Source organism: Rhodococcus sp. 14-2470-1a (genome assembly GCF_002259425.1).
Taxonomy (GTDB): domain Bacteria; phylum Actinomycetota; class Actinomycetes; order Mycobacteriales; family Mycobacteriaceae; genus Rhodococcoides; species Rhodococcoides fascians_E.
This window is the reverse complement of sequence record NZ_NPFZ01000026.1, coordinates 1-57,671: the sequence shown is the minus strand read 5'-3', so window position 1 is coordinate 57,671 and position 57,671 is coordinate 1. Positions and strand designations below refer to the sequence as shown.

The 57,671-nt window shown below is 63.9% G+C and carries 47 protein-coding genes (1 of these 47 running past the window's edge); 21 read left to right on the top strand and 26 right to left on the bottom strand.

The features are described from left to right. The 7 genes from CH292_RS14425 to dnaA all read right to left on the bottom strand — a co-directional run. A protein-coding gene (locus tag CH292_RS14425) for a PDR/VanB family oxidoreductase (RefSeq protein ID WP_094655079.1) crosses the window boundary here: on the bottom strand, window positions 1-505 show its 5' portion. It extends 686 nt beyond the left edge of the window; the window shows 505 of its 1,191 coding nt (coding positions 1-505); the start codon lies at window positions 503-505; the stop codon falls past the left edge of the window. Then, window positions 493-1,410 carry a metal-dependent hydrolase gene (locus CH292_RS14420; protein ID WP_020112252.1) on the bottom strand — a complete coding sequence of 306 codons (918 nt, stop codon included), beginning with the start codon at window positions 1,408-1,410 and terminating at the stop codon, window positions 493-495. Before CH292_RS14420 ends, CH292_RS14425 begins: the two co-directional genes overlap by 13 nt. Window positions 1,411-1,595: 185 nt before the next feature. Then, window positions 1,596-2,144 (bottom strand): DUF721 family protein, encoded by a 549-nt coding sequence (locus CH292_RS14415; RefSeq protein WP_019665053.1) that lies wholly within the window; start codon window positions 2,142-2,144, stop codon window positions 1,596-1,598. 3 nt (window positions 2,145-2,147) lie between these two features. Then, a complete protein-coding gene (gene recF, locus CH292_RS14410) occupies window positions 2,148-3,374 on the bottom strand; it encodes a DNA replication/repair protein RecF (RefSeq protein WP_026347783.1) in 1,227 nt (408 codons plus the stop codon). Window positions 3,375-3,377: 3 nt separating this feature from the next. Next, window positions 3,378-4,373 (bottom strand): phosphogluconate dehydrogenase (NAD(+)-dependent, decarboxylating), encoded by a 996-nt coding sequence (gene gnd, locus CH292_RS14405; RefSeq protein ID WP_373454684.1) that lies wholly within the window; start codon window positions 4,371-4,373, stop codon window positions 3,378-3,380. Next, window positions 4,373-5,557 carry a DNA polymerase III subunit beta gene (dnaN, locus tag CH292_RS14400; protein WP_094655077.1) on the bottom strand — a complete coding sequence of 395 codons (1,185 nt, stop codon included), beginning with the start codon at window positions 5,555-5,557 and terminating at the stop codon, window positions 4,373-4,375. Before dnaN ends, gnd begins: the two co-directional genes overlap by 1 nt. 629 nt (window positions 5,558-6,186) lie before the next feature. Continuing rightward, complete coding sequence (dnaA, locus tag CH292_RS14395; RefSeq protein ID WP_026347785.1) at window positions 6,187-7,719, bottom strand: chromosomal replication initiator protein DnaA; 1,533 nt, start codon at window positions 7,717-7,719, stop codon at window positions 6,187-6,189. A 645-nt stretch (window positions 7,720-8,364) separates the two neighbouring features. Here dnaA and rpmH point away from each other — a divergent pair. The 9 genes from rpmH (at window position 8,365) to CH292_RS14345 (ending at window position 16,909) form a co-directional block, all read left to right on the top strand. Beyond that, the gene (gene rpmH, locus CH292_RS14390; RefSeq protein WP_026347786.1) at window positions 8,365-8,508 is read left to right on the top strand and encodes a 50S ribosomal protein L34; all 144 of its coding nucleotides are present in this window, start codon (window positions 8,365-8,367) and stop codon (window positions 8,506-8,508) included. 31 nt (window positions 8,509-8,539) lie between these two features. Continuing rightward, window positions 8,540-8,932 (top strand): ribonuclease P protein component, encoded by a 393-nt coding sequence (gene rnpA / locus CH292_RS14385; RefSeq protein WP_026347787.1) that lies wholly within the window; start codon window positions 8,540-8,542, stop codon window positions 8,930-8,932. Further along, on the top strand, window positions 8,933-9,271 hold the full coding sequence (yidD, locus tag CH292_RS14380; protein WP_033189446.1) for a membrane protein insertion efficiency factor YidD: 339 nt from the start codon (window positions 8,933-8,935) through the stop codon (window positions 9,269-9,271). It abuts the gene before it with no gap. 4 nt (window positions 9,272-9,275) lie between these two features. Continuing rightward, a complete protein-coding gene (yidC, locus tag CH292_RS14375) occupies window positions 9,276-10,364 on the top strand; it encodes a membrane protein insertase YidC (protein WP_094655076.1) in 1,089 nt (362 codons plus the stop codon). A gap of 24 nt (window positions 10,365-10,388) precedes the next feature. Continuing rightward, the gene (locus CH292_RS14370) at window positions 10,389-11,027 is read left to right on the top strand and encodes a protein jag (protein WP_094627627.1); all 639 of its coding nucleotides are present in this window, start codon (window positions 10,389-10,391) and stop codon (window positions 11,025-11,027) included. 2,080 nt (window positions 11,028-13,107) lie between these two features. Then, window positions 13,108-13,785, top strand: coding sequence for a 16S rRNA (guanine(527)-N(7))-methyltransferase RsmG (gene rsmG, locus CH292_RS14360; RefSeq protein ID WP_019665065.1), 678 nt, complete (start codon window positions 13,108-13,110; stop codon window positions 13,783-13,785). A 70-nt stretch (window positions 13,786-13,855) separates the two neighbouring features. Continuing rightward, complete coding sequence (locus CH292_RS14355) at window positions 13,856-14,896, top strand: ParA family protein (RefSeq protein ID WP_027498896.1); 1,041 nt, start codon at window positions 13,856-13,858, stop codon at window positions 14,894-14,896. 5 nt (window positions 14,897-14,901) lie between these two features. After that, window positions 14,902-15,945, top strand: a complete 1,044-nt coding sequence (locus CH292_RS14350) for a ParB/RepB/Spo0J family partition protein (RefSeq protein WP_019665067.1) — start codon at window positions 14,902-14,904, stop codon at window positions 15,943-15,945. A 277-nt stretch (window positions 15,946-16,222) separates the two neighbouring features. Continuing rightward, a complete protein-coding gene (locus CH292_RS14345) occupies window positions 16,223-16,909 on the top strand; it encodes a hypothetical protein (RefSeq protein ID WP_019665068.1) in 687 nt (228 codons plus the stop codon). Between the two features lie 34 nt (window positions 16,910-16,943). Here the strand turns inward: CH292_RS14345 and CH292_RS14340 are convergent, their stop codons facing one another. The 8 genes from CH292_RS14340 to CH292_RS14305 all read right to left on the bottom strand — a co-directional run bounded on the left by CH292_RS14340 (window position 16,944) and on the right by CH292_RS14305 (window position 28,549). After that, the gene (locus CH292_RS14340) at window positions 16,944-18,134 is read right to left on the bottom strand and encodes an N-acetylmuramoyl-L-alanine amidase (protein WP_019665069.1); all 1,191 of its coding nucleotides are present in this window, start codon (window positions 18,132-18,134) and stop codon (window positions 16,944-16,946) included. Window positions 18,135-18,366: 232 nt separating this feature from the next. Further along, the gene (gene trxA, locus CH292_RS14335) at window positions 18,367-18,699 is read right to left on the bottom strand and encodes a thioredoxin (RefSeq protein ID WP_019665070.1); all 333 of its coding nucleotides are present in this window, start codon (window positions 18,697-18,699) and stop codon (window positions 18,367-18,369) included. Window positions 18,700-18,746: 47 nt separating this feature from the next. Further along, window positions 18,747-19,736 carry a thioredoxin-disulfide reductase gene (gene trxB, locus CH292_RS14330; protein WP_094655074.1) on the bottom strand — a complete coding sequence of 330 codons (990 nt, stop codon included), beginning with the start codon at window positions 19,734-19,736 and terminating at the stop codon, window positions 18,747-18,749. 109 nt (window positions 19,737-19,845) lie between these two features. Further along, the gene (locus tag CH292_RS14325; protein WP_020112247.1) at window positions 19,846-20,613 is read right to left on the bottom strand and encodes a hypothetical protein; all 768 of its coding nucleotides are present in this window, start codon (window positions 20,611-20,613) and stop codon (window positions 19,846-19,848) included. A gap of 57 nt (window positions 20,614-20,670) precedes the next feature. Next, window positions 20,671-21,261 carry an RNA polymerase sigma factor SigM gene (gene sigM, locus CH292_RS14320; protein WP_051104895.1) on the bottom strand — a complete coding sequence of 197 codons (591 nt, stop codon included), beginning with the start codon at window positions 21,259-21,261 and terminating at the stop codon, window positions 20,671-20,673. A 123-nt stretch (window positions 21,262-21,384) separates the two neighbouring features. Further along, window positions 21,385-25,584: a lipid II flippase MurJ gene (locus CH292_RS14315; protein ID WP_256978136.1), complete on the bottom strand. Its 4,200-nt coding sequence runs from the start codon at window positions 25,582-25,584 to the stop codon at window positions 21,385-21,387. Further along, window positions 25,581-27,986: a DUF6049 family protein gene (locus CH292_RS14310; RefSeq protein WP_094655072.1), complete on the bottom strand. Its 2,406-nt coding sequence runs from the start codon at window positions 27,984-27,986 to the stop codon at window positions 25,581-25,583. Before CH292_RS14310 ends, CH292_RS14315 begins: the two co-directional genes overlap by 4 nt. Further along, the gene (locus CH292_RS14305; protein ID WP_026347790.1) at window positions 27,986-28,549 is read right to left on the bottom strand and encodes an NUDIX hydrolase; all 564 of its coding nucleotides are present in this window, start codon (window positions 28,547-28,549) and stop codon (window positions 27,986-27,988) included. Before CH292_RS14305 ends, CH292_RS14310 begins: the two co-directional genes overlap by 1 nt. A 177-nt stretch (window positions 28,550-28,726) precedes the next feature. On the opposite strand from CH292_RS14305, the gene CH292_RS14300 reads away from it, so the two are divergent. Next, window positions 28,727-30,196 carry a CCA tRNA nucleotidyltransferase gene (locus CH292_RS14300; protein ID WP_037160653.1) on the top strand — a complete coding sequence of 490 codons (1,470 nt, stop codon included), beginning with the start codon at window positions 28,727-28,729 and terminating at the stop codon, window positions 30,194-30,196. A 32-nt stretch (window positions 30,197-30,228) separates the two neighbouring features. On the opposite strand, the gene CH292_RS14295 is transcribed toward CH292_RS14300, so the two are convergent. Together CH292_RS14295 and CH292_RS14290 are read right to left on the bottom strand one after the other, a co-directional pair. Continuing rightward, on the bottom strand, window positions 30,229-31,512 hold the full coding sequence (locus CH292_RS14295; protein WP_019665078.1) for an MFS transporter: 1,284 nt from the start codon (window positions 31,510-31,512) through the stop codon (window positions 30,229-30,231). A 25-nt stretch (window positions 31,513-31,537) separates the two neighbouring features. Then, on the bottom strand, window positions 31,538-32,470 hold the full coding sequence (locus CH292_RS14290; RefSeq protein WP_094655071.1) for an NAD-dependent epimerase/dehydratase family protein: 933 nt from the start codon (window positions 32,468-32,470) through the stop codon (window positions 31,538-31,540). Between the two features lie 148 nt (window positions 32,471-32,618). On the opposite strand from CH292_RS14290, the gene CH292_RS14285 reads away from it, so the two are divergent. After that, window positions 32,619-33,326 carry a TetR/AcrR family transcriptional regulator gene (locus CH292_RS14285; protein ID WP_094655070.1) on the top strand — a complete coding sequence of 236 codons (708 nt, stop codon included), beginning with the start codon at window positions 32,619-32,621 and terminating at the stop codon, window positions 33,324-33,326. A gap of 47 nt (window positions 33,327-33,373) precedes the next feature. After that, window positions 33,374-33,982 (top strand): YqgE/AlgH family protein, encoded by a 609-nt coding sequence (locus CH292_RS14280; protein ID WP_019665081.1) that lies wholly within the window; start codon window positions 33,374-33,376, stop codon window positions 33,980-33,982. 4 nt (window positions 33,983-33,986) lie between these two features. Here CH292_RS14280 and CH292_RS14275 read toward each other — a convergent pair whose 3' ends face one another. Both CH292_RS14275 and CH292_RS14270 read right to left on the bottom strand, forming a co-directional pair. Beyond that, window positions 33,987-35,390, bottom strand: coding sequence for a glutamate decarboxylase (locus tag CH292_RS14275; RefSeq protein WP_094655069.1), 1,404 nt, complete (start codon window positions 35,388-35,390; stop codon window positions 33,987-33,989). A 21-nt stretch (window positions 35,391-35,411) separates the two neighbouring features. Further along, a complete protein-coding gene (locus CH292_RS14270) occupies window positions 35,412-36,428 on the bottom strand; it encodes a bile acid:sodium symporter family protein (protein WP_094655068.1) in 1,017 nt (338 codons plus the stop codon). A gap of 84 nt (window positions 36,429-36,512) precedes the next feature. On the opposite strand from CH292_RS14270, the gene CH292_RS14265 reads away from it, so the two are divergent. Both CH292_RS14265 and CH292_RS14260 read left to right on the top strand, forming a co-directional pair. Continuing rightward, a complete protein-coding gene (locus tag CH292_RS14265) occupies window positions 36,513-37,352 on the top strand; it encodes a LysR family transcriptional regulator (protein WP_037160661.1) in 840 nt (279 codons plus the stop codon). Window positions 37,353-37,573: 221 nt separating this feature from the next. Further along, entirely contained in the window at window positions 37,574-38,791 is a 1,218-nt protein-coding gene (locus CH292_RS14260) for a triacylglycerol lipase (protein ID WP_256978135.1), read from the top strand. A gap of 80 nt (window positions 38,792-38,871) precedes the next feature. Here the strand turns inward: CH292_RS14260 and CH292_RS14255 are convergent, their stop codons facing one another. The 3 genes from CH292_RS14255 to CH292_RS14245 form a co-directional block, all read right to left on the bottom strand. Beyond that, on the bottom strand, window positions 38,872-39,957 hold the full coding sequence (locus tag CH292_RS14255) for a diguanylate cyclase (protein WP_019665086.1): 1,086 nt from the start codon (window positions 39,955-39,957) through the stop codon (window positions 38,872-38,874). A 157-nt stretch (window positions 39,958-40,114) separates the two neighbouring features. Next, on the bottom strand, window positions 40,115-41,086 hold the full coding sequence (locus CH292_RS14250) for a DUF1648 domain-containing protein (protein WP_373454683.1): 972 nt from the start codon (window positions 41,084-41,086) through the stop codon (window positions 40,115-40,117). Window positions 41,087-41,108: 22 nt separating this feature from the next. Then, window positions 41,109-41,510 (bottom strand): SdpI family protein, encoded by a 402-nt coding sequence (locus tag CH292_RS14245; RefSeq protein WP_094655066.1) that lies wholly within the window; start codon window positions 41,508-41,510, stop codon window positions 41,109-41,111. A 103-nt stretch (window positions 41,511-41,613) separates the two neighbouring features. Between CH292_RS14245 and leuS the strand changes: the two genes are divergently transcribed. Both leuS and CH292_RS14235 read left to right on the top strand, forming a co-directional pair. Further along, a complete protein-coding gene (gene leuS, locus CH292_RS14240) occupies window positions 41,614-44,424 on the top strand; it encodes a leucine--tRNA ligase (RefSeq protein ID WP_373454682.1) in 2,811 nt (936 codons plus the stop codon). A gap of 86 nt (window positions 44,425-44,510) precedes the next feature. Beyond that, entirely contained in the window at window positions 44,511-45,773 is a 1,263-nt protein-coding gene (locus CH292_RS14235) for a lipase family protein (RefSeq protein WP_033189467.1), read from the top strand. Here CH292_RS14235 and CH292_RS14230 read toward each other — a convergent pair. Continuing rightward, a complete protein-coding gene (locus CH292_RS14230) occupies window positions 45,770-46,561 on the bottom strand; it encodes an SDR family NAD(P)-dependent oxidoreductase (protein ID WP_026347793.1) in 792 nt (263 codons plus the stop codon). The genes CH292_RS14235 and CH292_RS14230 overlap by 4 nt on opposite strands. A gap of 57 nt (window positions 46,562-46,618) precedes the next feature. Here CH292_RS14230 and CH292_RS14225 point away from each other — a divergent pair, with 57 nt between their 5' ends. Further along, window positions 46,619-48,433 (top strand): BTAD domain-containing putative transcriptional regulator, encoded by a 1,815-nt coding sequence (locus tag CH292_RS14225; protein ID WP_094655064.1) that lies wholly within the window; start codon window positions 46,619-46,621, stop codon window positions 48,431-48,433. Between the two features lie 15 nt (window positions 48,434-48,448). On the opposite strand, the gene CH292_RS14220 is transcribed toward CH292_RS14225, so the two are convergent. Next, complete coding sequence (locus CH292_RS14220; RefSeq protein ID WP_019665093.1) at window positions 48,449-49,132, bottom strand: thioesterase domain-containing protein; 684 nt, start codon at window positions 49,130-49,132, stop codon at window positions 48,449-48,451. An 805-nt stretch (window positions 49,133-49,937) separates the two neighbouring features. Beyond that, entirely contained in the window at window positions 49,938-53,141 is a 3,204-nt protein-coding gene (locus tag CH292_RS14210; protein ID WP_094655104.1) for a type I restriction endonuclease subunit R, read from the bottom strand. Between the two features lie 183 nt (window positions 53,142-53,324). Between CH292_RS14210 and CH292_RS14205 the strand changes: the two genes are divergently transcribed. The 4 genes from CH292_RS14205 (at window position 53,325) to CH292_RS14190 (ending at window position 56,299) form a co-directional block, all read left to right on the top strand. Then, the gene (locus CH292_RS14205) at window positions 53,325-53,819 is read left to right on the top strand and encodes a hypothetical protein (protein WP_094655062.1); all 495 of its coding nucleotides are present in this window, start codon (window positions 53,325-53,327) and stop codon (window positions 53,817-53,819) included. 34 nt (window positions 53,820-53,853) lie between these two features. Further along, the gene (locus CH292_RS14200; protein ID WP_256978134.1) at window positions 53,854-54,486 is read left to right on the top strand and encodes a DUF4352 domain-containing protein; all 633 of its coding nucleotides are present in this window, start codon (window positions 53,854-53,856) and stop codon (window positions 54,484-54,486) included. A 266-nt stretch (window positions 54,487-54,752) separates the two neighbouring features. Further along, on the top strand, window positions 54,753-55,691 hold the full coding sequence (locus CH292_RS14195; protein ID WP_256978133.1) for a Fic family protein: 939 nt from the start codon (window positions 54,753-54,755) through the stop codon (window positions 55,689-55,691). Between the two features lie 59 nt (window positions 55,692-55,750). After that, entirely contained in the window at window positions 55,751-56,299 is a 549-nt protein-coding gene (locus tag CH292_RS14190) for a hypothetical protein (RefSeq protein ID WP_143545763.1), read from the top strand. A 32-nt stretch (window positions 56,300-56,331) separates the two neighbouring features. Here CH292_RS14190 and CH292_RS28630 read toward each other — a convergent pair whose 3' ends face one another. Beyond that, window positions 56,332-57,561 (bottom strand): hypothetical protein, encoded by a 1,230-nt coding sequence (locus CH292_RS28630; RefSeq protein WP_143545762.1) that lies wholly within the window; start codon window positions 57,559-57,561, stop codon window positions 56,332-56,334. Window positions 57,562-57,671 lie beyond the last annotated feature (110 nt).

Here is a 57,671-nt window from a genome sequence, read left to right as displayed (position 1 = left end):
CCGCCGAACCACCGCCGCCGTCCGGAATGAACCGCACCGCAACGGTGTACGCGCGTGCATCCGACGGGTCACCGCACAACGAGTACTGCCGGCGTCGACCGGACGGCAGGACGAAATCGAGGTGCATTCCCGGAGCCCATGCCGGAAGTTCCTCGCCCAGTGCACTTTCGAATTCCAGCCGGACGACCTGTTGGTCCACGCACAGAACCTCGCGCGAGCGGAGCGTCAATGCGATGTCGCGGACTACCGGCGCCGCCGCGTGGCTGTCGTCGAACTCGCCGTTGTCCAGCAACGCGAACCACTTGTCCAACGCGTCGGTGACGAGAGACATCGTCTGATCGGGTACAGCGCGCCCGTACAGATCCTGTGGAACCTGACGACCCTCACGAAAGGTGTCGACCGTTCTGGCCATGTCGGACAACCGCTTTCGCAGTCCCTGCTTCTTCTTGGACACCACGAGCTCGACTCTCGAATCCGGATTCGAAACCGCGGTCACCGTGCGCACGCTCGTGCGGCGGGCGACGTTGCAAGGTACTGCACGGCTTGCTCGGTCGACCCTTCGCTCGAGGGGTGGTAGTCACGGGCGAAGTAGCGAAGCGAGGCCTTCCAGATCATCTTGGGGCCGGGGAAGAGACCACGTGCAGCAACCGCGCGATAATTTCGAAGCGACGGCCGGCGTTGCTTCGCGGGCAGGTGAGCCAGCGTCGGATCGCGATCCATCAGGTACCGCACGCCACGAGTCCAGAACCACACCAACGTTGGTGCGATCGCGACGTAGGTTCGGATGCGCCGGGCGGGGCGAACATCGAAGTACTGCATGACCTCGAATGCCACCGAGCGGTGCTCGACTTCCTCGGCCCCGTGCCACCGAAGCAGGTCGAGCATGGTTGGATCGAAATCGACCTCGTCGAGCGCACGCGCGTTGAGCACCCAGTCACCGAGGAACGCCGTCAGATGTTCGACGGCTGCGATCAGCGCCACTCGTTCCACCAAGCTGTTCCTGGTGTGCGTGCGCCTGTTTCCGAGCGCGCGACCGAACAGGAACTGCATCTGCTCGACGTACGGTGCGACATCGATACCGTGGGCGGTCAACGAATCGAGCACCTGGGTGTGGGCCGTGGCGTGCATCGCCTCCTGGCCGATGAAACCGATGACGTCTTCACGTAGGCGCTCGTCGTGAATCAGAGGAAGCGCTTCCTTGAAGGTACGGACGAACCACTCCTCACCCTCGGGCAGGAGTAGATGCATCACGTTGACCAGATGAGTCGCGAGCGGATCGCCGTCGACGTAGTGCAGCGGCAGAGCAGACCAGTCGAATCTGACGTTTCGAGCCTGGAGCACCACGCGGTCCTCCGGCTGTCGGTCGATCGCCGACCTGTCGGATTCTTCTTTGGCGTCGGGTGAGAACACACGGTCCCTTCGTCGTAGCGGGTCGGATCACGAGCAACGATCCCGATCTCGTTGCTTGTGATCGATCACCGAATTACGCTACGCACCGAGGCTGTGCAGAGCAACCAAGATCACCTTGATTCATCAGTGTGATCCAAGCAATAGGGACAATTTACAGCGTCGGTCCGCTTCGGTAGGAGTTGAATCTACCCGTACGTGTCTCGCGGCCCGCGGCCCTTGATGTGGCGGTCGCCCTTACGCCAACTCTTGGTCGTGGGTCCGTGGATCTTCAAGGACTTCACGACGCCGTGTCCCACTGCCGCGGCGATCTTGGCCAGAATCTGCGCTTGCATCAAGCGCAGCTGCGTCGCCCACGCCGTGGACTCGGCGGTGACGCTCAGAACACCGTCCTCGAGTTTCGTCGGCGTCGCGTGGGACGCGATGTCCTCGCCAACCACCGCGGGCCACCGCCCGAGCACCGTACCTTCCGCCACCTTGTCCGACCATCCGCGTTTCTGCGCGATCGACCCGGCGAGCGAACCCAGAGTCTGCGGGTCACGGTCGTCGGGACCTGCACCGGACCATCCGCGCTTACGTCGACCTCGAAGTGCGCGGACGCCTCCCTTCGGCGAAGAACGCCCCTGCCCGACGGATTTGCCGCTCGCCTTCGCGGCAGCTCGCGCGTCCTCGAGGGCACGGCGCGCCAAGTCGACGCCCTTGAGCTCGTCCGTTCCTTCGCCTGATTCTTCGTTCACGTCTCATACTCCTTCGGTGGAGTCGACGGTGGCGTCGATCGGGGTTATCGTCGAGATTCGTTCCGAACTATGTTGCACTGCTTCGACTTTCCACCGACGAGCATCGATCTCCGGCGGAATGTCCTCCGCGACGGCGGCGGTGATCAACACTTGCTCCGCCTCGGCCGCGACGGCGGCCAGGGCACTGCGACGCTTGCGGTCGAGCTCGGCGAAGACGTCGTCGAGCATCAACACCGGGTCGGTCCCCTCCGCCCGTAACAACCGAAAGGACGCCAGCCGCAACGACAAGGCGTACGACCACGATTCACCATGGCTGGCAAACCCTTTCGCGGGCTGATCACCGAGCATCAACTCGAGGTCGTCTCGGTGTGGTCCCACCAGACAGACTCCGCGCTCGATCTCGCGTTGACGCATCTCGTTCAGCCGATGGAGAAACGCAGCTTCGAGCACATCGACGTCGTCGGGCTCCGGTACACGGGCTACATCCGCGAACTCCGGCGGCAGTACGTCCCCCAGACTGCTTCTGTATGTCACTGCGGCAGGGCGTGATTCAGGCGCAATGGATGCGTAGGACTCGGCCACCAACGGTTCGAGTTCGTGAACCAAGCCGATGCGCGCGGCCAGCAACTGGGCACCGTGCGCCGCGAGATGACCGTCCCACACGTCGAGCGTGGCGAGCGCGCTGGCACCGTCGGTCGACCGTGAGCCACGACGCAATGCCCCACCCGCGGTCTTCAGCAACGCCGACCGTTGCCGAAGCACCTTGTCGTAATCTGCTCGCACACCAGCCATTCGAGGCCTACGGGTGGTCAGCAACTCGTCCAGATAGCGACGTCGATCCCCTGGATCTCCCCGCACGAGGGACAGGTCCTCCGGAGCGAAGAGCACGCTGTGCAGAACGCCCAGTATCTCCCGCGGTCGGCGCACCGGGGAGCGATTCATCCTGGCCTTGTTGGCTTTTCCCTCGAGCAACTCGATGTCGATGGTCAGTTCTCGACCGAGGTTGACCACCGAGGCACTGGCGAACGCACGCTGTGCACCCGCGCGGATCATCGGAGCATCGGAGGACACCCGGTGCGACGACAGCGTCGACAGATAGCCGAGCGACTCGAGCAGGTTCGTCTTGCCGTGACCGTTGGGACCGACGAACACCGTCGAACCCGGCTCGAGTTCGACGGTGACGTCGTCCCAGGACCTGAAGTCCCGCACGGTGAAAGAGCGAACGAACAAGATCTATTTCTTGGGATCGGGTGCGCGAAGAGTTTCTTCGGTCGACGCACGTTTGACGGCGTGACCACCGAACTGATTGCGCAGCGCGGACACGGCTTTCATCGCCGGTGAATCGTCCTGGCGGGATGCGAATCGAGCGAACAGGGCCGCAGAGATGACCGGTGCCGGAACCGCGTGCCGAATCGCTTCTTCGACCGTCCACCTTCCTTCGCCGGAATCCTCTGTGTAACCGGAGATTTCAGCGAACTCGGGGTCCTCGGCCAGCGCCTGAACCAGCAGGTCGAGCAGCCACGACCGGACAACGGTGCCCTTGCTCCACGCACGAAGAACACCATGAGTGTCCTGCACGAGTTCCTCGGCCTCGAGCAGCTCGTACCCCTCGGCGTACGCCTGCATCAGCCCGTACTCGATGCCGTTGTGCACCATCTTCGAGTAGTGGCCGGCACCGACAGGGCCCGCATGGACGAAACCGTCGGCCCGCTCACCTTCCGGACGAAGCGCGTCGAAGATCGGCTGAGCGCGTGCGACATCGTCTTCCGATCCTCCGACCATCAGGCCGTAGCCGTTCTCGAGGCCCCAGACTCCGCCGGACACGCCTGCGTCGATGTAGCCGATGCCCTTCTTCGCCAGCAGTTCCGCGTTGGGTCCATCGTCGGTGAAGCGCGAGTTACCACCGTCGATGACGAGGTCGCCCTCCTCGAGGGCATCCGCGAGCCCGACGATGGTGCTTCGGGTGATCTCGCCCGACGGGACCATCACCCAGACGATGCGCGGCGCGGTGAGCGCCTGCGCCAGACCCTCGAGCGACGGGGTATCCGTGACCTCGGGCCGCGGGTCGTAACCGATGACTTCGTGGCCGTGCGAGCGCAACCGCTCGCGCATGTTGAAGCCCATCTTTCCGAGGCCGACCAGTCCCAGCTGCATGCGAAGTGTCCTTTGCGTCGAAGATGCTGCCGATGATGAGGGCGTCCACCGACGTCCTCGCGGGTGGTACCCGATCAGCCGGGAAGGCGCACCGGCATCAGCAGATACGTGTAGGCGCTCTGCGGTGCCGCGAACTTACCCGAGGAATCCGGTACCAGTTCATCATCCGTCGTCGGCCGGAGAACCGCAGGCCTACTGGGAGTCGTGAATCCGAATGTGACCTTCTCGCTGTGCAGCGACGACAACCCGTCGATCAGATAGCCGGGGTTGAACGCGATGGTCAGCGGCTCACCCTGGAAGTCGGCGAGCAGTGCCTCCTCGGCCCGACCGGCATCGTCACCACCGGCCGACAGCAGGACGCCTTCCGAGGAGAACTCGAGGCGAACCTGCGCACCACGCTCGGCGACGAGCGCCACACGCTTGATCGCTTCGACGAGAGGTGCGATCTCCACGACGGCAACCGCCGTGTGCTCGGGTGGCAACAGCTGTCGGAACTTCGGGAAGTCGGCATCGAGGAGGCGCGTCGTCGTCCGACGACCTCCGCTGATGATGCCGAGGAGGCCGTCGGCGCCGATCGACGATCCGGACCCCAGAGCGAGCTCCACCGGCGAACTTGCGTTGCCCGTCAACGTCTTTGCCGATTCCGACAACGTACGGGCCGGGATCAGGACCTCGGTCTTGGTCTCTCCGCCGACGGGCAGCCACTCGAGCTCGCGGACTGCGAGCCGGAAGCGGTCGGTCGCCGCGAGGACGACCGTCGTGCCGTGGATTTCGACGCGGATACCGGTGAGCATCGGCAACGTGTCGTCCTTGCCTGCGGCGATGGCAACCTGCGCGATTGCCTCGGAGAACACATCCACTGCGATCGACCCGGTCTGCGTCGGCAGCTCGGGCAACTGGGGGTAGTCCTCGACGGGCATCGTCGGAAGCGAGAATTTCGCGCTTCCGCAGTTGATGAGCACCCGGGTGCCGTCGACGCTGACGTCGACGGGCTTGTTGGGAAGCGACTTCGTGATGTCGGCGAGCAACTTGCCGGACACCAGGACGCGACCGGACGTCGCCACCTCCGCAGAGACGCGGACCTGAGCCGAGACTTCGTAGTCGAAACCGGAGACGGTCAGACCTTGGTCGTCCGCGGCGAGCAGTACACCACCGAGCACTGGTACCGGCGGCCTGGACGGCAGGCTACGAGCAACCCAGGCAACGGAATCGGAAAAATCTTCGCGAGCAACGCGAAACTTCAGACTTCCAAGCTCCATCGCTCGGTTTTTCCTCTCGTTCGGCAGCGGATCGTCTCGAAGGGGTCTTCGTCGAGCATCGGGTGAGCTCGTTTACCGGTGCGTCAAAGAGTCTGACACAGGCTGCGGTGATGAACACCGTATGCCCTTCGTGACCAACTTGAAAGCGGAACGTCCCGACGGCGAGCGCCGACGGAGACCCTCGAGCGACCCTGTGAACGGATTGGTCCCCAACACCTGTTTTAGAAGAGATTCCTTCGAAGAGAAAATCTTCTTATTAATAGGTCCTGTGGAATCTGTGCACACACACCATGCGGCGCTGGTCGTCAGGCGTGGTGTCGTGGGGATGAACTCTGAACCAATCGGTGGCCAACTCGGGACCGCCTGTGGACGAAATTCGGCGGTGCACAGGCCCTCACAGTTCATCCCCAGAAGTCCTCCACTATCCACATGGTTATCCACAGGTGTGAATCAATGGAGTGAAGTACGAAAAAAACTCCTCGGTACCGACTCGAGGGTTGTTTCCGGAGATCGAAACATGACCTGGAACACACCACATCCCTCGAGTCACGACGTGAAACGGCGCGAGCCCCGTACCTCCGGGTGACTCGCGCCGTGATCGTTCCTCGAGAGGTGTCCGAGCGGTGTCGCTAGCGCTTCGAGCGCTGCTTGATCCGAGCGGTGAGCTCCTGGACCTGGTCGTATACCTTGCGACGCTCGGTCATTTCCTTGCGGATCTTCTTGTCGGCGTACATGACGGTCGTGTGGTCGCGGCCGAAGGTCTGGCCGATCTTGGGCAGCGACAGATCCGTCAGTTCCCGGCAGAGATACATGGCGATCTGCCTGGCCATGGCCAGGGCGCGGGCCTTGCCGGGGCCACACAGGTCGTCGATGGTGGTGTTGAAGTACTCGGCCGTGACCGCCATGATCGTTGCCGCGTTGATCTCGAGGCTCGTCGAATCCGGCATCAGATCCCGGAGTACGACCTCGGCCAGCGTCAGATCCAGTGCTTGTCCGTTCAGCGAGGCGAAGGCTGTGACGCGAATCAGCGCACCTTCGAGCTCACGGATGTTGCGTTCGATTCGACTGGCGATCAGCTCGAGGACGTCGTGGGGAACGTCCAGGCGATCCATTCTCGCTTTTTTGCTGAGGATCGCGATCCGAGTTTCGAGCTCGGGCGGCTGGACGTCGGTGATCAGACCCCATTCGAATCGCGTACGCAGGCGCTCCTCGAGGGTGGCCAATTGTTTGGGTGGCCGATCGGAGGACACGACGATCTGCTTGTTCGCATTGTGGAGGGTGTTGAAGGTGTGGAAGAACTCTTCCTGGATACCTTCCTTGCCCTCGATGAACTGGATGTCGTCGACCAGCAGCACGTCGGTTTCGCGGTAGCGACGCTTGAAGGCGACTTTGCGGTCGTCACGAAGCGAGTTGATGAAGTCGTTCGTGAATTCCTCGGTGGAGACGTACTTCACGCGCATGCCGGGGAAGAGTCGCTGCGCGTAGTGCCCGGCGGCATGCAACAGGTGAGTCTTGCCCAGACCCGACGCGCCCCACACGAACAAAGGGTTGTAGGCGCGGGCCGGAGCTTCGGCGATCGCGACGGCGGCCGCGTGAGCGAACCGGTTGGAAGCACCGATGACGAAGGTGTCGAAGGTGTACTTCGCGTTGAGACTTCCCGCACCCGGGGTGGTGGTGGTCGTCTCCGGCGGCTTGGTGAAGTAGGTCGGCCACGAGTTCTGCACACTCGCGAGCGCTTCTCGCTCGTCGTCGACTTCCTCGTAGTCCGCGGTCTCCGAGTCCGACGGCTCGTCGTCGGAGCTGGTGAGGAAGCGGCGCCGATACGTCGGAGAGCTCGGAGTCTCGGGATAGCCGGTCCGTTCGGGCTCGGGCTTCTCGTCCTCGGGAGCGGAGATTCTGACGCCGAGGCCTTCGACTCCCTGGCCGAGATGACGGCCGAGTGCGTGCAGAATCGGCTCACGTAGGTCGCGTTCGATCGCTTCCTGCGCGAAGGACGACGGCACCGCGAGCAGCGCGAACCCCTGGGTCAGAGTGAGCGGCTCGACCAGAGCGAGCCATGCCTTCTGACCTTTGGTCAACGGTTGACCACTGTGTCTGTCGGACGTCAACTCCGTGACAACCTCTGGCCAGACGCGCGCCAGCGCACCCGGATCGTCGCTCACGGCGCCTCCTACTAGACCAAACCGAACTGTGCAGATTTCAGCGAAACGAAGATCGCCGAAGCGGTCATGCGGCGCTTCGATGTCGACTAGCGTCACCGACGGCGAACGGATGCCGGCGAGTTCGAAGACGGACATTGCGCGCGCCCGGTACGAATATGCCACCTGCGGGCTGTTTCCACACAATTATCCACAGGTGTGGATGAACGACACCGGTGTTACCCCCGAACGTCGAAATCCGTCGGAGAACGGCCACTCATGGTCCCTGAGCTGCACTGTTGCGTTCGACGAAATCCTCGAGCTACGGAACAATCCTGTCGACGGCGTCGCCGGCACGCGTCCGAGCGGTTATTCACACACCTCTGTCCCCACCCTTGTGGATGAATTACACCGATGTAGTCTTCTGGGAGACGAATTGCTTGGGTCGTTCCTCCGGGCTCCCCACCCGGTTGGGTGAGTTTGACCCGTCCGCGCTCCATCAGTACTCTCGAACAGTCACCCGAAGCGAGGTGACCGATGCTTGCTGGGTGTTTACAGTTCGGTGGTCGGCCTTCTCGCTGTGGGATGTAATTCGAGTTCGACCGAACTCGGTACTACCGCCAGTAGGCGCCTGGAGTGGGCGCCGAAAATTTTCGAGGAGTGTTGACCGTGGCCAAGGGCAAGCGGACGTTCCAGCCGAACAACCGACGCCGCGCGCGCGTTCACGGCTTCCGTCTTCGTATGCGTACGCGTGCAGGTCGTGCAATCGTTTCTGCGCGTCGCGGCAAGGGCCGCAAGGAACTCACCGCCTAAATCATTGTTCGTCTGAGTTACGGAGCTCGGGGTGTTACCTGAGCCGAACAGACTGCACCGCAGCGCGGATTTCTCGCGTGCCGTGCGTCGAGGCCGTCGAATGGGAAGACAAGACGTGGTTGTTCACGCGTTCGCGCGAGACGACGCACGTTCGGTCTTCTCTGTCGGCTCCCCCAGATTCGGACTGATCGTGAGCAAGGCAGTCGGGCCGGCGGTAACTCGTCATCGAGTTGCGCGCCGGCTTCGGCATATCTGCGCTCAGCTCGTGGTGGATGTGCCGCCGAGCACCGACGTGGTGATCAGAGCTCTACCAGGAGCTTCGGTGCTGACGTCGAAAGAACTGCATCGTCAGGTCCGGTCCGGACTGAAGAAGATGGGCTACCTGGATGCATCCGGCCCCACTGCGTCGAAAGATGCATCGTAAATGAGCCTCCTCCCTCTCGTTCGTTCGCTCCCGGTGCGAACACTTGTCTTCTCGATCGAGCTGTACCGCAATTACGTGTCTCCGCTTCGGCTGCCGACCTGCAGGTTCACCCCCACCTGCAGTGAGTACGCCGTCGACGCGTTGAAGACCCACGGTGCAATCAAAGGCTTGATCCTCGCTTGCGCACGCTTGCTCAAATGCGCCCCCTGGCACTCTGGAGGTTGGGATCCGGTGCCCGAGCGCGGTTCGTGGCGACACCGAACCAGCAGCGACGCAACACAGACTTCGACCGAAGACATCCACTCGTTCGTAGGAGTGGACGAACAGAGGAGTACATAGACCCGTGCTCGATTTCATCTACTATCCGGTCTCCTGGATTCTCTGGGTATGGCACAAGGTGTTCGGCGCCGTTCTCGGCGACGACAACGGCTTCGCCTGGGCGCTGTCCGTGGTGTTCCTGGTGTTCACGCTTCGCTTGATTCTGTACAAACCCTTCGTCAAGCAGGTGCGTACGACTCGGCAGATGCAGGAGTTGCAGCCGCAGATCAAGGCCCTGCAGAAGAAGTACGGCAAAGACAAGCAGCGCATGGCCGTCGAAATGCAGAAGCTGCAGAAGGAGCACGGCTTCAACCCGATCATGGGTTGTCTCCCGGTCCTTGCGCAGGCGCCCGTCTTCATCGGCCTGTTCCATGTGCTTCGGTCGTTCAACCGAACCGGCACCGGATTCGGTCAGCTCGGTCTGAGCGCACAAGAGACTCGATCGCTTCCGAACTACGCGTTCAACGTCGACGACGTCAACTCGTTCCTGGACGCCCGCTTGTTCGGCGCTCCGATCTCGGCCTTCATCACGATGCCGCAGGATCAGCTCGACGCCTACGCCAACCCAGACCTCGGTCTCGGGATCCCGGCTGTGTGGACGATCGTCGCAGTGTCGGTGCCGCTGATGATCATTGCGGCTGTCGCGACACACCTGAACTCGCGTGCGTCGGTCGCGCGTCAGAGTGAGGCTGCAGCGGCCAACCCGCAGTCCGCGATCATGAACAAGCTCGCGCTGTACGTCTTCCCCCTCGGCGTCCTGGCGTTCGGTGCGTTCCTGCCCATCGCCATCCTGCTCTACTGGGTGAGTAACAACGCGTGGACCTACGGTCAGCAGCACCTCGTGTTCGGCAAGATCGACAAAGAGGAAGCAGCGAAGAAGCAGGTTGCCCTCGAGAAGCGATCGGAGAACGCGCCGAAGCCCGGAGTGAAGCCCGTCAGCAAGCCCAAGCCCGGTGCACGTCCGAAGCTTTCGAAATTGGCTCCCGACGATGTTCAGGCAAGCGAACAGGTCGAGGGCGGCGACGCGGATTCGACCGGCAGTTCCTCCGGCGCCGCGAAGCCCAAGCCGCGACCACAGGCCAACCGAAGCAAGTCCAAGCGCAAGCGTCGCTGACGCGGGGATACCGAGGATCAAGAGATGTCTGCAGATACCGATCAAGAAACGAACACGGACAACGCGGTGAGCGCTGGGGATGGAGCGAGTGAGGTCGTGGTGGTCGACACCGAGCAGTCGGACAAAGAACCTGTAGTTGCCGAACCCGAGAATGTCGATGCCACACAGGTCGACGACGAGGACATCGACGACGAGGATTCGGAAGACTACCTCGTCGAAGAAGGCGAGATCGCCGGCGACTACCTCGAGCAGTTGCTCGACGTTCTCGACTTCGACGGCGACATCGATCTGGACGTCGAGGGCGATCGCGCGGTTGTGAGCATCGACGGTGGCTCCGATCTGTCGAAGCTCGTCGGACGCAAGGGCGAGGTCCTCGACGCGTTGCAGGAGCTGACTCGTCTTGCGGTTCAGCAGTCGACGGGCGAGCGCAGCAAGCTGATGCTCGATGTCGCCGGTTGGCGCGCCAACCGACGCAGTGAACTGAGCACCTTGGGTGTGGAAGCGGCACGTCGTGTTCTGGAAAGTGGAGAACGCGAGGAGCTCACGCCGATGACTCCCTTCGAGCGGAAGATCGTGCACGACGCCGTCGCGAAGATCGACGGCGTGGACAGCGAGAGTACGGGCGTCGAGCCGTCCCGACGAGTGGTCGTCGTGAAGGCGTAGTCACCGACGTAGATCCCGTCGAGTCGAGTCTCTCGACGAAGATGTCAGCTCGAACCGAAAGCCCCCGGCAATCAGCCGGGGGCTTTCGTGTGTCAGGACTAGGTCGAATTGCATCGATGTTATTCGTGGACCGGTTCGCATTTACAAGTGTTTTCCGGTGCAGTCCAGTGTGGCCGTGAAACGTCACTGTGACAGTTTCCTACGCACGCCGTGTCGGACAGCTCGATCATCGACATAGCGTCGGCGCCGATGCGCGGAGTGGGTGTGTTTCACGTGAAACTGGGAGCCGCCTTGGTCGGTTCGACGCATCGGATCGGTTATCGATGGACTGACCGTGTCGGAATCTCAGCGAGGTTGGATCCAGACTTCGGTGATTGGCGGCGGTTTGGTGCCGGGTATAGAGGAGCCGGATCACGGCGACCCTAGCGAGGGCGTCGACTCTTCGGTGACCATTCGGCGCCGCGTCGATATCGAGAGTCGGGACGGGTCGTCGTTCGGACGGCCTGTTTCACGTGAAACCCGATGGGCGTGCCGACGGGATTCGGGTTTGGGGTCGGAGACGTACGCGGCCGTAGGTGTCGGTGGGTCGTGGTCCGTCGTCGGATCGTCTCCCACTCCCCCGGCTGTAGGCGGTGTTGGCTGTGAGATCCGAGACCGCCGGAGTCACGTCGTCACCGTGTTTCACGTGAAACTTGGGTGACTGGTGGAGGTACGAATAATTTATGGTTCGAAATCATCATTGTTCGAGAGGATCAGTCGAGCGTCGCCCGATCGTCTCTGTCCACTCAGGGTCCGGTTCGCAGGATCCGACCGATACTGGGTCACGTCTGACAGCCGACTGCTGATGTTGCATTGATGGTCGCATCGGCTCGGTAGCGCATTGATCCGAATGCGAGAGGGAGACTCGACGGCGAACCGCGGATTCGCCGGCGTCGGAACGAACGGTCGGCCACACAACCCCATACGCGATGATCGGAGAATCGACGGTGGGAGTCCGATTGCGAGACATCGGGGCCGGCGGGTCTGCGAGGAGTGCGCCCGGTCGTGAAGTGATCCGGCGGCCTTATGTATCGAACGAAGGTCGAAGAAGAGAGTTTGGTGTCTACGTGGCGGGATTTGTTTGTAAGGGTCCGCCCGATGACAAGAGGCCGGTTCGGGTCGGAACCAGGCACCGGCTGGAACCGGCCGCGGACTCTCGGGGGGCGGTGCGGTGCTGATGCACGATCGAGTCTGGAACGGTCGGTCCGGCCGTGACGCGTTGGTTCCGCGAAGAAGGCCGGATTCGCAGTCGAGGGTTATCGCGCAAAGAGGTGTGCGCGATGGACGTGGTCGAGTGGGTAGAGACTAAACACCGAGTTGGGAATGCCCAAGCCCGATTGCGCCTGTTTCACGTGAAACCAGGATGCGGCTTTGCGACCCGATGGGCGGGTCAGTGGGCAGCCATGTAAGTCGTGTCGTGACGGACCCGAAGTCGGTAGCTCACTGTAGACCGGCGGTATCGAGTCTGGTCGGTCGCGATCTGTAGATGAACACACCGGAGCCGACCCTGTTGCCTTGTTCCACGTGAAACGTCAAAACGGGCGTTGCTACGATCCCACGGGTGCCGGATCGTCGCGGATGCGCAACGAGTTTCAAGACAGGCGAACTCCCCCGTCAGTGTTCGTACACGACCGCTGCCAACTTCCTTGAGCTCATCGACGGTCTCCGGAAACCGTCGCAGTGAGCCCGCCGGGGCGCCTGAGCGATATGAAGTTGAAGTGCGTCCGTCCACTGCGAGCGAACCGGTCACTGAACGGTGACGAGTGGGTCCGAACCAAGCTGGGTCGAAGGCGTCCAGGAATGATTGCCGAACTGTCAAGCACTGTGTGTCCGTCCAGCGGGGCGGCGGTCGAATCTCCAGAGTTCGGCTCCGAGGCAGCCATGCCGCTGCAGGCGTCTCTTGTCGGCGGCCGACATCCACGGGGTCACATCCGGTCGGGTGGAACTGTTTCACGTGAAACGCCACCGATCGTACGAATTTGGGTGATTTCCGAGCCAATACGCCTCGAGGGTTTGGTGAAGCGACCCCCTACACGGGAGGATGGAGGACGTGCAACCAGAGCCGCTTGATGACGACAAAGTATTGGCCATCGCCGAGCGCGTGTTCGGTCCGCGGCTCGATCTGGCACAGCAGTATCACGAGTCGTTGGCGACGCTCGGTGTCGAGCGAGGGCTGATCGGTCCGCGCGAAGTTCCTCGGTTGTGGGAGCGGCACATCTTGAATTGCGCCGTAGTCGGTGAACTGATCGACGAGGGCGAGCGTGTGGTGGACATTGGAAGCGGAGCGGGGTTGCCCGGTATCCCTCTCGCGATTGCGCGTCCCGATCTCCACGTGACACTCGTCGAGCCGCTTCTTCGACGCACCGTCTATCTCGCTGAATTCATCGAGGGCGCCGGGCTGGATGTGTTGGTGGTCCGGGGCCGCGCCGAGCAGCCGGGCGTGAAGAAGGAAGCAGGTGGGGCCGACGTCGTCACCTCTCGCGCCGTTGCCCCGCTCGAGAAGCTCGCCAAATGGTCTCTCCCGCTGATCCATGAACGCGGGCGGATGCTCGCCCTCAAGGGAAGTAGCGCCGAAGAGGAAATCGAGCGCGATCGCTCTTCCCTTGGTCGCATGGGTGCTGGCAAGCTGGAGGTCGTCAAGTGTGGCGTGGACATTGTTCCGACGCCGACGATCGTGGTTCGTGCCGAACGAGTCCCCCGTCGCTTTCCGCGTTCATGACACTGCACTTGGCTTCGAGTCAGGTCCCTCAATCCACGTAGTTCAATCCGTTCCGCATTAAGGAGCACATATGTCGGGTGGATCCGATCCCACTGTTTCACGTGAAACAGAAGGCAACGTTTCACGTGAAACAGAATCATCTGCGCCCAGTTCACGAAGTTCTCGGAATGGCGCAGGATCGAAAGCGACGGACGGATCTGGTTTCGGCGCGTACAGCAGTATCTCTCCCGACGACACTCCTATCGGTGCGGCGGCGCACAGAGCGAGTCAGGTACTGCACCCGGGCAGCGTCACGCTCCCCAAGCCCGACAAGCGACGGATGTTGACGATCGCCAACCAGAAGGGTGGCGTCGGTAAGACGACGACGGCCGTCAACCTGGCTGCTGCGCTCGCGATTCAAGGGCTGACTGTCCTGGTTGTCGATCTCGACCCTCAGGGCAACGCCAGCACCGCTCTGGGCGTCGAGCATCATTCCGGAGTGCCCTCGAGCTACGAGGTTCTGATCGGTGAGGTCAGCGCCCGCGAAGCCATCCAACAGAGCCCCCACAGCGAGCGCCTGTACTGCATTCCGGCGACGATCGACCTCGCCGGTGCGGAGATCGAACTGGTCTCCATGGTGGCCCGTGAGGGACGCCTGAAGACGGCACTGGCGGACCTCGACTCCATCGACGCGGACTTCGTCCTGATCGACTGCCCGCCTTCGCTCGGACTGCTGACCGTCAACGCGTTGGTCGCGGCGACGGAAGTACTGATCCCGATCCAGTGCGAGTATTACGCCCTCGAGGGTGTGGGTCAGTTGCTCCGCAACATCGAGTTGGTTCAGGCACATCTCAACCCCGCTCTGCACGTGTCCACCGTGATCCTGACGATGTACGACGGTCGTACGAAGCTCGCGGATCAGGTCGCCGAAGAGGTTCGGAAACACTTCGGAGATGCAGTCCTCCGTGCGGTGATTCCGCGCAGTGTGAAGGTCTCCGAGGCGCCTGGCTATGGAATGACCGTCTTGGATTACGACCCCGGCTCGCGCGGCGCGATGAGCTATTTGGACGCGGGTAGAGAACTGGCAGCGCGGTCCGCCGGCGCAGCAACCGACGGAACGCAGGAGCACTAGGAACCATGAGTCAGACACGTAAAGGCGGTTTGGGCCGCGGACTGGCCGCACTGATTCCCACCGGACCCGACGCAGGACCAAGGCTCGGCAACGCAGCCGCGGACGTCGTCATCGGTAAGGACAACTCGGCCACACGGGCCAAGCCGAAGCCGGCTGCCGCGGGATCGGCCGAAGAGGTGGCGTCGGCGCCCACCCCGACACCGCCGGTACGGAGTTCCGACGAGGACCTCTCCCCCGCGGGCGCGGTGTACCGCGAGATTCCTCCGGGGCTGATTCAGCCGAACCCGAAGCAGCCGCGCAGCGTCTTCGACGACGAGGCGCTCGCCGAGCTGGTTCACTCGATCCGTGAATTCGGGTTGATGCAACCGATCGTCGTACGCACGCTCGAAGGCGGCAAGTACGAGCTCGTGATGGGCGAGCGTCGGTGGCGCGCGAGCCAGGAAGCGGGACTGGATTCCATCCCGGCGATCGTTCGAGAGACCGCGGATGACGCGATGTTGCGCGACGCCCTGCTCGAGAACATTCACCGAGTTCAACTCAATCCACTCGAGGAGGCCGCGGCGTATCAGCAACTCCTCGAGGAATTCGACGTCACTCACGAGGAACTGGCGGCCAAGATCGGCCGATCTCGGCCGGTTGTCACCAACATGATTCGTCTTCTCAAGCTGCCGATCGCGGTGCAACGACGCGTCGCAGCGGGTGTTCTGTCCGCCGGCCATGCGCGTGCGTTGCTGTCGCTCGACGCTGGGTCCGACGCTCAGGAGGCTCTCGCGGCACGGATCGTTGCGGAAGGCATGTCCGTCCGAGCAACGGAGGAAGCGGTCACTCTCGCAAATCGGGAGGACAGTTCGGGTCCCAATCCGGCTCCGCGGCGGAAGCCGATTCAGATGCCGGGGCTCCAGGATGTCGCGGATCGTCTCTCCGATTCGTTCGACACCCGAGTCACGGTGAGCCTCGGCAAGAAAAAAGGCAAGATTGTGGTCGAGTTCGGCTCGGTCGATGATCTTCAGCGCATCGTCGAGATGATGGAAAATCAGAAGAAGAAGTAGCCGCGAAAATTCAGGTACAGACACACACGGTCATTACGTCACGGTGACGTAAGTGCTGGAAGATCGGACGAAGATGTATGTCGAGAACGTGAAAAGTACTGCAGTGCAGAACTTTACAGCGAACACGTCGATTCGAGGTGTGACCGGACGAGTTCAATCGGCTCAGCGCCCGCTACATGAGGCGCGACGGGCAGATCGATCGCATATTCTTGACGTGCGTGCCCGATGTTCTGTGCGGGACGCCGAAAGTTCTAGGGCTTGGAAGCTGAGGTAAGCAGTGTCGCCGCTCGTCACGGGAGTCACGTTGGACTCCTTCGATCGACTACCGACCCATACACGGCGATGCCGCTTCTGGGTACTCGATCCAGCTACCGACAAAGCAGATGGCGGTGCCGTAGATCTCGAGCTCGAGAACGAAGCATGGTTGTCGATGATCATGCTCGAGTGGGGATCCTGCGGACAACTGCTCACACTCGACGGTGCGACAGCGGGCTGTGCCCTGTATGCCCCTCCGAGTGCTGTCCCCCGAGCCGCGCAATTCCCGACGTCGCCGGTGAGTGCCGACGCCGTACTGTTGACGACCCTCCGAACCGAATCCGATGTCGACAGCGAAGGAAACTCAGCAGCGCTGATTCAAGCTGTCGTCGCAGATCTGGTCAACCGCGGCGTACGGGCACTCGAGGCATTCGGCCTACGACGCACCGACGACGACGAGGTGCAGGGGCCGAGAGCATCGGCGTCGTTGGTGTGCACGGAGGCCACGTGCATGATCGACGCGGACTTCCTCGAAAAAGCAGGGTTCGAAGTTGTTGCGCCTCATCACCGTTACCCTCGCCTTCGCCTCGAGCTCGACCGTGACCACGGTTGGAAGGAAGACGTCGAATCGGCGCTCGAGCAGCTCCTCATCGCAGCGAGCCTGACAATGGTGGAAATCGAGCACAAAACGCCCGTCGGAGTCCGCTGACACACCCGCCGACATTCGCCTGTCGGCTGGTTTCTCAGCGCCTGTCGGCTGCGGCCAGTTCTTCGGCCAGGAGTTCCGCGAACGTGAAGGTGCCCGTCGGCTGATCGTCCTGACCGAGAAGGTAGAGACGCTTGACTGCGATCAGGATTGCTTCGGCGATGATGTCGCGTGAGCGAGGATCGCCGAGGACGGCTACGTCTGCCGAGTTGGTGAGGTAGCCGAGGTCCACCTGAACGGTGGGCATGTTGGTGAGCCGCAACAGATCCCACGTTCGGCCGTGGCTACGGCAATCGAGAAGCGGTGTGCGGGCGACGATTTCGCGCTGGATGTAGCCGGTGAGGACCTGGCCGATGAGCGAGGTGGAGCCGTGCGAGTTACCGAAGTGGAAGCTCGCGACACCATTGGCGGCGGTGCTGGAACTCGACGCACATCGGAGCGAGATCATCAGGTCGGCGTTGAAGGCGTTGGAAGTCTCGGCACGTTCGGCCACACTGGGATTGGTGCCGCGCGCCCTCGAGAGGAACGTCTCCATACCGGTTGCCGCCATGCGGCCCTCGAGTCGGCTTGCCACGTCCCACAGAATTTCGGCTTCGGAGATTCGGCCGTACAAGCCGTCGACGATCAGACCGGTATCCGCTCCGCCGAGATCGGGGTCGATGACGATGCGCTTGCCGGTCAGCTGTGGCCCGGACTGCCGTACCAATTCTTCTTCACTGATGGCATGCGGGGATCCACCCGTGACCCGAGCACCCAGCAACTCGAGGGAACGCAGTGTGGCGGGCCCGCAGATGCCGTCGGGAGACAGTCCGATTTCACGCTGGAACGAGGAGAGACCCTCGTGTGTCTTGGGGCCGAAGTAGCCGTCGACACGTTCGCTGTAGAAGCCCAGATCTTGCAGACGAGTCTGGAGGGTGGCGACGTCGTCGCCGTACAGCGGCGCGGACAACTGGTAGATCAAAGTGCGAGCGCCGAGCCGGTAGGACGCTTCCTTGAGAGACCGGTACGTCGCGGGCCCGACGATGCCGTCGACCAGTAGACCGCGGTGTTGCTGGAATGCACGGACGGCGCCATCGAGGGACGAATCGAAGTCCGAGGTGGGTGCACTCCAGTGCAGCGCGTCATCGGTGGTGGGCGACGCGGTGTCCAGCAGGAATCCGAGAGAAACCAGCGTGCTCCGTACCTCTGCGACGGCGGGACCGCTGTCGCCGTGACCGAGTCGGTGCATACCCCAAGACCTCCTGCTGAAGAACGCTGATCGTCGGCCGCGTCGCGTTCCGGAGGAACCGTGACCACCGGTGGCTACGACGCCGACGAACAACAGTCGATGTGCCGACACTGCGTCGGCACATCAGACGATTGTCGCAGAAAGTAGCCGACGGACCGCAATCCACGCCCGAGTGGACCCGGACGAGCGACCTTGCGCAGTCGGGCGTGGATGAGGTATGACCGTGTACCTGCTACAGAACGGCGTCGAGGTCCTTGAGCAGTGCTGCCTTGCCCTTGGCGCCGACGATCTGCTTCACGGGCTTGCCACCCTGGAAGAGGATGAGCGTCGGGATGGACATGACCTTGAAATCGCGCGCGGCCTGGGGGTTGGCGTCGATGTCCAGCTTCGCGATGGTGAGCTTGTCGGAGTGCTCGGCGGCGATCTCCTCGAGGACCGGGGCGACCATCTTGCACGGTCCGCACCATGTCGCCCAGAAGTCGACGAGGACCGGCTTTTCGCTGGTCAGCACGTCGTCGACGAACGACGCATCGGTGATGGTCACGGTCTTCTTGTCATCGGACATATTCGGTGTGCTCCTGAGGGTTGGGACGAAAGATGAAGCAGGGTCGATCAGGCGGAAACAGCGTCGACCGGCTGGTCAGCGTGTTCGAGCGTATTGCTGGTGATGTCACCCTGCTCCGCGAGCCAACGCTCGGCATCGATCGAGGCGGTGCATCCGGTACCGGCTGCGGTGATGGCCTGCTGGTACACGTGGTCGACGAGATCTCCGGCGGCGAAAACGCCGGGCAGCGACGTTGCCGACGACGGCGAGGTGACCTTGACGTAGCCCTCGTCGTCCAGGTCCACCTGGCCTTTGACGAGTTCGCTGCGGGGATCGTGGCCGATCGCGACGAATAAACCTGTGACGTCGAGGGTGCTGGTCTCGCCAGTGCGGGCGTCTTCGATGATCAGGCCGGTGACGGACGTGTCACCGAGGACTTCGTTGACCTTGGTGTCGGTGAGGAAGCGGATCTTGTCGTTCTTCTTCGCACGTTCGAGCATGATGCGTGACGCACGGAATTCGCTGCGGCGATGGACGATCGTGACACTGCGCGCGAACCGAGTGAGGAATGTCGCCTCCTCCATCGCGGAGTCCCCGCCGCCGATGACGGCGATGTCCTGGTCGCGGAAGAAGAAGCCGTCGCAGGTGGCGCAGGCGCTGACGCCGCGGCCGAGCAATTTCTCTTCCCCGGGAATGCCCAGGTAGCGGGCTGCTGCGCCCATCGCGAGGATGACGGCACGTGCCTGGTAGGTCTCACCGTTCGCGGACACGGTCTTGATGTCGCCGGTCAGGTCGAGTTCTTCGACGTCCTCGGTGCGGATGTCGGCTCCGAAGCGCTTGGCCTGCTCGCGCATCTGCTCCATGAGGTCCGGTCCCATGATTCCTTCCCGGAAACCGGGAAAGTTCTCCACCTCGGTGGTGGTCATCAATGCGCCACCGAACTGAGTGCCCTCGAACAGCAGTGGCTCGAGCTCGGCCCGGGCTGCGTAGACACCAGCGGTGTAGCCGGCCGGTCCCGAGCCGACGATGATGAGATCGTGAACCTTGGGCGTAGTCATGCGGACCTTCCGATAGATGTTCGGGTAGCAATCGCGTGAAGCAAGTGAACTTCAGACGTGTGTGACAACACCAGGGTAAGGGGTGTTGTTCCCACTCGTATCGGGCCAGTCACTCGATGTCGCGTCGAACCAACGTGGCCGGATTGTTCGCCCCGCAGTCCGGTCCGACCGCCAACAGCACCATGCCGTCGGCAGCCGAGGCGGTCGCGATCACCAGCATCACTCCCGGCTTGCCGTCGAGTTCCACGGGCGCAGATCCGAGCACCGTGCTGTTCGAGCGAAAGCCGTTGGCGATCAGGCATTCGCGAAGGTTGCCCGCGTCGGTGACCTCGTTTCGCCCCCGCGTCGCCATGACGTCGAAGGCGAGGGAGCTGTCCAGATCGTCGGAGCTCAGCACCAACGTAGGTGCATCCGCTCGAAGATCATCCGCGTACCCGCCGTCGGTGACGCCCGATTTGTCCGACGTCGCCACCACCACCGCTGCCGCGACCACCGTCACCAACACGACCGACGCTGCGATCCCGGCCGCCAGGACGGTGCGTGACATACGACGACGCGACGCGAGTGGAACCGGCGCCCGGTTCTGGGTCGAGGAGTCCGTCGGAGCCTGAACCGGGGGTGCGGCGGACAGTGCGCGATCGATACGTTCCGCGACCTCGGGAGGCATCGGCTCGCCCGAGGCCAGCTCACGGCCTGCGGTAGCCAACCGCCCGGTGACGGCGTCGAGTGCGTCGAGAATCCGGGCCGCATCGGGGTCCTGTCGGACGCGTGGCCACAGTTGCGCACTCACTGCATCCGGAAGAACGCCTGCATGGAGATCGGCCAGGAGATCCGGCGAGTACGGAGGCTCCAGGAGACCGGCGTCGGATGAAGTCATGCCGATCTCCTTCCACGCATGATTCGGTCCTACACACTGTAAGACGCACCGACCTGGTTATCGGTTCCCCTCCTCGCGGAGAAAGTCGAGAAGCCCCGCGAGCTTCAATCTGCCGCGCGCACATCGGCTCTTGACGGTGCCCGTCGGAACACCGAGGATCCGGGCCGCGTCGGACACCGAGTATCCCTCCATGTCCACCGCCACGACCGCCGCGCGTTGCTCCGGGGCCAACTCCATCAGTGCGTTGTGCACCTCGATCGACGTTTCGACCGCGGACATCTGATCGCGGACGTCCGGCAGTTCGGCGGAGTCACCCTCGGGCAGCGGAACCGTCGGCCTCGAGCGATTGCGTCGGATGCGATCGAGGCAGGCGTTGACGACGATCTTGTGGAGCCAACTACGTACGGCCGCATCCGCTCGGAACGACGCTGCGGTCCGATGCGCGGACAGCAGAGCTTCCTGCAAGGCGTCGGCGGCGTCCTCGGTGGTGTAGCTGGTTCGCCGCGCCGTCATCCACAGATGCTCGTGGTGTCGATGCACGAGCGTCGTGAACGCCCGCTCGTCGCCTGCAACGTGCGCAGCCAACAACTCCACGTCGGAACGCCCACTCAGAACATCCCCGACGCCGCTTAGATCTGCACTCCCCATACGAAAACGGCTCCCCCCGTGTTACCGCATTGCTGGAGAGCCTAAGCCATAGAGACCGCGGAGTACGAAACGTTGTCGAATTCAAGCATTCTGCAGGTGAGGGGAGATCCCGCAGACTGTTCGTCAGGATTGTGCGGTGAACCCGAAGTCCGCAATCGACGACTGATTGCGGCCGCTGTCCGAGCTCAACCCGGTGATCCACAGCAGAACGTGGCTTGTCGGCTCGCTGACCTGCAGCGGGATATCGGTCACTCCACTACCCAGAGTTGCCTGACCGATCACGGTGGTGTCGCTCAGACTCGGCGAATCGCTGGGTGCGGACCTGATCTCGACGACCGTTCCCGGTGACGGGGAATTGACGAACGCGCTGGTGAGCACCTGTGACGACGGGAGCGTTGCGATCAGGCCGACACCGTCCTTGAGCGACGGGAACGGCTGGAAGTAGGAGTCCGTCGCCCAGACGGTCGACTGGTCCCCGTCGATGGCATTGGATGCCGATCCGGCGTTGTCCGCGCTGCCCTGCGGCGAGAACACCTCCACCGAATCGATTGCCACCGGGCTCGACGCCGGGGCCGCAGGACCGGGCGCACCCGGTGCGGGCGGTGCCGTCTCCTCGGTGGTCAGACCGAGGGCTTCCTGAGACGTCAGTGGCTCGTCCGAGCTGCCGCCCGCGATTAACGTGAACAGCCAGTACCCCGCGAATCCCAGCACGACCACCGTGAGAACGCCCAGCACCGCCAAGGCGATGTTGGTGCGACGGGACCGCTCCTGCTGCGCCGCCATCTCCTCCGGATCGGCGAGCGAATGGCCGGATGCACCGGGTGCCCGCTGTCCGAGCCTCAATGCGGGCATCAGATCGGTCTTGTCGTTGACGACGGCTGCCTGGTCGAGGACATGCTGAACCGTCGCGGCGGTCCTGATGCCACTGTTCTGCTCGAGGGCACGCACCGCCACCGCGGAGATCTCGAACGGTACGTCCGAACGGACTCGGCGTGGCTCGACGGCGTTTCCGTTCGAGTCGCGATCTGCGGGCTTCATGCCGCCGACCGATCGAGGCTGCCCGCCGGACGAGGCGTCGACGAGGGGCCAGCGCGCCGTGATCAACGCGTACAACATCGCGCCGAGACCACGGACGTCGGAACCTGGATCGGCGTCGGCCAACGTTGCCGGGAACGCCAGAACGGCGTTGCCGCTGGTGCTGATACGGACGCGGTCCGGATGGTCGATCGACAGTGCGCCGCCGCTGCGGTGGGCAGCCTCGGCCGCGGCCGCCAATGCCTTGATGGCCCGTGCTGCACCCGTCGGCGACGGAACGGTGTCCGCCATCTCGCGGAGCGAGCGACCCGGAGTCCACTCGGCGACGACGATTCCGCCGGAACTTCCGCGCACGACGTCGAGCACGCGTGCCAGGCCGGGGGAATTGATGCGGCCGAGGCGCAGTGTGCGGGACAGGATGGCCTGCGGACCCTCGGGGCGGTCAACCGAGACGTCGGTCGATTGCTGCTCGGAGTCGACGAACGTCAACGCGACCTCGCGGTCCAGCTTGACGTCGTGCGCCTGCCAGAACTTGAGGCCACGTGCACCGCCGTGCGGTGCCAGCAGTCGATAGCGGCCACCGGCAACCGAAGCGCCGGGGATCAGCTTCGGACCGCGGAGCGAACGCGGGTTCTCGGTCGGGGCACCGGACTTCACCGGCGTCACCTCGGCAGCCGGAGCGTCCTTGGCCGGAGCTTGCTTGGCCGGAGCCTGCTTGGCTGGGGTTGCGGCCTTCTCGGCCGATTCCGCGCCTGCTGCGGACGTCGATTTCTCGGTTGCATCTTCAGCCGTAAAGGCTGTCTCGGAGTCCGCTGTCGCGGCCTGCGGTGCCTTCGAAGTAGGTGTCTTGCTCGCTGCCGGCTCGGCGGCAGCAGGCGTCGAAGCCGACTCGGACTCGGCCGCGGTCGCACCCTTGATCAGAGACGTCTTCTCGCCGGCGCTCTTCTCGGAAGCGGGCTTGTCGGAATCGGGCTTGTCGGAATCGGGCTTGTTCACCGGGAGCTTGGCTGTGGCAGTGCTGTCGGACGACGCTGTTGTGGTCGGCTCGGTGGAGTCCGACGATGCGGCCTGCCGCTCGTCCACCTCCACGCCACCTTGTGCTCGGTCGCCGCCCTTGTGTGCGGACTCGGCCGGCCCCCCAGCCACTTCGTCGTCGGTCACTCTCACTCCTTCACGCGTGTATGCCCCGGGTAGCCCCATGCGCCCGCCGGGTTCAGGCAGGCGCGACGAGGACGGCGTCCCGGTCCGCCGACGTCCAGGGTACGGGAGTCGGTCGGGTGCAGTGTCCCATGCAGAAACAGAACTGACGACCGGTATGGAATCGGGATGTGCTGGGACGACGGGCTCGGGGGCGGGCGCTGACCTTTTCAGGACGCGGTCGACGATTCTGCGGATCGCGACGGTGACGGCCAGGACTTCCGGGATGCGTCCGAACCACAGGATCCCGAAGGTGATGCCGAGCATCAGCACTGCGCAGATGCCGACGCGGACGATGGCACCGATCATGCCGAACGGTTCGGTGAGGCCACCGAGATCGACGATTCGGTCGATCGCGAGCATCGCCGTCCCGCCTGCGGCCGACGCGATCAGAACCATCCAGATCGTCTTGCCGACGTTCGCCATGCGGAGATTTCCGAGGCTGCGGTGCAGCAGAAATCCGCCGATACAGGCGCCGACGACGAAACCGATGCCGTTGGCGACACCCAGCCACAGCACGACCTGCTCGTCCGAGCTGGCGACGACCGGGGCGAGCGCGGACAGGGCGATCTTGATTCCGGTGATGCCGAGGATGATCCACGTCGGTGTCCAAGCCTGTTCACGGGCGTAGAACACGCGGAGGTGGATCAGCACCAGGGCGTACGGGATGAGGGTGAAGGCCGACCAGCTCACCGCTTCTCCCAATCGCGGTGCCTCGTCCTTGAAGTTGCCGAAACCGAACAGAGCTTCGCCGACCCACGGGCCGGTGAAGGTCAGGAACACGACGATCGGCACCAGGGCGACCAGTGTCAGGCGAGTCGCGACGGACAGGTCGTCGACGACGGCCGGCGTGTCACCGTTGGCGGCGTTGCGACTCAGTCTCGGCATGATGGCCGTCAACACCGTCACGCCGAGGATGCCGTACGGCAGTTGCAGCAGGATCCAGGCCTGTGAATAGATGGCCGGGCCTGCTTCGTCGGCGCCGGCGGAGATGTTCGTCGCGAACACCAGGCCGACCTGGCTGATGACCACGTAGAGGACGATGGCGGCGGCCATCCCACCGAAGGCCTTCAGGCGGGCGTCGAATCCCCACAGTGGTCGTAGGTCGATCTTTTCGCGCCGCAACGCCGGGATCAGAGCCGCGACCTGCGTCACCACACCGGCGGTGACGCCGAGGCCCAGGATGAGGATGTGCGGATCGCTCATCTCGACCGGATTCAGCGTGATCTCGCCCGGGACGAAGAAGTAGAGGGAGAAGACACCGAGCACGATCAGGTTGTTCCACACCGGTGCCCATGCGCCGGGCCGGAAGTTCTGGCGGGTGTTCAGCACGGCCGTCAGCAGGCCGGACAGTCCGTAGAAGAGGATCGCGGGGAGAACCAGGAAGGACAGCGCGGTGGTCAGGTCGCTGCTGACCTTGGCGTCGTCCTTGATCAGGACGCGCGAGAGGAGGGGCGCGCTGATCGTCGCGGCGACCGATACGACGAACAGCATCGTGAACGCCAACGTGAAGAGCCGACGGATGAAGGACGCTCCCCGATCGGGGTCCTCCATCTCGGCCCGGACGAGGACCGGTACGACGATCGCGGTGAGGACTGCGCCGAGCACCAACTCCGAGATCATGTTCGGCAGGATCGTGGCGGCGGTGAACGAACTCGCGATGGCTCCGCCGAGGATCGCCAGCATGATCATCTGCTTGAAGAAGCCGGTGATACGGCTGACGAGCGTCGCCACCGCGATCGAACCGGTGGCGGCGAGCAGGCTCTTCTGCGGTTTCGGCTCGTCCATCTGCGGCGGTGCCGCCTCCGGCGGAGGGGGCTGCGGATAGTCCTCGTCGCGGAATCGCGGGATCAGCTGGGTGACCGAGTTGTCCGGGGCAGGGCCACCGTCGGGGGACGGCGGTGCCGGGTAGCTCCGCATCTCCCGAGGCGGTACCGCGGTCCGTCCGTCGCGTTCCCACGGCGCAGGCCTCGGCGGCTCGGTGCGTCGGAAAACCTGAGCTGCGGGCAGCCGTTCGCGAGGCCCGCCGCCGGCGGGCGGCGCTCCCTTATAGGGCAAGTTTCCCGAATACGGGAAGTCGCTACCCGTCATGGTCGTTCGTACCCTTCGTCTGCAGGATCCGGCTGACCCTTGAACCGATGCCACAATCTGCGGCCGGCGAGCAGCAACAGAAGGACCCCGGCGCAGGCGGTGATGATCGCCAACGCCTGTCCGTACGCGTTCGACCGTACGGACACCGTGGACGCTTCGCCCAATTGTTGGCCGTCCAGAGTGGTCAAGGAGAAGTCGACGGCGAGGTTTCTGCTGTCGTCGACCTGGGCGGGCACGGTGATCGTTCGACTTCCGCGCGCCGGTAGTGCCATCGCTCCGACGTCGCTGACGGTCATCTCGGGGGGAGCGTCGACCTTCAGCCGAACGTTGACCCCGATGGGGAGATCGTTGCGGGCGACCAACAGCAGCGGGCTCTGCTCGGACGCCAGGGTGTAGACGCCACCGGGAGCCAGAACCGTCACGGCTTCGAAGGTGGAGTTCAGCCCGGCCTCGGACGTGTCCAGACGGATTCGAGCCGTGTTCGACGCGGCCGCCGGGTCCACCGATCGGTCGGCGGTCCCGATGGCACGCAGCAGGTCCTCACGTAGCGGTGCAGTGAACCGGCGCGGCGTCAACACCGATTGGGGGTCCTCGACGAGCGATCCACGCAGCGCCTCGATGCGTTTGCTCTGTGCGCGAATGCGATCCTCGAGGTTCTGGTCCCGATCGCTCACACTCGTCGTGACGGTCTCGACGGGCAGCCCGGTCGGTTGCTCCTCGGCCAGCTCGGTGAACGGGCGCGGCGTCGCCAGACCGGTCCGGAGCAGCGAGGACACCGTGCCGAGAATCGCATCGGGTTCGTCACCGCCTGCCGTCCAGTACTGAGGCGGAGCGATGGTCAGTGCTCGAGGAGCGCCGTCGGGCGGCGTCAACGCGTGGTACGTCACCGCGCCGAGCGCATCCTGCAAGCGAGCGGTCCGCGAGTCGCCGGCCAGGTCGTACCGCTGGTCGTCGGGCGTGAAACGCGGCGTCGACGGATCCGTCCCGACGCCGGCCAGAGCCGTCGCCGTCGGGCCGTCGAACACGGTCGCGTTCAGCTCGGCTGCGACGGTGGTGTCTCCGACGACGCGGGCCACGGCCCCCGCGGCTCCGGGAGCGATGCTGTTGTCGGCGACGAGCGCGGTGCGTTGGCCGACGGACCGCACCGTCGCCGCGCCTGCCTCACCGAGTTGACCCGTCGAACTCCACACCACACCGCGTACCGACGTCACGCCGAGGATCGCGTCGACCACCTCGGCCGGCGACTCGAGGGCGGTCGACGCCAACGACGCGTCGCCCACGTTCCCCAGCGTGTCCAGATCCACCTGCGCGAACGGCAGCGCTGTCACGCACATCGATTCGGTGAGGGTCTCGAGCCGCGACAACCATGCCGTCGCTGCGTCGCGACCGTTGCCTTCCCTGCTCGGTCCCGCAGGATCGGCGGGATCGGCGACGACGAGATATCCGCGCGTCATGTTGGAGACGGTGACCAGCAGGTCCGGATCCACCGCGATGCAGAGGCTCTGTGCGAGCTTGCCGCCCGGGTCGACGTCCGACGCGGTCGCCGATTCCACTGCCTCCAGAAGTTGATCGAGCCGTCCGCCCGACGCCAACTCACCGGCAAGATCGTCGTCGACGAGTCGAACCCTGTCGTCGATCGAACCCGGAATGCCCGCCGCGAGGCGAGGTTTGTCCGCCAACGGCCACAGAACCGTCGTCGCCACCGGGTCCGCGGTGCTCGGCGGCAGCGGGACGGCGTCGGGAGCCATCGGGTCCGGCACCGTCGGATCGCGTGGAACCCCGGTGACCGGGAGCAGGAAGCGGGCGTCGTCGAGCCGCGCCGTTCCGCCGTACTCCGGCGTTCCGTTGGCGTTGAGAAGCAGCGGATACACGCCGGGGCGGTCGATGCCCAACGACGGAGACTGCGTTCCGCGAAGCGGCATCGACACCGTGAACTGAGCGCTGGCGCCCTGCTCGAGACTGTCCGCGACGACCTGGAATTCACCGACGTCGGCGTACTCCTGCTGATCCAACGACAGCGACGTCCGAAGCTCGTCCGGTGACTCCACAGCGTCCGCGCTCTGCATACGGACGCTGATGTCGTCGACCCGGCGGTCCCCGGTGTTGCGGACAGTGGCGCGCACCGTCACGAACGGCTCGCTCGTCGTCGTCACCGTTCCGGGAGCAACCGCGTCGATCGACATCTCGAGAAACTGAGTACCGCGCGTCGTCCGAGGAAGATCGGACGCCGACGACTGATACGTGACGGTCCCGTCCTCGCTCTGCGAGCTCTCCGATGGATCCTGTGCGGCTGGATCCTGCGCGGCTGGATCCTGTGCAGCAGCAACACCGGTCCCCAGCAGCAGCGACGCACCGAGAACGAGCACCGACGTCGCTGCAGTGATCCTGGAACGTAGCGCCATCACTGCTTGCCGACGGGCGTTTCGGGGTCGTTCGTCTCGCCGCTCATACCGTCTATAAGGCGGCTGGCGATGGCCGCCAACTTCCGTTCGTCCGCGTACGCCAATCGCGAGTTCAGTTCACTCAGCGGGACCCACGCCACTTCGGTGACCTCGACGTCCTCGTCGGAGAGTTCACCACCCAGAAACCTCAGCAAGTAATGGTGCACGGTCTTGTGGACGCGACGGCCCTCCGTCACGAACCAGTAGTCGATACTTCCCAGCGACGCCAACACCGAACCCTGGATACCGGTCTCCTCGGCGACCTCACGCATCGCCGTCTGCTCCGCCGTCTCGCCCTGCTCGATATGCCCCTTCGGCAGCGACCACAACAACCGGCCCCGACGATCCGTTCTGCCGATCAACGCCGCGCAACGCTGCGCAGGCGGGCCGTCCAGCCCATCCACCACCAACCCACCAGCAGACGTCTCCCGAACCGTTCGAAGCCGCGGTTTGTCCGTCTCGGCACGCGAATTCCGCCGCCGCGGGTTGCGGCGGCTCCTGTTCGCACGTTCGCCAGCAGACACCCAACCAATACTAGAGGGAAAGAACCAATGCTTCGGGCTGCCATTCCGAGCTCGTTCCGCGGGCTCCACTCGCGGCCATTCCGAGCTCGTTCCGCGGGCTCCACTCGCGGCCATACCGAGCCTGTTCACGTGGGGCCCTTCCCCCGGTCGGACCGCCTGCTAATAGGCTCTGTCGACGTGGCCGAGAAGTCTCCTGTTCCCCAGCAGCCCGACGTGTCCGCCGACCGTCGCGCACGATTGCTGGCGTCGGCTGCCGTGTCGTTGAAAGAACTGTCGGACATCCTGACGCCGCTGGCCGGTCGGTTCGCCGCCGAGGGACATGAATTGTTCCTGGTCGGCGGCAGTGTGCGCGACGCTGTGCTGGGTCGGCTCGGCACGGACCTCGACTTCACGACCGACGCCAGGCCTGAGGTCGTCCAGCGGCTCCTGACCGGGTGGGCCGACAATCAGTGGGACACCGGTATCGCGTTCGGCACGATCAGTGCGGCGAAGGGCGATCAGCTGGTCGAGATCACCACGTTCCGCACCGATTCCTACGACCAGGTCTCGCGTAATCCCGAAGTTCGGTACGGCACCAGCCTGGAAGAGGACCTGGTTCGTCGTGATTTCACCGTCAACGCGATGGCCGTTCGTCTCGGCGCCGATGGCTCGCAGGAGTTCGTCGACCCTCTCGGCGGCATGGACGCACTGCTCGAGGGACTGCTGGACACTCCGTCGACCCCGGAGAAGTCGTTCAACGACGACCCGCTGCGGATGCTTCGCGGCGCACGGTTCGTGTCGCAGCTCGGGTTCGCGCTGATGCCGCGGGTGCACCAGGCGATCACGGAGATGGCCGGTCAGATCGAACGCATCACGGCCGAGCGTGTTCAGGTGGAGTTGGACAAGCTGATCCTCGGCGAGTTCCCGCTCGAGGGTGTCGACGTGATGTGCGAGACGGGATTGGCCGGGTACGTGCTGCCCGAGGTACCTGCGATGAAGCTCGAGATCGACGAGCATCACCAGCACAAGGACGTCTACTGGCATTCGTTGACGGTGCTGAAGCAGGCGATCGAGCTGGAGGACGGTGACCCGGACCTCGTATTGCGCTGGGCTGCACTGCTTCACGACATCGGGAAGCCGGATACGCGTCGGCACGAGCCGGGCGGAGGCGTCAGCTTCCACCACCACGAGGTAGTCGGCTCGAAGATGGTGCGCAAGCGGATGCGCGCGCTGAAGTACTCCAAGAAGATGATCGACGACGTGTCGCAGTTGGTGTTTCTGCACCTCCGTTTCCACGGATACGGCAAAGGTCAGTGGACGGATTCGGCCGTGCGCCGTTACGCCACCGACGCCGGAGATCTACTTCCCAAGCTGCACAAGCTCGTTCGCGCCGACAGTACGACGCGTAACAAGCGTCGGGCGGCGGCACTGCAGGCCACCTACGACGATCTGGAACAGCGGATAGCCGCCCTGGCGGCGCAAGAGGACCTGGCGCGGGTTCGTCCCGATCTCGACGGCAACGCCATCATGGAACTTCTCGGTATCCCGGCGGGCCCCGAGGTCGGCAAGGCCTGGAAGTTCCTGAAGGAGCTCAGACTCGACCGAGGTCCCCTCCCCCGCGAGGAGGCGGAGAAGGAACTGCTGGCCTGGTGGAAAAACGTCCTGTGAGTTGAAATGTAGGCCAGGGCCTACATTTCCACTCACCTGCGGAGTATCGCTACCACTCCCACCAGGTACACCGCGGCACCAGCCAGGACGACGACGTGTGCAGAGGTTTCACCAGCGAGGTCGGTGGTGTCCGGACCGACGACGAACGCCGCGACCGCCAGAGCGGCGACGAAGAAGATGTTGAAGACGGTGTCCTGCAGGGCGAAGACACGTCCGCGGTGATCGTCGTCGATTTCGGTCTGCATCGATGCGTCGCCGGTGAGCTTGATCGTCTGGCCTGCGACACCGAGCAGGAACGCGCCGATGAGCAGGCTCGTCTGAGTGAGGGTGTTGATGAACGTGACCTGGACGATCGCGGCGGCCGCGAGAGCCACCATGATCGAGCGAACACGGCCGAATCGTGGCAGAACGAACGGCGTCAGCAGGGCAGCGACGAACATTCCGGCTGCCGTGGCGCCGACGGCTATGCCGAATCCGGCGAGTCCGCCGGGCAGGGAACTCGACGTGGTTTCGCGCAGGATGAGCACCATGACGAGGGTGTCGACGCCGAACACGATTCGGTGGGCGCCGATGCCGGTCATGGCGGCGGTGACCGTCGGCGATCTCCAGACGGCCACGGCACCGGATCCGAGTCCGTGGGCGATGTCCACCGCGGCTTTCATCGCGCCGTGGTCACCACGCTCGGGGAGTGTTTCCGGGCCGAGTGACCTACGTGCGAATCGAGCGGCGGCGACGGTGCCCACGATCGAGCCCGACGCTGCCGCGGCCACGGCCATTCCGGAGCCGAAGTCTCCCGCCCCGACGTATCCGATGATTCCGACGGCTGCGCCCGCCCCGGCAGCGGCGAAGCCGGAACCGATGGTGGCGAGGAGGGAGTTCATGGGTACGAGCCATTCGGTTCGTACGACGTGCGGGAGCGACGCCGAGACGCCGGCGAGGACGAATCGGCTGAGTCCGACGGTGGTGAGGGCAAGCAGTAGCAGGGGTGTCTCACCGCCGCCGACGCAGAGCAGGGTTGCGGTGACGGCGATGAGAACGATGCGAAGTACGTTGGCCCACAGTACGACTGCGCGGCGATCCCAGCGGTCCAGCATGGCGCCTGCGAACGGGCCGATGACGGAGTAGGGGACGAGGAGGACAGCGAACCCGGCTGCGATGGCAGCCGGATTCGATTCCCGCTCGGGGTTGAACAGGATGGCGCCGCTGAGTGCGGCTTGGAAGAGTCCGTCGCCGAACTGGCCTGCGAAACGAATGGCGGTGAGCTTGCCTGCGCCCGGCGAATCGCGCAATCGCGCCAGGAATGTCGTCTCGCTCACTCGCTGAACTTTAGCCTGACGTACTTTACGAGGTCGGAGTCAGCTCCTCGGCGTTCCACCATGCGACGGTGGCTGCGGTGCCGTCGTCGAGCGGGGTCGGGTGAAGGCCGAGGAGTGTGTCGCTGCGCGTGCTGTCCAGGACGTAGGGGTACTGGAACTGGTACAGCGTGTCGCCCAGTTCTTTCATCTGCCCGGGTACGACGCCCAGCGCTCGGACGATCCATGCCGGGATCGCGGTGACGGTGGGTGCGGGTACTCGGGCGGCGTCGGCGAAGAGTTCGATCATGCGTCGTTGCGTGACGGCAGGTGCGGTGGGGGCGTGCAGGAACGTGTTCCACAGGTCTTTCCTTGCTCCGGCGGCGATCATCGCTGCGGCGAAGTCCGGTATGTAGGTGAAGGAGTGGGGTACGTCGGCCTTCGCGATGACGCTGACGGATTTGCCTGTCGTGACCTTGGGGACGATTCGTTCGCCCATGTGCGACGTCCTCACGCGAGGACCGTAGAAGTCCGATGCGGCGACGCTGACGGTCGGGGTGCGGTGGGCGTCGCGGGCGGCCAACAGGAGGGTTCGGACGCCCAGTTTGCGGTGAGTCGCCGTGCGTGGCCTGTCCTCTCGGATGGGGCCGACGACCTTGCCGTAGGAGTACAGACTTTCGGGGAAGACGACGACGGTTCCGGCGGCGGCGTCGAGCACCCGTTGTTCCATCGCGGGGAGCTTCTCGCGCCAGACCTTGTTCTCGTAGGCGACGTGAGTGCAGAGATAAATGGCGGTGGCACCGGCGAACTCGTCGGTCAGGTCGTCGGTCTCGATGTCCACTCGGTGACGTTCGACGGCCGGGTGTTCCGGGCCCGATCCGGACCTGGTGAGGATCCGTACCGAATGTCCCTGTGCAGCAAGCTGTTCTGCAACGGTCCAGCCCACCGGTCCGGCTCCGATGACGACGTGTAGCTGGTTCATGGTGTCTCCCTCGTTCGAAATGTGAGCACTGCTCTCTGTTCTCTCCAGTGTGCACTCGTCGGCTGGGAAAAGCAAGAGCAGTGCTCTCGTTTCTGGCGGGACGGTTTCGCCGCCGGGTACGTGTCGGCCGGGCCGATACTGTGAATCCATGCCGACCACGCCCCGCGCTCGAGCGAGACAGCAGACCCTCGCCGACATCACCCGTATCGGACGGGAGCATCTGGCTGCCGACGGTGCCGCGGCGTTGTCACTGCGCGCAGTCGCCAGGGATCTGGGTGTCGTGTCCTCGGCGGTGTACCGGTACGTCAAGAGTCGGGACGAGCTGCTGACCCTGCTCGTCGTCGACGCGTACACCGAGCTCGGCGACGTCGTGGACGAGGCTGTCGACGAGGTCGCCGGTCCCTTCGAGAAGTTCCTCGCGCTCGGTCGGGCGGTCCGTGGGTGGGGGCTGCGGGAACCGGCGCGGTATGCGCTGTTGTTCGGAAGCCCGGTGCCCGGATACAACGCTCCGGCCGAGCAGACGACCGGTCCTGGTACGAGGGTGATCGTCAAGCTGGTGTCGATTTTCGATCAGGCGTGGACCGCGGGAACGCTGGCGGAACGTACGGAGCCGGTGTCGCTGGCTGCGCTGAGCCGGAATTTCACGGACGTTCGTAACGAAATGGGAACGGAAATGTCCGACGAGGTGATCGCTCGCGGAGTTCTGGTGTGGGCGGCACTGTTCGGTGCCGTCAGCTTCGATGTGTTCGATCAGTACGGTTCGGACACCTTCAGCAGCCGAGATGCGTTGTTCGAGTACCAATTGGCGAGCCTGGCCGAGCTCTCGGGGTTCGATGGGGCGCCGAACAACACCTGAGCTTCCTTGCGTTACATCCGTAGGTGCGCGGTGCCACAATGTGTTGCATGGCGGCGCATGCGGAAGAACCCGAAGACCAGACGGCACCGGCCCCGCAATCGGTGCGACCGGGGAGCTTGCTGGTGTCGTCGATCGAGCTGGTCGAGCCCACGTTCCGGCGCACTGTCGTGTACGTCATCGAGCACAACGACGCAGGCAGCCTCGGTGTCGTGATCAATCGGCCGAGCGACACCGCGGTCCAGAACGTGTTACCGCAGTGGACCGACCTCGCGGCACGTCCGAAGGCCCTGTACGTGGGCGGTCCGGTGAAGAGGGATTCCGCTCTCTGCCTGGCGACGGTGAGGACGGGGGTGGACATCGACGGGATCGCCGGGGTGCGCCGCGTCGACGGTCGGGTCGTCATGGTGGATCTGGATTCGGATCCGGCCGACATCGCGCCGCACGTCGAGGGGGTTCGCATCTTCGCGGGGTATTCCGGCTGGACGCTCGGGCAGCTGGAGGGCGAGCTGGAGCGGGACGACTGGATGGTCGTCTCCGCCCTCGCCTCCGATGTCATCGGTCCACCGAAGATCGATCTGTGGGCCCACGTGCTGCGTCGTCAACCCCTGCCGCTGGCGATGCTCGCCTCTCACCCGATCGACGTCGACCGCAACTGAGGATTCAGTGCGCGAAGTGGGTGGCCGACGAGTGTCCACCTCCTGCGGCCGATGCGTCGAGTTGATCGATCACCTCGGTGATGGCGCCGCACAGCAGCCTGCCGAGGTCTGCGCTGAATCCCTCTCGCACGACGATGCGGAGCACCGCTACTCCGGTGGCGTCGTCCGGCATCGTGTACGCGGGAACCTGCCAGCCGCGTGCGCGTAGTTCGTGGGAGATGTCGAACACGGTGTACTCGCGGTCGCCGGCGAGTTCGAATGCGACGACGGGGATGGCGCTGCCGTCGGTGATGACGTGGAACGCGGGATGCTCGGACAGGTGACCGGCGACGCGAACGGCGGTGTCGCGCAGTGCGTGCATGATGTCGCTGTATCCGGAGCGTCCGAGCCGGAGGAAGTTGTAGTACTGGCCGATCACCTGGTTGCCGGGGCGTGAGAAGTTGAGGGTGAAGGTCGGCATGTCGCCGCCGAGGTAGTTCACCCGGAACACCAGGTCCTCGGGTAGGTCCTCGCGTGTCCGCCACACCGCGAAACCGATTCCGGGATAGGTCAATCCGTACTTGTGACCGCTGGCGTTGATGGATTTCACCCGCGGTAGGCGGAAGTCCCATTCGAGGTGGGGATGAAGGAACGGTACGACGAACCCGCCGCTGGCCGCGTCGACGTGGACGGGGACGTCGGGTCCACCGGACGCGGCGACGGAATCGAGCATCGCGCAGATCTCCGCCACGGGCTCGAGTTCGCCGGTGAAGGTGGTTCCGAGGATGGCCACGACGCCGATGGTGTTGTCGTCGACGGCATCTCGAACCTGCTCCGGGGTGATGACGTACCGCCCCGGTTCGACGGGCAGGTACTTGGGTTCGACGTCGAAGTAGCGGCAGAACTTCTCCCACACGACCTGAACATTGCTTCCGAGAACCAGATTGGGACGCGAGGTGTCGCTGCGGCCTTCGCGCCAACGCCATTTCAGGGCGAGGCCTGCGAGCATGACCGCTTCGCTCGATCCGATCGTCGACACTCCCGTCGCGGACTTGGAATCCTCCGGGTCGAGTCCGGGCGCGTGGAACAGGTCCGCGACCATGTTGACGCAGCGTTCCTCGATCGACGCCGTCGCCGGGTACTCGTCCTTGTCGATCATGTTCTTGTCGAACGTCTCGGCCATCAACTTCTCGGCCTGCGGGTCCATCCAGGTGGTGACGAACGTCGCGAGGTTGAGGCGGGAGGAGCCGTCGAGCATCAGTTCGTCGTGGATGAAGCGGTACGCGGCTTCGGGGTCGAGTTGCTCGTCGGGGAGCCGAAGTGCGGGGATGGGATCGGTGGCGAGTCTCCCGGTGTATGCCGCGGCGATGACTCCGCCTGGGTGTTTGCCTGGCTTCGACAACTCTTTCCGCACGTCGATCCTCCACATTCTTCGTCTGTGGTGCCGACGCTAATCCGCCAGGGCGGATTGCGCATCATCCTTGTCAGGCGATAGCCGGGCTTCGGCTCGGCGCGCGTATCGCTGGGCGAGTACGGCGCACACCATCAGTTGGATCTGGTGGAACAGAAGCAGAGGAAGGACGATCAGGCCGACGGGCCCGCCGACGAAGAGGACCGAGGCCATGGGTAGTCCACTCGCGAGGCTCTTCTTGGAGCCGCAGAACAGGAGGACGATGCGGTCTTCGACGGGAAAGCCGATGGCGCGGCCGATCCAGTACGTGAACGCCAGAATCAGCGCGAGGACGACGATGCAGACGAGGACGACCGCGACGATCTGCAGGGGCGTCACGGACGACCAGACGTTCTGATTCATGCTTTCGCTGAAGGCGGCGTAGACCACCAGCAGGATGGAGCCGCGGTCGACGATTTTCGTCGGCCCGGAATGTCGGGTGAGCCAGCCTTTCACGAGCGGTCGGAGGGCCTGCCCGAGGAGGAAGGGCAGGAGCAGCTGAGCGCAGATGCTCAGGATCGACGATGCGTCGACGTGCGCGTCCCCGGTGGTGTTCATCAACAGAATCACCAGCAGCGGTGTCACGAACACGCCGATGATGTTGGAGAACGAGGCGCTGACGACTGCTCCGGCGACGTTGCCGCGTGCGATCGAGGTGAAGGCGATGGAGGACTGAACCGTCGACGGCACGAGGCACAGGAACAGGATGCCGGTGTAGAGGTCCGCTGTGACGACAGTCGGTTCGAGCAGGCGGAGGCCGAGTCCGACGAGGGGGAACACGAGGTACGTGGTGGCCAGCACGACGGAGTGGAGTCGCCAGTGTTTGACGCCTTGCCATGCTTCCTGCGGCGACAGGCGGGCGCCGTAGATCAGGAACAGCAGTCCGATGGCGATTCGGGTGACCCAGGTGAGGACGGTTTCCGAGGTACCCGACGCCGGGAAGATGCTGGCCAGCACCGCGATCGCGATGATGCTCAGGACGAAGCCGTCGGGCCGGATCTGCCGCAGAAAGTTCACTGGGCTCACGATATCGGTCGGCGATTGATCGCGAAAGTCGATAGCTGCGTTAATTGTGAACGTGAATCGTGATAGGAACGACGGGTGAATCTCGATCCGATTCTGCTTCGAACCTTCCTCGCTGTCGAACGGGAAGGCGGCTTCACCGCAGGCGGCGATCTGCTGGGGCTGCGTCAGTCGACGGTCAGCGGTCACATCACGCGGCTGGAGAAGGCCGTCGGGCGCGAGTTGTTCCTCCGGGACACCAGAAACATGGAGCTGACGGCCGACGGCACCGCGATGATCGGATTCGCTCGCTCCATCCTCGACGCCACCGCGGAGGCGGAGCACTACTTCGCCGAAGCCCCGTTGGCGGGCAGGCTCCGGCTCGGGGTGTCCGACGACCTGGTCTCGACCGAGTTGCCGCACGTGCTCTACGACTTCCGTCGGGCGCATCCCGGCGTGGACCTCGAGCTGACCGTCGGGTTGAGCGAGACATTGCGGTCCAAGTTCGACGGCGGCGAGCTGGACCTGGTGTTCGGCAAGCGTCGCCCCGGTGAGACGCACGGTGATCTGGTGTGGGCGGATCGGTTGGTCTGGGCAGGTATTCCGGGAACGCGGGTGGAACCGGGTCCGGTGCCGTTCGTGACGTATCCACCACCGAGCATCACGCGGTCCGCGGCGTTGGCTGCACTCGGTCGGGAGGGTAGGGGCTGGCGGTTCACCTGCGTCACGGACAGCGAGCTGGGGTTGCGTGCAGCCGTTCAGGCGGGCCTCGGCTACCTGGTGCATGCGGAGTCGACGCTTCCCGAAGGCGTTGTGGCTTTGGACGGTCAGGATCTCCCGGACCTCGGAGGTATCGAGTTCGTGCTGCTGACGAAGGACACGGCCCGATCGCCTCGTGGAGCGTTGCGTGACGCGATCATGACGCGTCTCGGCCGCTGATCGGCGCGGACGGCTGTTGCTGGGTTGTGACTGGACCCAAATGTCGCTGCCGTCGGACGACCACGTTTCCAGACGTGTGGCGCGGGTGTGGTAAGTGATCGATGTTACTTCTACCGTCTGCTGTGATTCAGCAAACAGCATCGCGCTGCAATCGAGTCACGCCTTCTCGCCAGCGATGCCGAAGAAGAAAAGGGACGCGCATGGTTCAACACTCTCGGTCGATGTCGATCGACCATTCACGACTACGAGGCCGAGCACGAGGCATGACGACCATCGCGGCGTTGTCCGCGGCCGTCATGTTCGCCGGCCTGTCGGTTGCCTCTGCGCAACCCGCCGAGCCAACCGAACCCACCGACTCGGCAGTGCCGTCGGCGACGGCACTGCCCGCGACGATCAGCGAAGACGGAACGGAGGTCATTCCTCCCGAGGGGTCGGAGGCGGAGCGACCGAAGGCGGAAGAGCAGGGCATCGAGAAACCCGATGTCGCCGACGCCGCGCCGGCGCGGGTGACCGACGATCCGGAGACCGAGACCATCGGGTACGGGCCCGAGCAGAAGAACTTTCTCGCCGGGTTCCTCTACAGCATCGTCAAGCCGGATGTCGCGCCGCCGGGCGCTAACGACTGGAGCTGCAAGCCGACCGAAGAACACCCCAATCCTGTTGTGCTGCTGCACGGTACTTGGGAGAACGCATACAACAACTTCGCTCGCATCTCCCCGGCACTGAAGGCGGAGGGATACTGCGTTTTCGCGCCGAACACCGGTGACAAGGATTCGAGTGCACTCGGCCACGTCAAGGCGCTGCGAGGCACGGGCCCGATCACCGAGAGCGCCAAGGAAATCGCCTTCTACATCGATGCGGTCCTCGAACGGACCGGGGCGGCGCAGGTCGACATCGTCGGGCATTCCCAGGGCAGCCTGGCGTCGCGTCAGTACATGCGGTTCGAGGGCGGCGCCGATCCGTCGGATCCGAGCAAGAACAAGGTCGGCAGAATCGTCAGCCTCGGTGGGTCCAATCACGGGACGACCCTCGTCGGAATCGGAACCCTGGGGCGGACCATCAACAATCTCGGCTTGAACGTGCTCGGGCTCGTGGGTGCTGTCGCCGGGCCCGCGGCGTCGGACCAGGTCGTCGACTCCGACCTCATCAAGGCATTGACGGCGGGCGGTGACACCGAGCGCGGTGTCGACTACACGGCCATCGCCACTCGGTTCGACGAGGTGGTGACTCCGTTCCGGACGACGTTCCTCGAAGCCGGACCCGATGCCACGGTGAACAACGTTCTGTTGCAGGACGGCTGCGGCGTCGACTTGTCCGATCATCTGTCGATGTCGGTGTCCCCGCGGACCATCGGGTACATCAAGAACGCACTCGACCCGGACGGCTTCCCGGTCGGTGACGTCCCGTGCGTGTGGAACGCTCCGGTCACGGGAGGCTAGGCCGGCCGGCAATCAGAACCGAGCCCGGGCTTCCACGGTGAAGTCCGGGCTCTCTGCTGGGGTCGTCCGGGTTCGGGGTGTCAGAGTTGAATCGAGGCGGTGCGGTTGCCGCCGTCGTACTTGGCTCGATACATCATCGAGTCGGCGGCCCGGGTGGCCTTGGTGATGGTGGCGGCATTGTCGTTCCACAGGTCCGACGGGCTCGACACCACGGCGGCTCCGACGCTCACCGTGATGGGGATCCGATCGTCGCCGCGGTAAAGGCTGTGGCCGATTCGGTGCACCATGTCGTGGGCATGTTCGATCGTGCCGGTGAACACGACGAGGAATTCCTCGCCCCCGGTGCGGGCGACGACGCCGTCGTCCTCGAAGAGTTCTCGTAGACGGTGGGCGACGGTGACGATGACGTCGTCGCCTGCATCGTGGCCGAAGTAGTCGTTGACGGCCTTGAATCGGTCGATGTCCACGACGACGACCACCAGGCAGTGACCTCGTGCGTGGCTGCGCGACATCAGGGTCAGGGCCGCGTCTTCGACACCGCGACGGTTGAGCAGTTCGGTCAGTGGGTCGAGCAGCGAGCGTCGGGCATCTCGGCCGATCGCGGTCCACGCGATGTGGGCGAGCAGGGGTATCGCGGAGTTGATGGCGATGGCGACGAGTCCGCCGGCCAGGGCTGTCGGTACGTCCTCGGACCCCGTGAACATTGCTCTGACGGCCGTGATGGAGACGAACACGACGCACCAGGCGAGGTGGGCGAGCAGCCAGCGTTGGCTGAGGAAGTAGGTGCACAACGCACCGGTGACGACGAACAAGCCGGATCCGATGAGTGCACCGAACGGCTCGTACAGCACGAGCACGGACGTCAGGCCGACGTCACCGAAGATGGCGAAGGCGATGAAGTCTCGGCGTGTGGGTAGCGGGCCGAAGAACCAGCGCAGAGCGACGGCGACCTGAAGAAGCAGAACGAGGCCGACCCAGGCTTGGGCGAGGAGTCCCTGTGGTCCGCGTGAGCTGAACAGCATGAGGATCGACGCGGCCGCGTACAGCAGTGTGGCCGCGCCGAACATGTTCTGAAGCGATCGGTGCAGGCCCCGCGTGGAGCGGTGGTGAATGATCCACTCGTAATCGAACGGCTGCTGGTACCACTCCTGCAGCGTGGTCCACACGGTATCGGTCGACGGCTTCCTGTGGTTGCCGGTGCGGACCGATCCGGGCTTGTCGTCCGCTGATGATCGTGTGTCGTCCGTGCCGGCCTCCAGCCCTTACCCCTTTACGATCACAGCCTAGATGTAAAAAGCGGCGATCGGTTTGTTTCAGCGCAATTCAACGCTCGGACGCCAGCGAGTTGACGGTACCCGCGATTGCGTCCGCGCCGTCGACCGTGACGGTCAGTTTCTGTCCGTTCGCGAAGGTGAGGAACACGGCGGGACCTTTACGGGTGGCCACCGCGTAGTTGCCGCGGCCTTTGACGCGGAGGCCCCATCCGCCGAAGTCCGAGAACGGGTCCACCTCGCGAACCGAGGCCCCGGTGACTTCGCCGATGGAGTATTCGAAGGCGGGCATGCCGAGGCTGCGGACGTGGATGCCGAGTTTGTCGACGATCAGCTCGTACCGCATGAGCGACGAGGTGAACGCCGCGATCGGTGCGAAGACGGCGACCGGCCACCAGGACTCGGACAGCCAGCAGGTCAGTGCGGCTGCCGCGGCCAGGATGGTGAACACGATCGCGATGGATGTGCGGCTCGCGCCGATGGGTTCGACGATGGGGAGTTCGGCCCTCGCGCGCGGCAACGTCGCCGGCGGCGGTGAAGTGGCGTCGACACGGTCTCGGTAGTCACGCAGCTGGGTTGCGCCGAGGAGTCCGACGGCGAATCCGACGAGCGTTCCTACTCCGATCGCCCAGCCGGGGATCTCGACGTTGGTGACGGTCGTGACATCGAGTTGCCTGGCGAGTATCGCCAGTTGCAGGACGGTGATGAGGCCGACGACGGTGAGGCCGATCATCAGCATCGTCCGGCGCAGGATGAGCAGGGCGTGGGACAGCGCTGCAACGGCGCTGCATCCACCGCCGACGAGCACGATGACGATCGCGAGAGTCCAAGCGCTCGTCGACGGACTCATGAATCCGTCCGGTTCGGTGCCCGACCAGTGGGTGGCGATCTGATCCGGAAGCCGGGTGCGCCAGACCTGCACGGCCACGAGTCCGAGTGCGGCCGCAGCGATCGGCACGACAACGCCGAAGATCACTCCAGCCGGGTCGAACGTCCGCTGCTTCACTGCTGTCGGTCTGGTCACTCCGCAGGCTCCGCTTCTAAGCTCAGCTCGGGGCGCACGCGTCCTTGAGGCTGCACGAGATGCAGGAGTGACCGCACCCACCCGTCTCCGGGGTAGGTGTGGCGGCGGCCGCACGCGCACCGATGGATCCGCCGACACCGGCGGTGACGAACGCGGCGACCAGGCATGCGACGACGGCGATGACCGAGAATGCGCCGCCGAGCATCAGTGCCGCTGCACCGCCGATGAGCAGCAGTAGCGCCGACGCTGCCGTGGTGGGGCCTGCGACTTTGTTGGCCATGACGAAGGTCTCGTCGTCGCGCATGGACTCCGCCGTTCGGACTCCCGCCCACCGGTTGCGGGGGAGCTTGCCTGTCAGCGAGGCCGTGGCAACGGAGCCGACGACGAGCGCGAGGACGAACATGAGTATGGACACGACGATCACGCTGGTAAGGATACGTCTTCTGCGCGCGCCCGTAGTACGCGCATCTGAGCTGGGCGGATTCCCGCTCACAAGGGCAGCAGGTGGCTACGACTAAACTGCGTGGGTGACTGTTCCAGTGGACGCAACGCCCCAGCACCGCTACACCGCGGATGTGGCCGCGCGCATCGAGAAGCAATGGCAAGACCTGTGGGAAGAGCAGGGCACGTTCGACGCTCCCAACCCGGTCGGTGCGCTTGCCGGTGACGTCCCGAAGGACAAGCTCTTCGTTCAGGACATGTTCCCGTACCCGTCGGGAAGCGGCCTCCACGTCGGTCACCCGCTCGGGTACATCGCGACGGACGTGTTCGCGCGGTTCCATCGGATGCACGGCCGCAACGTTCTGCACGCGCTCGGATACGACGCCTTCGGTCTGCCTGCGGAGCAGTACGCCGTCCAGACGGGTACGCATCCGCGGACGACGACGGAGGCGAACATCGCGAACATGCGTCGCCAGCTGGGACGCCTCGGCCTCGGTCATGACCGGCGTCGATCCCTGGCGACGACGGATGTCGACTTCTATCACTGGACGCAGTGGATCTTCCTGCAGATCTTCAACTCCTGGTACGACGAGGAGCAGCAGAAGGCGCGCCCCATCTCGGAGCTGGAATCGTCGTTCGCCGACGGCTCGCGGGCGCTCGAGGACGGCCGGGAGTGGTCGGCTCTGACGGCGGCGGAGAAGGCTGCGGTGCTGGATTCGTTCCGCCTCGTGTACGAGTCCAATTCGCTGGTCAACTGGTGCCCCGGCTTGGGTACGGTGCTGGCGAACGAGGAGGTCACGGCCGACGGTCGCAGCGACCGTGGCAACTTCCCGGTGTTCCGAAAGAACCTGAAGCAGTGGATGATGCGTATCACTGCCTACTCGGACCGCTTGATCGACGACCTCGAATACCTCGATTGGCCGGACAAGGTCAAGACGATGCAACGCAACTGGATCGGTCGATCGCGCGGCGCCGAGGTGTCGTTCGGTGACATCACGGTGTTCACGACGCGGCCGGACACGCTGTTCGGTGCCAGTTACGTGGTGCTCGCGCCCGAACACGACTTGGTCGACGGTCTGGTGGCTGCTTCGTGGCCCGACGGTGTGTCGGAGATCTGGACCGGCGGCGCCGCGACTCCCGCGGAAGCCGTTGCAGCGTACCGCTCTTCGATCGCCGCGAAGTCCGACCTGGAGCGTCAGGAGAACAAGGAGAAGACCGGTGTCTTCACCGGCTCCTACGCGGTGAACCCCGTCAATGGTGAACAGGTCCCGGTGTTCATCGCGGACTACGTGCTCACCGGCTACGGCACGGGCGCGATCATGGCCGTGCCGTCTCACGACCAGCGTGACTGGGAATTCGCCACGAAGTTCGGTCTGCCCATCCGCGAGGTCATCTCGGGCGGAGACGTCACCGAGGCCGCATACACCGGCGACGGCCCGTTGGTGAACTCCGGCTTCCTGGACGGGCTTTCGGTCGACGACGCCAAGGCCGCCATCGTGAAGAAGCTGGAAGCCGACGGCACGGGCACCGGCAAGATCCAGTACAAGCTGCGGGACTGGCTGTTCGCCCGTCAGCGGTACTGGGGCGAACCGTTCCCCATCGTCTACGACGCCGACGGCAATGCCCACGCACTCCCGGACAGTGTGCTCCCCGTTCAGCTTCCCGAGGTCGAAGACTACGCACCGGTCTCCTTCGACCCGGACGACGCAAGCTCCGAGCCCTCCCCGCCCTTGGCGAAGGCGTCGGACTGGGTGGAGGTGGAGCTGGATCTCGGCGACGGGCTGCAGACGTACCGCCGCGACACCAATGTGATGCCGCAGTGGGCGGGTAGCTCGTGGTACCAGCTGCGGTACATCGATCCGACCAACTCGGAGACGTTCGCGGACCCGGAGAACGAGAAGTACTGGACGGGGCCGCGTCCGGAGATCCACGGCCCGAACGATCCGGGCGGCGTCGATCTGTACGTCGGCGGTGTCGAGCATGCGGTGCTGCACCTGCTGTACTCGCGGTTCTGGCACAAGGTGCTGTTCGATCTGGGGCATGTCAGCTCGAGCGAGCCGTACCGTCGCCTCTACAACCAGGGCTACATCCAGGCCTATGCGTTCACCGATGCGCGTGGCGTCTACGTTCCGGCCGAGGAGGTCGAAGAACGCGACGGCGGGTACTTCTACCAGGGCGAACCCGTCAACCGCGAGTACGGGAAGATGGGCAAGAGCCTGAAGAACTCGGTCTCGCCCGACGACATCTTCACCGAGTACGGTGCCGACACCCTGCGTGTGTACGAGATGTCGATGGGTCCGCTGGACACCTCGCGTCCGTGGGCGACCAAGGACGTCGTCGGCGCGCAGCGTTTCCTGCAGCGTGTGTGGCGGCTGGTGCTCGACGAGGAGACCGGCGCTGTGCGCGTCACCGACGACAAGCCCACCGAGGACACGTTGCGCGTCCTCAACCGGGTGATCGACGGTGTGGAGGCGGATTACACTGCGCTGCGCGACAATACGGCCGGTGCCAAGCTCATCGAGCTCACCAACCATCTCACGAAGGCGTATCCGGACGGTGCACCGCGCGGTGTCGTGGAGCCGCTGGTCCTGATGCTCGCGCCGATGGCTCCGCATCTGTCCGAGGAGCTGTGGAAGCTGCTCGGCCACGATCGTTCTCTCGCCCACGGGCCGTTCCCGCGGGTGGAGAAGAAGTGGCTCGTCGCGGATACCGTCGACTATCCGATCCAGGTCAACGGAAAGGTCCGTAGCCGTGTCTCCGTACCTGCCGATTCAGCTCCGGCCGACGTCGAGAAAATCGCGTTGGAGGACGAGAAGATCGCAGCCCTGCTGGACGGAAAAGCCCCGACGAAGGTCATCGTCATTCCGGGGCGCATGGTCAATATCGTTCTGAAGTAATCCCCTACCGAGTGGACCCATCCTTTGAGGATGAGACTTGCGATCAGCGGTGCCACAGGGGGCATGGGTGCGCTTTAATCTGTCTCATGTCACGAGTTGGTAAAGGCTTCTTGGTCGGCGTGGTCGCTGCCGTGGTCGTCGGGTCGAGTGCGTTCGTTGCCCAGGCGGATCCGGGGCCCGGGTCGCCCATTCCGGCGAACGATCCGTTCTACAGCTACGACGGGTCTCTCGACGTTGCGCCGGGCACGGTGCTGCGGAGTCGGCCGATGGTGTTCGCAACGCCGACCCTGACCACGCCGATCACCGGGGATCAGGTGCTGTTCCGCACCACCGATCAACAGGGTCGCGGCGCGGTCACCGCGGCGGCCGTTCTCCGACCGCTGATTCCCGGCCCGACCAAGATCGTCTCGTACCACATGGCGTACGACGCTCTCGGATCGCAGTGCGACCCGTCCTACACCCTCAGCGGTGGTGCGACGAGTCCTATTGCCGAGGCGGAGCAGGCAGTGATCGCGGGTTACCTCGCTGCGGGATACACCGTCGTCGCGCCGGATTACGAAGGTGAAGAACTGGAGTGGACGATCGGACGACAGTCCGGATACGCCGCGCTGGACGGTATTCGCGCGGCCGAGCAGTTCCTGCAGGTGCCGACGTCGACTCCCGTTGGGATGATCGGATACTCGGGCGGCTCGGTTCCGACGCAGTGGGGTGCCGAGGTTGCACCGAGTTACGCGCCGGAGCTCAACCTTGTCGGCGTCGCGGCGGGTGGTCTCCCGGTCGACCTCGCGCACAATCTTCCTTACGTCAGCGGAAGCGCGCAGTGGGCGGGTGTGATTCCGGCACTCATCGTCGCGTACCAGCGGGCGTACGGACTGAACACGAGCGAATTCGTCTCGGACTACGGGCTGCAGGTGATGGACCAGGTGGATCAGGAGTGCATCGCGCAGTTCGCCGACGACTACCCCACCCTCACCGATGCAGACATGGTGAAGGCGCCGTACACGTCACTTCTGGATGTGCCGGAGGTAGTCGAGGCGATCAACGACAACATCATGGGCACCGCAGGTACACCGCGTGTTCCGATGTTCTTGGCCGTTGGCCACGCGGATCCGATCGGTGACACCATCATGATCACTGCCGACGTTCAGGCGCTTGCACACCAGTACTGCAGCCAGGGCGTCGACGTCCAGTACTCGCAGTACGACGGGTTGACCCACGGCGAGGCTTTTCCGCCGTTCGAGGCCCAGGGACTGCTGTTCATGACCGAGCGTTTCTCGGGGGCTCCGACGCACAGCAATTGCGCCACGATTCCCCCGGGCAACAGCCTCGCGCCGACGCCGGTGCCCTAGAGCAGCGTGGGTAGGACTCCCCCGTCGACTCTGACCGCTGCGCCGTTGGTGGCCGAGGCGACCGGGCTGGCCAGGAACGTCACCATGTTCGCGATTTCGGCCGGTTCGATGAAACGTTGCAGCAGGGACGTCGTGTTGGAGCTCGCGATCGCAGATTTCAGGTCGTCGACGGGGATGGACCGCGCCGCGGCCAGGGCGTCGACGGTCCGTGCGACTCCGTCGGAGTAGGTGGGTCCACCGAGGACCGAATTGACCGTCACAGCAGTGCCTTTCGTGAGCTTGGCCAACCCGTTCCCCAGGGACAGCATCGCGGTCTTGCTCGTGCCGTAGTGGATCATGTCGGCCGGCACGTCGACTCCGGATTCACTGCTGACGAACAGGATTCGTCCCCATCCACGCCCCAGCATGCCGGGCATGAGGCGTCGGGCCAGACGCACTCCGCTCATGACGTTGACGTCGAAGTATCGCTGCCAGTCGTCGTCGGAGATGTCGGTGAAGGGTGTGAGTTCGAACAGACCGACGTTGTTCACGAGGATGTCGACGTCCCCGAGCCGGTCGAGAAGGAGTTCGACGTCGGTGGCCACGGCGAAGTCGGCGACGATTCCGCGGACGGTGGCGTCGGGGGCGTGGTGTTGCAGTGATTCGACGGCACGATCGAGCCGCGCAGTGTCGCGGCCGTTGATCGTCACGTCGACGCCTTCGGCGAGCAGCGCCCGCGCGACGGCGTATCCGATTCCTTCGGTGGAACCGCTGACGAATGCCGATTTTCCAGTGAGGTTCATGTCCATGCGTCGATCGTCGTGCACGTCGATCAGCGGCCGATCAGCGCGAACTAGAATCGCAGCGTGAGCGAGCCTCGGATCCGCGTTCTCGGCCCGGTGGAGGTGGAGATCGACGGTATGCCGGTGCGCATCTCGAAGCCGCGGCTACGCGAGATGCTCTGCCTGCTGGTGATCGCTCGCGGTAGGACGGTGCGCACGTCGAGTCTCGTCGACGATCTGTGGGAGGACGCACCTGCGGGTGCACTCGGCATCGTGCAGACCTTCGTGGGTGAGCTTAGGAAGATCCTGGAGCCTGGCAGGCCGGCGCGCACTCCCCCGACGACGTTGGTGACCAGGGGTGCCGGATACGCACTCGTTCTGGCCGCCGACGCGGTGGATCTGTGGCGCGCGGAGCAGTTGGTTCGGGACGACGAGCCCGAGCATGCACTCGAGCACTGGAGCGGACATGCGTTCGAGGAGTTCGCGGATCGTGCGTGGGCAACGGGAGAACGCGCGCGAATCGCAGAGCTCAGGGCCGGTGCCGTGGAGCGACGTGCGGAGGCGCGGATCGCCGAGGGCAAGGGGGACAGCATCATTGCGTCACTCGACCGCCACGTCGACGAGCACCCGTGGCGTGAGGAGGGGTGGCGTCTGTTGGCTGTCGCGTTGTACGGGGCGGGTCGGCAGGGTGACGCGCTCGAGGTTCTGCGGCGTGCTCGCGAGACGTTCGTTCGTGGGCTGGGCCTCGATCCGAGTGATCGCCTGGCAAGTCTGGAACAGCGTATTCTGACGCGGGATTCTGGGCTGCTCTCTCACGGCAGCTCTGTCCTGATGCAGACAGCGGCGGCGCAGGCTCGCGGCGGTGCGCGATCGCAGATCGAAAGTGCTACAGCACTTCTCCCGCTTCTTGCCCAGTCCGGATCGGTCGACGCGGCCACCGAGCAGCGCGTGGCGACGATCCGCGCTGCCGAGCAGTTCGGTGATCCGGAGCTGACGGCACGCGTCATCGTGGGTTACGACGTTCCGGGAGTCTGGACGCGGTCCGACGATCCGGCGAAATCAGCGGCCATCGTCGAGGCCGCCGACCGGACTCTGGCGATCCTCCCGCCGACGGCGTCGACCCGGGTACGGGCCCGTCTGCTGGCGACGATCGCGATGGAATCTCGTGGCGTGGACAGCCGGATGGACGAGGCACGAGAGGCCGAGCGGCTGGCGCGGACCCTCGCCGACCCGGCGCTACTCTGCCTCGCGCTGAGCGCACGCTATCTGCAGACGTGTCGGACGACCGGCCTGGCCCGCGATCGTGAACGCATCGGTGCCGACATCATCGACATCGCCGTGGCATCCGAGTTGCCCACCTTCGACATCGCCGGTCGACTGATCCGCATGCAAGCGTTGTGCGCGCTCGACGACATCGACGAAGCCTCGGCGGAGGCAGACCTCGTGGACGGAATCGCCGCCAGATTCGATCGCCCCCTCGCGTCGGTGTTCACCGCGTGGTTCCGCTACACCTTCACCGGCGGACCACCTCCACCGGACGGTGACGAAATGCCTGGATTCCGAACCGGATTGACCGCCATGTCCGCGCTGACCACGGCTCTGCGGAACGACACTGCACTACCCAGGGGAGACTTCGGCCCCTATGCGCCGTGGGCCCAACCGCTCCTCGCGACCGACGCGGAGGCGTCGGGCATGCTCGAGACGGTCCCCGATCCGCCGCACGATCTGATGGCCGAAATCTGTTGGTACCTGGTCGGTACAGCTGCCCTCCGCGTCGGGCATCACGGCGCTGCTCGACGCGCACACGCGGCCCTGCTCCCTGCAGTCGACGAGCGCGCGGCGGGGTCCGGAGCACTCGATCTCGGCCCGATCGGCCCGTTGATCACGGCGTTGGAGTGACTCCGCGGTTCGCGGTCAGAAGAAGCGGTCGGCCAATTCGCCGACGAGGGAGAGATCGCGTGCGTCGGGAATCAGGTACTTGGTGACCGTTCCGCTTATGAACGGGTGCCAGGCGCCGCCGCCGAACTCGTCGGCAACTACCACTGCTTGCCCGACGAACACGCCGGGGAAATGCCGAGCCGCCAGTGTGCCGTTGTGTGCGGCGATGGCCAGGAGTTCCTCGGCGCGGCTGCGGTCGATGACGTCGCCCATTCGTGCCAGGAGTTCGCGGCCCGTGTCGGCGGCCTGCGGACGTGGTTCGGCCGACACCAGAACGAGCTGCCCGACGCTCACGCCCCGGCGCTGGAGCTCGACGGCTATCGCGTGGGCGAGAACGCCGCCGAAGGAGACACCGAGAAGATGCACGGTGCCCGACGCCTGGACCGCCACGATCTCGTCGGCGTAGAGCGCGGCGAGCGATGCCAGAGACTCGGCCTTGGTGCTGATCGCCTGAACCCCGTACACGGGCCGATCTTCGCCGACATGCTCCACGAGCTCGGCGTAGCAGCTGGTCAGGCCCTCGATCGGGTGGATGCAGAAGACTGGAGCCTGGGTGCCGGTGGTGCGAATGGGTAGAACCGCAGGCGTTGCGTAGTTGGTGACCGCAGTGTCGGCGTAATCGGTGAAGGCCAACTTCGAGTAATCGTTCACTACGGTCATGCGGTGCCTCCAGGGTCGAGTCTGTCGGAATGTCTTCAGTGGGTCTCTTGTGCCGCCTGAGGAGTATGTCGCGCATTCAACCAACACTGTTACCCGCGTCACAGACTCGTTATATTACGATTCGGTCGAGCCCTCGAATGACACTGGTGGGATTCGTGATTCACCCAAGGCCCGACTCGATGGCCAACGCGAGGTTGTGCACGAAATCGGCACGAATTCAGTACACAACCTCGCACTCGACGATCCATCCATCTCGAGTTCGCACTTGTGCTGACGACACACCGAGGAGGACCTGCACAAGAGCGAACTCGACGAAGCCGACCACAGTGCCCGGGTGTCGGCCCTGCCTGGCACCAATCGCGCTTTCTCCTGCCAGCCATCGAAGCATCGCTTACCAGCCGCGGTAGGGCGAGTTCGGTATGCGGATCCGCACAGATCGCATGTGCTCATGGGGCGTGCTTTCCGAGCTGCCTTTTTCTTCTTGGAGGGTTTGGGAAGCGGTTGTGTCACCTCCTTTTTCTTCGACTCTGGAGTCAGATACATCCGCTTCTCGCCCATTCCACCTGTGGTCAGGGCGACTCCTCGGTTCGCAGCGCCTCTCACCATCGGACAGCCCGTTCACCGTGTTTGTCGCCACGCCTCTGGTCGATTGGTACTAAGGCGTGGATGACGCTGACTATGCCGAACAGGACGAGATATATCGTCGCTGCGTCATGGCGGTCGTCGACGAGTGCTACCACTGCTGCGGCTACCAACAGCCATTGCGCGAGGATGCGGAAGCCAATGAGGGCTGCTCTCTTCCGGTTCACGATTCCGCCACGAAGACTGGTGCGATCAACTCCATTTGCTCGATGACGAGCTTGATGGCGTCGGGCTGCTTGTCCGGCGGGTAACCGTGTCGGGTGAGCAGCCTCTTGATCTGCGAACGCAGCTTGGCCTTCACATCTGCCCGGATGGCCCAGTCCGTCTTGGCATCTCGCTTCATGACGCCGACGAGGTCACGGGCGATGTCGGCGAGTTTGCCCTCACCCTGGATGTCGACTGCGGACTGGTTTTGTGACACGGCGTCGTAGAAGGACAACTCGTCACTGGTGAGCGGCGGGGTGAACTGCGCGCCGCGGTCGGCCTCCGCGGACACTTCTTTGGCCATCTCCACCAATGCTGCGATCACCTCGGCGGACGTGAGCTGACTGTTGGTGTACTTCAGCATCAGCTCGGACAGTCGATCGGAAAATGCACGTTGACGGACCACATTGTGCTTGGTCGCGGCCTTGGACTCGTCATTGATGAGCTTGCGCAGTGCCTCGATGGCGAGGTTGGGGTTCTTGGCTTCCTGGGCCTTCTTGATGAAATCGACGTTGATATCGCTGAGAGATGGTTTCGGCATGCCTGCGGCGCCATAGATGTCGAGCACTTCACCGGATTCGACAGATGCCGCGATGAGCTGACGCAATGCCCGCTGGACGTCCTCGGGGACTGCCTCGCCGCGACTCTGGCGCTCTTCGGCGTCGAACTTCGCCATGTACACCCGAACTTCTTCGAAGAAGCGCGCAACCGGCGCAACTTCACGGAGATCGTCGGTGCTGCCGCAAATTGCCCACACGCGCGACAGTTGCGAGGAGAATTTTCGGTACCGAGCAGCGAGAGTTTCCTCTCCCTCGCCGACCTGGTTCTCCGGCAGGCGTGGGTCACGGAGATAGTTGACCGTCGCCGTAGCAGCGTCGTAGTACGCGCGACCGGTCTTGGCGGCATTCAACTCGGCCCGCCAATCGAACCCGTGCAGTAGCCCTTCGATGATCGACACCAAGTCCTTGGCTCCGTCTATGGCGGCCGAGATGTCGCGGCCGATCGGCTTCGACTTCTGGTCTTGCGCGGTGTATTCCGCCAAGGCCTTGGCAAGATTGTCAGCGACGGGTGCGTAAGCCACCAGCAAGCCATCCTGTTTACCGCGAAACGTGCGGTTGACGCGCGCAAGTGCCTGCATCAGTAGCGCACCCTTGAGCGGACGATCGAGATACATGGTGTGCAGCGGCGGCGAGTCGAATCCGGTGAGCATCATGTCCTTGACAATGACGAGTTCCAGCTCGTCGTCAGGGTTCTTGATCCGCTTCTTGATAGTTGCATTCGCGGAGTCGCGCCGCACATGCAGGCTGATCGGTTCCTCGTCGGTCGCGTCACCGGAGTAGACGACCTTGATCTTGCCTTTGGCCAGGTCGTCGGAGTGCCAGTCCGGCCGAAGAGCAACGATGTGGGAGTACAGGTTCGCGCAGATTTCCCGGGTCGCCCCGACGATCATCGCCTTGCCGGGTGTACTCGGATGATCGTCTGTACTCAGGAACGACGTCATCGCTTTGCTGCGGTTCTCCCAATGTTCGACGAGATCGGATGCGAGCTTCTTCAGCCGATCAGGGTTGCCGTAGACGGCGTTGATCACGGCGACGCTGTCTTCGATGCGCTTGCGCTCTGTGTCATCGAGACCAACGGTCGCTTCGTCTGCCGACGCGTCGAGGTCGGATTCACTGACACCCTCGGCGAAGGAAACCTTGACCAATCTGCTCTCGAAGTAGACCGGAACGGTCGCACCGTCTTCGACGGCACGGGTCAGGTCGTAGATATCGATGTAATCACCGAAAACGTCCTGAGTATTTCTGTCGTCGAACGAGATGGGTGTTCCGGTGAACGCGATCAGTGTTGCGTGTGGGAGCGCGTCGCGCAGGTGTCGTGCGTAGCCGTCGAGGTTGTCGTAGTGGCTGCGATGAGCTTCGTCGACGATGACGATGATGTTTCGACGTGAGGACAGAAGCGGGTGACTCTCGCCGGAGTCCCGCTCCCCCTTCGTTTTTCCGAACTTCTGCAGGGTGGTGAAGTAGATTCCGCCGGTGTTGCGTCCGGACAGTTCGGCGCGCAGTTCCTCGCGCTTGCGAATCTGCTTGGGTGCGCCTGGAAGCAGCTGAGACACGGCGAAGGTCTCGTACAGCTGACCATCGAGTTCGTTGCGGTCGGTGATGACGACGATGGTGGGGTTGGCGAGCTTGGGGTGCCGAAGAACCTGGTTGGTGTACAGCTCCATTTCCATCGACTTGCCCGACCCTTGCGTGTGCCATACGACGCCGGCTTTGCCGTTGCTTTCGACGGCGAGGACGGTCGAGCCCACTGCCTTGTTGACGGCAAAGTACTGATGCGGCTTGGCAATACGCTTGACCAGGCCGGTGTCACCCTTGTCGAAGGCGGTGAAGTCACGCATCAACTGCAGGAATCGTTCCTGGTTGTACAGGCCGAACAACGCGATACCGAGCGGGGTGTTGTCGGCGTTGTCGTAGGTGACAGGCTTACCGTCGTCGTCGACGTTCCAGGGCGAGAAGTGGTTGAAGGCCGTGAAGGGAGTTCCGTACCGCGTGGCGATGCCGTCGGACACAAGGCTGAACACGGCGAATCTGAACGCGAGCGGAAACTCCCGGACATAGGTTCGCAACTGGGCATGGGCCTGGCTCAGGTTCGTATTCGCGCTCCCCGCCTTCTTCAACTCGATGACGCTGACCGGCATGCCGTTGAGGAACAGCACAATATCGAACCGTCGCCTGTAGTCTCCGCGTATCAGCGTCACCTGATTGACTGCGAGCCAGTCATTTTCGTCCGGATCCATCGACGACAGCCGAATGGTCGGGGTCACCGAGACTCCCGAGTTGTCTACGTACGAGACCTTGCGGAGGCCCTCGGTCAAATAGCTGTGGACAACTTCGTTCTCCGCGATTGCATCCGTCGAACCCGCTGTGGCGACGATGGACACGGCGTCGTCGACGGCCGTCGGCGGCAACTGTGGGTTGAACTTCGCGATGGCAGCTCGCAGCCGCGGGCGGATGAGTAGTTCGTCCCACCCGGCGCGCTCACCGGTTCCAGGTGCGATGTCGACACCGTCGACGTGACGCCACCCGAGTTCACCGAGGTTGTCGAGGGCCATGTGCTCCCAGTCGTCCTCGGACGGTCCGTACGAGTTCATCGCTGCTCCCATGCTGTCCAACATAAACGGTAACGGTCGGTCGGTGCTGAAACTTCTTCGTCAGCCGAAGGATATGAGACTCGGTAGGAAAGTTTTGACCCCTTACCGATAAAGGGGGTTATCACGCTCTGACTCTGCTCAACGGTTGTTTCGCCGGAACATAGATCGCAGCCGAAGCAGACCAAGGAGAAGCGGATGACCCAACCGAACGACGGAGCAGTACAACCTGATTCACCTCCAGAACCGACGTCGCCCTCGCGTCGGACGATCATCGTCGCCGCTGCCGTGGGTGCGGTGGCCTTGGGGGTCGTTATCTCCATAGTCGTTGTCGCCGTCATGGCGTTCAACGCGAACCGCGAGCCCGAGACGTTCGAGGTCCTGGGCGCGATCACGCTCGAGGACAGCATCACGACGTACGGACTGCCCGACGGCTTCGAGTGCGCCGGCAAGGGCGGTTACAAGGACATCGGTCCTGGTGCCGCGGTCACGGTGACGGACGAGGCCGGCACCTTGCTGGCCAAGGGAGCGATTGCGACCAGCTCCGGCGGGTCGAGCGGTTGCTGGCTCGACTTCACCGTCGCGGACGTCCCACGCGGGAAGGCCTTCTACAAAGTCGAGGTGAGCCACCGCGGCGAGCTCACCTACACCGAGTCCGAAGCCGAATCAGGCCTTGTCTTTTCACTCGGCTGACTCACCCATCCAACCCACAGAAGAGAGAATGAATATGAGCACCCAGCCTGTAGCGCCGACCGAGAAGAAGTCCAAGAAGTGGCGCTGGATCATCGGTATCCCCGCGGTCCTGATTGCCCTGAGCATCTTTGCGAACCTCGGCGATCACGAACCGCAGACGAAAGCGCCGGCACCGGCACCGACTTCGGCGGCGACTTCTGCGGCGACTGAGAACAACACCGCTCCTGACGCGCCCGCTGCTGCCGAACCTGAAGCAGCACCGGTGGCATTGCCTGGGATCGGGGCGCCTGTTCGTGACGGCAAGTTCGAGTTCACGGTGACCGACGTCGTGTCCGGACTGACCGAGGTAGGCGACAACCCTTACCTCATCGAGAAGGCGCAGGGACAGTTCACGGTTGTCACCGTGTCAGTGCTCAATACCTCCGACGAACCGAAGGGGCTCAGCCCCGATGCGCAGGAGATGTACGACGCCGACGGCCGTAAGTTCAGTGCGGACACCTCCGCTGCGATCGGACTCGACACCGACGTCGCCATCTGGGACGAGATCAACCCCGGCAACAGCGTCAGCATGAAGGTGGTCTTCGACATGCCGGTGGGGGCGGTTCCTGCAGAAATCGAACTGCACGATTCTATGTTCTCCGGTGGGACGCGCGTCGCGCTGAGGTGACGGGCGTTGGATCCCGCGGCGCGTGAGGTGCGGCCGGATCCAACCGCCGGTGCCAGGTAACTGAAGGTGCGGCGCCGTCGAAGTTGTTTTGTTGATTTAGCTAGGTCGTAGGTGTATCAACTTCGGAAGTTGTTCTGTACATTTAGCTAGCATGCAGGTGCTACAACTTCCGGGGATGCGCAGTAATGCCACGTGGTAGGCCTAGTCGCGAGTCGATCTACCGGCAGTTTGCCGAGGCGCTAAGTGAACTACAGCGCTTCGGCGGCATGCCGCTACCTGATGAGTCGACGGCCATTTGGGACGACATCTGGCACCTCGAGGCCCACAACTCCACAGCCATCGAGGGCAATACTCTCGTCCTGCGCGAGGTCGAGGCGTTGCTCGATCGGCGCAAGGCTGTCGGGGCCAAGGACCTGAAGGACTATATGGAAGTCCTCGGGTACGGCGAAGCCGCTCAGTGGGTCTACGCGCAAGCGACTGCACCGGACGGCTACGCGGGCGAGGGTCTGGTGACCGTCACCGAGGTTCGGTCAGTGCACCAACAAGTCATGCAGCGGGTGTGGGACGTCGCCCCGCATACCGATGCCACGCGCGAGGAAGGTCCAGGAAGCTTCCGGAGGCACGACATTCGCGAGTTCGACGGCGGGATGAGGCCTCCTCCGTGGGTAGAGGTACCGGAGCGACTATCGACGTGGGTCGACGAGGCCAATCTGTTTGCAGCTCAGTTGTCCTCTTTGGCTTCGGGTGCGTTGGATCCACGCGACATCCCGGTTCGGCTCGCGGCGATCCACTGCGAGTTCGAGAGGATTCACCCATTCCTCGATGGCAACGGCCGGACGGGAAGGCTCCTACTCAACCTCATTCTCGTTCGCCTCGGCTTCCCACCCGCGATCGTGTTCAAGCGTGACCGCGTGAAGTATCTCGACGCCCTGGACCACGCCGACAAGGGCGAGTTCGGCCCGTTGGCCGAACTCCTGGCCCGATCGGTCATCGACAACTTGCACAGGTTCGTGGTGCCATCGATCGCTGGGCCCGCTCGTCTCGTTCCATTGCAAGCCTTGGTCACGCCGGAAATCAGCTACAACGCGTTGAGGCAGGCAGCGCGACGTGGACGGCTCGACGCGCACCAGGGATCAGACGGGGCATGGCGTTCTAGTCGCAAGTCAGTCGATGCGTATCTGCAGCAACGGTATTCGCGGGAGTGAGCGGGCGACGGGAGCGCATGCGCCGTAACGGTAGCTTCCCGTCAGACGGTATAGGGGCTGTGAAGTTGCCAATCGCTGTCGTTGCTGTGTGCGCTGTGCTGTTCGTTCTGTCTGGTTGCTCGGGCGGCGAGGACAGGGCCGCGGATCCGTCGCCTGCTGCTTCGGCGACTTCGACGATCACAGCAACCACGACGGCTCCGTCGTCGGTAGTGCCGACGACGGAGGCGCCCCCGGTACCGGTGACAACTGCGGTCGAACCCGTCGAGACGTACGTGGAACCGTCCCCGGTGTACGAGGAGCCGTACATCGTGGAATGTCAGCGCGGCGGAGGCCTCGGCCCGATCGTGACGAGCTGGTCGGATGGCACTGAGACAGGATGGTCGTCGTACTGCCAATCCGTCCATGACCAGGCGTTGCAGTCCGAAGTGGACGCCAATACTCCGACGTGCGAGTCCGCGGTCTGCGTGTACCCGAACGGTGCGACCATCCCGAACCCAAACTACCGGGTGGTGCAAACACCTTCACCTTGGGTGCAGGGCCAGATCGACTGGCAAAACTGTCTCGAGGCGGGCAACACCGACGAGTTCTGCCGCGCGACTCTGAACTAGCCGCGAGGCTGCCTACGCGGGCAAGTCGACGTTCAACGACGGTAGTCCGCGGGTACGAGAGTGTACGAGAATGACCATGTCTCGTCGTCGCCGGTCAAGGTTCGACCGTTTTCGACGACTTCGTACTGGGTCTGGGCGGTGAGGATGTCGGCGTTGCCGTCGCCGTCGATCAGGAACGCATACATGACGTCGTAGAAGTCGTAAGACGCCTCGCCGACGCCAGTCTCGCCGTGCTCGTAGGGGCCGTAGTCGGTCTTGATGCCCACTCCGGGTACCGCGATGAACTTTGGGTTGCCCGAGTACACCACGTCACGCGCTCGGTCGCCGATCGATTCGCTGTGTTCGTTGACCGCGCAATCGAGAAACTCCCAGGCAGATACCGACTCATCCAAAATCACGTTGAGCGCCGCGGGCCAGTTTCCAGCGAAGGTGGTGTCCACGATCTCCGAGAGGATCCGCATGACATCGGTTGGTTCGAGCGGTGCGCACAGCACGGACATCGGTTCGAAGCGATCACTGTTCTTCCGTTTGCGCGCTAGAACAATGCGGTTGTCCAGGTTGCGTTCCCATAGAGGTGCGACCTCGATCGGACGTTGACTCGGGGCAAGGTCAGCGAAAAGGTAGTCCCAGCCGTAAGCGCATGCGCTGCAACTCCATTGAGTCTCGCTGCCATCGAAGGCGTCTCCGGTTGGGATCTCCCACGGCCACCGCGGCGCGAATTCCGGCGGGAGCTGCAGTTTGCCATGCGCGACGTACAGGGTCTTGAACGACGCGCACCGCGGGCACTGAGGGTGCCGAGTGGCCATTCGGTGCTCTACCAGGGTTTCGTACGGTCTGGTCGACATCTCCGTCGAACATTCGACGCACAGCAACCCGTCTACGTCCTGACTCGGCAGGTCCCGGCGTGCAACGTGCACACCCGTTTCAGGATCGCCCGGTTGCACTTCTACGTCGCAGAGGAGGCAGATCGATACGGCGTTCAAGCGAACGTAGGGCTCGGCCAGTTCACCGTGGACAAGCGCGGACCGATCGCACGCGAGCTCTGCATCGGCCATGAAGATCTCGTAGAGAAGGCGGTCTGCGTCTCGGACGGGGATCGGCCCTGCTTCTACAGGGAACATCGCCTGGGTTTGCGTCTCGATCTGTGGGACCGCGGGAAGGTTGGAAGCCATCCACCGCTCTCCGAGCACAACGGGGTCGCCTCCGGTGTCACCTTCTTCGAGGCGTTCCACGCACAGCACAGCCCGGGGATCGGTGTCCACCACAGTGACAATGACGAGGCTCAGCGAATTTCAGCAGTTGTGCTCGGCGAAACTCGTCACCCGTGAGCGGTCTTCACTGTAGTGGTTGGCGGGTTCCGGTGGTGGCTTTG

Excerpts from the sequence above, each read along its gene's own strand:
- dnaN (WP_094655077.1), bottom strand. The coding sequence starts at position 5,557 with ATGGAGCTTGGAAGTCTGAAGTTTCGCGTTGCTCGCGAAGATTTTTCC.
- yidD (WP_033189446.1), top strand. The coding sequence starts at position 8,933 with ATGAGCCTCCTCCCTCTCGTTCGTTCGCTCCCGGTGCGAACACTTGTC.
- CH292_RS14370 (WP_094627627.1), top strand. The coding sequence starts at position 10,389 with ATGTCTGCAGATACCGATCAAGAAACGAACACGGACAACGCGGTGAGC.
- rsmG (WP_019665065.1), top strand. The coding sequence starts at position 13,108 with ATGGAGGACGTGCAACCAGAGCCGCTTGATGACGACAAAGTATTGGCC.
- CH292_RS14355 (WP_027498896.1), top strand. The coding sequence starts at position 13,856 with ATGTCGGGTGGATCCGATCCCACTGTTTCACGTGAAACAGAAGGCAAC.
- CH292_RS14350 (WP_019665067.1), top strand. The coding sequence starts at position 14,902 with ATGAGTCAGACACGTAAAGGCGGTTTGGGCCGCGGACTGGCCGCACTG.
- CH292_RS14340 (WP_019665069.1), bottom strand. The coding sequence starts at position 18,134 with ATGCACCGACTCGGTCACGGCGACAGCGGTCCCGCCGTCGCAGAGGTA.
- trxA (WP_019665070.1), bottom strand. The coding sequence starts at position 18,699 with ATGTCCGATGACAAGAAGACCGTGACCATCACCGATGCGTCGTTCGTC.
- trxB (WP_094655074.1), bottom strand. The coding sequence starts at position 19,736 with ATGACTACGCCCAAGGTTCACGATCTCATCATCGTCGGCTCGGGACCG.
- CH292_RS14325 (WP_020112247.1), bottom strand. The coding sequence starts at position 20,613 with ATGACTTCATCCGACGCCGGTCTCCTGGAGCCTCCGTACTCGCCGGAT.
- sigM (WP_051104895.1), bottom strand. The coding sequence starts at position 21,261 with ATGGGGAGTGCAGATCTAAGCGGCGTCGGGGATGTTCTGAGTGGGCGT.
- CH292_RS14315 (WP_256978136.1), bottom strand. The coding sequence starts at position 25,584 with ATGACGGGTAGCGACTTCCCGTATTCGGGAAACTTGCCCTATAAGGGA.
- CH292_RS14310 (WP_094655072.1), bottom strand. The coding sequence starts at position 27,986 with ATGGCGCTACGTTCCAGGATCACTGCAGCGACGTCGGTGCTCGTTCTC.
- CH292_RS14290 (WP_094655071.1), bottom strand. The coding sequence starts at position 32,470 with ATGAACCAGCTACACGTCGTCATCGGAGCCGGACCGGTGGGCTGGACC.
- CH292_RS14285 (WP_094655070.1), top strand. The coding sequence starts at position 32,619 with ATGCCGACCACGCCCCGCGCTCGAGCGAGACAGCAGACCCTCGCCGAC.
- CH292_RS14280 (WP_019665081.1), top strand. The coding sequence starts at position 33,374 with ATGGCGGCGCATGCGGAAGAACCCGAAGACCAGACGGCACCGGCCCCG.
- CH292_RS14275 (WP_094655069.1), bottom strand. The coding sequence starts at position 35,390 with ATGTGGAGGATCGACGTGCGGAAAGAGTTGTCGAAGCCAGGCAAACAC.
- CH292_RS14260 (WP_256978135.1), top strand. The coding sequence starts at position 37,574 with ATGTCGATCGACCATTCACGACTACGAGGCCGAGCACGAGGCATGACG.
- CH292_RS14235 (WP_033189467.1), top strand. The coding sequence starts at position 44,511 with ATGTCACGAGTTGGTAAAGGCTTCTTGGTCGGCGTGGTCGCTGCCGTG.
- CH292_RS14230 (WP_026347793.1), bottom strand. The coding sequence starts at position 46,561 with ATGGACATGAACCTCACTGGAAAATCGGCATTCGTCAGCGGTTCCACC.
- CH292_RS14220 (WP_019665093.1), bottom strand. The coding sequence starts at position 49,132 with ATGACCGTAGTGAACGATTACTCGAAGTTGGCCTTCACCGATTACGCC.
- CH292_RS14210 (WP_094655104.1), bottom strand. The coding sequence starts at position 53,141 with ATGGGAGCAGCGATGAACTCGTACGGACCGTCCGAGGACGACTGGGAG.
- CH292_RS14205 (WP_094655062.1), top strand. The coding sequence starts at position 53,325 with ATGACCCAACCGAACGACGGAGCAGTACAACCTGATTCACCTCCAGAA.
- CH292_RS14200 (WP_256978134.1), top strand. The coding sequence starts at position 53,854 with ATGAGCACCCAGCCTGTAGCGCCGACCGAGAAGAAGTCCAAGAAGTGG.
- CH292_RS14195 (WP_256978133.1), top strand. The coding sequence starts at position 54,753 with ATGCCGCTACCTGATGAGTCGACGGCCATTTGGGACGACATCTGGCAC.